We start from the raw sequence: 54,739 nt of genomic DNA, 5'->3' as shown, positions 1-54,739 counted from the left end.
GTTGTGCGCGGCCCGGGAGGCAACGCCTACATCCTCTCGACTGACGGCGCCATCCACGTACTCGATGCGCAGACCGGCACGATTACCGAGTCATTCCCGGTCGTTGCGCCGTGGGCGGGCCCTGAGAATTGGCAGGACGCGCATCCGACAATCGTTGCCGATGGCGACAGCGCGTACGTCACCGAGCCGGCGACGAGCTCGGTGCACACGGTTAACCTGCAGACGGGCAAGATCGTCGCGACCGCAAAGCTCGACGCGGTGCCCAACGAAATCGCGGTCGCGCTCGGCTAGCTGCCCGCTGGCAGAGGCTGCCTCACGTCTCGCGTTTTGCACAACATCCCCGCTCTTGCCGGGAGGGCACCGCTTCGTGTCCTCCCGGCAAGAGCGGTTGCGCTGCGCCCGCGGAGTTACTCGACGAGCGCGCTCTCCGGAGGTTCGAGTTCTTCGGTCACGGCGTCGAGGAGCGCGTCAGCAACCTCACGCTTAGACCCTGCCACGGCAGCGACGATGTCACCGTCCATGTCGAGCACGCGAACCTCGTTGTGCTCGGTTTCGAACCCTTCAGACCACCCGACTGCATTCACCGCGAGCAGATCGACGCCCTTCCGCGCGAGCTTTCGACGGCCGCGCTCCAGCAGTTCATCCTCACTGTTGACGGTCTCGGCCGCGAATCCGACAATCACCTGACCGTCGGTTCGGTCACGCACGAGGCTCACCAGGATGTCTGGGTTCTCAATCAGCGTCAGCGTCGGAGCGTTCCCCGCGGAGTCCTCCTTGCGCATCTTCTGGTCGGCGACGTCGGCGACTCGATAGTCGGCTACTGCCGCAGCCATGATGACGACGCGCGCGCCCTTAGCCGCTGCGTGCGCGGTCGTGTCGAGTTCGGCTGTTGTGCCGACCGGAACGATCCGGATCGCGGGATCTCCAGCTACCTCTGCAAGCACGGCTCCATCGATGTTGGCCGCGAGCAACACGACCTCCGCGCCACGGTCGGCAGCCGCTGCGGCGACGGCGACTCCTTGGCGGCCACTCGAACGATTGCCGAGGTAGCGCACAGGATCGATGGGCTCGCGAGTGCCACCAGCAGTCACAAGCACCCGCACTCCTGCGAGATCACCGGCTGCGCGGGCGGCGACGTCAATCGCCCCGGTCGGAACAACAGTGTCCGCTAGCGGAGCCGCGGGGGCTGGTCCGGTGACCTGCGCAGCCCACTCCTGACTCGCGCTATCGCCCGGCGCCACTTCACCAGGGTGGGCGACGGCCGGAGCCGCATCAGTTGCCGAAGACCCCGCAGCGCGGCTCCCCTCAAGCATCGTCTGCACGCGCGCGAAGATGTCGTCGGGCTCGCTCATACGGCCTGGTCCGCTGTCATCACCGGTCAACCGGCCACTTTCGGGCCCAACGAACGCGACGCCACGCGCACGGAGGATCGCAACGTTGTCCTGCGTCGCAGGGTGCTGCCACATCTCCGTGTGCATCGCAGGCGCCACAAGCACAGGCGCCTTCGTAGACAGCAGCGTCGTGCCAAGCAGATCGTCGGCAAGGCCAGCTGTCATGCGCGCAAGCGTGTTCGCTGTTGCAGGGGCGACGACGACGAGATCGGCGCGCTGCCCGAGGGCAACGTGCCGCACTTCGGGTACGTCGTCGTGCACCGACGTCGTCACCGGGTGACGGCTGATCGCTTCCCACGTCGGCTGCCCGACGAAGCGCAGCGCGTCGGCGGTGGGCACGATGTGTACCTCGTGGCCTGCCTCAACAAGCAGACGGGCGAGGGCGACAGCTTTGTAGGCGGCGATTCCGCCGCTCACTCCGAGCACAATGTTCTTCACACCCCCATCTTCGCACCGAAACCCCACTTTCGGCAGCAGGGCACAGCGGCGATACACTCGACCCATGTGCACGGTCGTGATCGAGGTTCCCGTTGACGAGTCCACCCCGACCCGCGTGCTGGCGGTGCGGGACGAGGATCCCTCGCGCCCCTGGGATCCGCCCGGTCAGTGGTGGCCCGAGTCACACCCAGGAACACTCGGGGTACGCGATCGCCGCGCCAACGGCGCCTGGCTCGCCTTCCAGTCAGCGGCCGGCAGGCTGTCGGTCGTCGTCAACCGGGCAGCCGAAATGGCCGAGCCCGCGGGCGGCTTCACTTCGCGCGGCGGCCTCGTGCTCGCCTCGGTTGCTGGCGCGGAACTCACGGATCCCCCGACCTCGGCACCCTTCTCCCTCGTTGAGGTGGCGGGGTCACGCGCGACGGTGTCCGCCTGGGACGGCCAGGAGCTCCGCCGTGAGACGCTCAGCCCTGGCGTTCATATGCTCGCGCACCACGATGTGAACGATCCGCGCTCCGAGCGTATCGCGCGCTGGCTTCCGGAGTTCCGTGCACTCGGCGGCCTCCCGGACTCGGAGTGGCGGGGCCAGTGGCTCGAACTCCTCGGCCGCACATCAGAACTCGGCCCCACCGACGATCGCGCAATCGTGCGCGACAACCGTCCTCTCGGCTACCCCACGCTGTCACTCCTCACCTGTGTCGCCGATGTCTCCTCCGACGCCGTCGACCTCGAGTGGGCGCCGTTTGAGACGCCCGGCAGCTGGGGAACACCGAAGTTCAAGGCGGCGTAGCTTCCGGATCCCGCCGTGCTGGTCCAGCGCGTCTAATCCCAGCGGATTCCGCCGGAGTACCCGGTTCCTGCACGAGTACCCCTTTTCCGCGCGTAGAAAACGGGTACTTCTGAAGGAACCGGGTACTTGCGTGAGCTCATCACCAACCACAACGACCAAGGCCTGCGACGTGTGTCTCCACAACGGGAGCTACCGGCAGGCCCCCTCGGCCACAGCGTGTTTCCGCCGGTGGGAGCTGCGGAATGCGCTCACCCCGGGGCCACCCGCATGAGCGGCAAGGGCGCGAAGCGCCCGCGGCAGCACCACCCCACTCCTCAGCTACGAGCCCCCGTGTTATCCATTCCGCACCGTGTTCGGCCCTCGTAAGAGTCGGACTAGATAATTCGGGGCAGCGAGGATCGCAAGGGACCCCGCGCTCAGGAACGTTCGAGCAACACCGCAACCTCGAGGTGGCCGGTGTGCGGGAACATGTCGAACAGCCGCGCAGACCGCACGCTGAGCGACGGCATCCGTTCCAGGTCACGCGCGAGGCTCTCGGGGTTGCAGCTCGAATAGATGACGTGGCGGATCCCAGACGCCTCCAGCCAGTCTGCAAGCGTCTCGCCGATCCCGCGCCGCGGCGGGTTCACCACCACGAGCTCCGGGAGCTCTGCGGGGGCCGCGGCGAGCGCGAACGCTGTCGCGTCACCCGCGAGGAACCGCGCCGGGATGCTGGCTTCGCTCGCGCTGCGCTCAGCCGAGCGGATCGCCTGCTCACTGAGTTCCACCCCGAGGACATCGCGGGCTGCTCCGGTCGCAGAACGTGCGGTGAACAGCGCGAAGCCCCCGACGCCACAGTAGAGGTCCCAGAGAGACGCGGGATCAACGCTGTCGACCCACGCCGCCGCCTGCTCGTACAGCGCGAGCGCGACCGTGGTGTTCGTTTGGAAGAAGCTCTGCGGGCGCAAGTACAGGGTGATCGGCTCCAGCCCCTCGCCGAGCTCCATCGCGAGCGCTGAGCCGAGGAGTGGCTCCTCACGTTCACCCTCAAGCACTGCCTTGTGCTCGGGCAGCAGGTTCACCGAGATCACGGCGGCCTGTGGCAGGAGCTCGCGCAGCGTGTCCACTTGTCGGCGGATCAGCGCGAGCCCGTGGTCGCTGCGCACGACGAAGCGCACCATGAGTTCTCCGGCTGGGCTCACGGTGACGTGGATGTATTTCAGCTCACCCGCACGCTTCGGCACGGAGTATGGCGCGATCTGCAGATCGTTTGCGAACGCGGCAAGGATGGGGATGACGGACTGGATCGCGGGCTCATGGATGAGGCAGTCGGTGAGGTCGACGCCCATGCCGCCGCGGTCAAGTATTCCGAGCGTGACGGCTCCGGCACGGCCGCCGACGGCAAGCTTCGCTCGGTTTCGGAATCCCGCGACACCGCCGGGGACGGGCGGCAGCCAGGCGGCCTCGGGTACACCGGGGAGCAGCTCGGCGCAGCGCTGCTGCTTCGAAGCCTGCTGCGCCGCGATCGGCGTTTCGATAAACGTGCACGACCGGCACAGGCCCGCTGCAAAGTAGCGGCAGTCCGGCGGCGCAAGGAGAGTCTCCATTCGCGTCACCATCCCTAGGCGGTGAGGCCGAGACCGTCCATGCGGCGAATGTGGTCTGCGATGAGTTCAGTGAACACTGGCTCGACCTCGCTCTCGACGAACTCGCGCTTCTCGCTGAGCCGCAGCACGGCACGCGAAACGAGCAGCGTGTCCCCCACGAGTCTGCGGCCCCAGAGGGCGAGCCAGCTCGACAGCTTCGGATCGTCTTCGAGCGCCTGCTCGAGCAGCCCCTTGAGCGCAGCGCGCCCCTCACCGCCGGTGAGCACGGCAATCACCTCGGTGCGGTACGAGTCTTTGAGACCGCCAGCGAGGCTTGCAAAGAAATCATCGAACAGTCCGCCAACAAGGTAGAGCGACAGGACGTGCTGATGCCAGTCCTCGGTGTCGATGCGCTCAACGTAATCGTTGATCACTTTCGTGAAGGGGCGCATGACTTCGTGTGGCTCGGCTCCGCGGCGGCGGATCTCGTCGGCCAGGCGTTGCTGCTTCGACAGCGTTTCACCAGCGACTCGGGCCAGCGTTTCCTTCGCTTCGAGCGTGGCTGCACCGGAGACGCCGCGGGTCGCAGCCTCGTACAGTTCGAGCTGCAGGTACGCGGTCAACCCGAGAAACGGCATAATGCCGGGGGCAAACTCTGCGAGGTCGACGCGCTCGGTTTCCGCATCGCTCGCATGGGACAGCGACGCTTTTGACGGCGCTTGTTTCTTGCGCAGCCTACGGATCCAGTCGAACACGTTGCTTAGCTTACCGCCGCGAACCGGCAACACGGGAATACCCAGCCGCATAGTGAAAACACAGCGCGAATCACGCAACTGTCGCCTTGCCCCCATAGACTGGGAGGACACGTATTTTTCTTCGTCGCCGTTGGAGCGACGGAGGCTGCGCCCTGTACGACGCGCAGCAATGCACAATCGAACACAGAACAGGACCAGGCGTGACCACATTTGCAGAACTCGGCATCGACCAAGACATGGTTGATCAGCTCGCTAAAAAGGGCATCACCGAGGCGTTCCCCATTCAGGAACAGACAATCCCCCTCGCTCTCACCGGCCAGGACATCATCGGCCAGGCTAAGACCGGCACCGGCAAGACCTTTGGCTTCGGTCTGCCGCTCTTGCAGCGCATCGGCGCGAACCCTGAGCCCGGCGTGCAGGCACTCGTCGTCGTGCCGACGCGCGAGCTCGCCATGCAGGTGTACGAAGACCTCGAGCTCGCGGCACAGGGCCGCGCGGCAACCGTCGTGCCCATCTACGGCGGCAAGGCCTACGAGGGCCAGATCGAACAGCTCAAGGCCGGCGCGCAGATCGTCGTCGGCACCCCGGGCCGTCTGCTCGACCTTGCAAGCCAGCGGGTACTCAACCTCGGAAACGTCCGTGAGATGGTGCTCGACGAGGCAGACAAGATGCTCGACCTCGGTTTCCTTGCCGACATCGAGAAGCTGTTCTCGCAGACCCCCGCGGGCCGCCACACGATGCTCTTCTCGGCGACCATGCCTGGCATCATCGTGTCGCTCGCGCGTCGCTTCATGACGAACCCGATCCACATCCGCGCAACCGACCCCGACGAGGGCCAGGCGCAGGCGAACATCGAGCACATCATCTACCGCGCGCACTCGCTCGACAAGGATGAGGTCATTGGCCGCATCCTGCAGGCCGAGGGACGTGGCAAGACGGTTATCTTCATGCGCACCAAGCGTGCCGCAGCCCGTTTGCAGGAGGAGCTGACCGACCGCGGCTACGACGTCGCTGCGGTCCACGGAGATCTGAACCAGGATCAGCGTGAGCGCGCGATGGCCTCGTTCAAGACTGGCAAGAAGGATGTCCTCATCGCGACCGAGGTCGCTGCTCGAGGCATCGACGTCGACGATGTCACGCACGTGATCAACCACACCGTGCCCGACGACGAGAAGGCATACCTGCACCGCGTTGGTCGCACGGGCCGTGCGGGCCGCACCGGTATCGCTGTGACGTTCGTCGACTGGGACGACATGCACAAGTGGGCGCTGATCGACAAGGCCCTCGAGTTCGGCATCCCCGAGCCCGTCGAGACGTACTCGTCCTCGCCGCACCTGTTCACTGACCTGAACATCCCCGAGGGCACCAAGGGCCGGCTGAAGGCCACCCCGGTGAAGGATGCCGCTCCTCGCGGCGAGCGCGGCGGCGACCGCAGCCGAACCCGCACGTCCGGAGGGCGTTCGAGCTCACGGCCCGAGGCGAAGACCGAGGGCAGCGGAGAGAGTGGGGCGCCCCGCACGCGCCGCCGCACCCGCAGCGCCAACCCACAGGGACAGGGGCGCCACGAGTCGCACAGCCACGAGCAGCACGGCCATGACACCGACGGCGGCAGCGAGCCCGGCGCACCAGCACCAACCACCGGCCCTGACGGCGAAGCAGCTCCCCGCCGTCGCCGCCGTCGCGGCGGACGTGGTCGCGGTGCCGGCGCTGAGGGCGCGTCGACGGGTGATGCGGGTGCCGAGGCTCCCGCAGCTGACACCCCTGCCGCCTAGCAGCGCCACGCTCCTGTGTGCCTCATGTAGGTGCGCCTGAGCGTATCTCCCGCAGACAGCTGAGGCCGGTCATCCTCACGGTTTCCATTCTGGATCCGTGACGGTGGCCGGCCTCAGTCATACGCGCACGGCAGAGCGACGGCAGCCTTAGCGCGGCGTCGCCACCCCCGCGCGGAGCAGTTCGACGGTCGCCGCCGGTGTCGTGAAATGTCCCAGACGGTTCGGTTTCCCTGCACCGTGGTAGTCGCTCGAGCCGGTGACGAGCAGCCCGAGTTCCTCGGTGACCGCGCGGAGCGGCGGCAGCCAGTCCTCGCGGTTCTCCGGGTGTTCGAGTTCGATACCCGCAAGGCCCGCATGCGCAAAGTCGCGCACCGCGTCAGGTGGGGTCGGCGTGCTCTGCCGCTCAGCGACAGGGTGGGCGAGCACAGCCACTCCCCCCGCTTGGCGGACCAGTGTGATCGCGTCGATGGTTTCGAGCGCGAACGTGGGCACGTAGTACGGGGAGCGCGGGTGCAGCACCTCCGCGAAGGCCGCGCTACGATCCACAAAGTAGCCTCCTGCGACGAGAGCATCGGCGATGTGCGGCCTGCCAACGGCGAGCGTCTCGGAGGCACCGACAACGAGGTCCCACGTGATCGCGTAGTCAACGGCAAGGAGGTCAACCATGTGGCGCGCTCGGCCGAACCGCGATTCGAGCACCTTGTCGAGCGCGGCCATGAGCTCGCCCTCGCCGGGGTCGATCCCGTAGCCGAGGAGGTGGCGCGACTTCCAATTGTGCTTCGTCGTGAGCTCGATGCCGGGCAGGAAGTCGATACCGTGGCTGTGGGCGGTGTCGCGTGCTTCCGTCCATCCGTCGACGGTGTCGTGGTCGGTGAGGGCAAACCCCGCGAGCCCGAGCCCCGCCGCTTCAGCCGCGATATCGCTCGGTCTCGTCGTACCGTCCGAGTGCACGGAGTGGGTGTGAAGGTCGTAGCCCGGGCGCCCTGTCATTCCCACAGTCTATGGCGCGTCAGGGTGCCGTGTAGCCGCCGTCCACGAGGTGGTAGCTGCCGGTAATGAAAGACGCCGCGTCGCTCACCAGGAATACGATGAGTTCGGCCACCTCCTCGGCCGTGCCGAGCCGTCCCATCGGGTGCTTCGCGATGAGCGCGTCGCGCGTCGCGGGCGACGCATTGTCGAGCAGGGCAGTGTCGATGTAGCCGGGACCAACGGCGTTGACGCGTACCCCGTGCGCGGCGGTCTCCAGCGCCGCGGTTTTCGTGAGGCCGACGACCGCGTGCTTACTCGCGACGTAGGCTGGCGAGCCCGCACTCCCCACACTGCCGAGAATCGACGCGATATTGACGATGGCGCCGCCACCGTGTCCGAGCATCTGCGTGGACTGGGCGCGCACGCCGCGGAAGACCGCGGTGAGGTTGAGGTCAATGACCCGCTGCCAGTCGTCGTCGCTGTAGCTCGCGGTCGGGCCAACCGCGCCGCCGATGCCGGCATTGTTCACCGCGATCCGCACCGGTCCGAGCGCTGCCGCTTCCCGGATGGTCTCCGCGATAACCTCGGTCGCGCTTGCGTCACCGACGACCGCAGCAGCCGTGCCGCCCGCTGCCATGATGTCCCGCACGACCGCCGCGGCTGCGTCGCCGTTGAGATCCTGCACGACGACGCTGGCGCCGTTGCGTGCCAGCAGCAGCGCAACCGCGCGGCCGATCCCTGACCCGGCTCCCGTGACAATCGCGGATCGATCTTGCACGTCATACTTCGCCATGTCTGGCCTCCTGTTCGGTGGTCCGGGCGCGCGCCGCGCACCCGGAGTGCTCACCGTACGCCTCGGCCCTGGGCTTGTCCCCAACACCCAGCGAGAAATGGGAGGATAGAGCAATGACGGAACATGCGAATGCCACCCACGAAGCGGAGATCGACAACTCGAACCGGAGCACCACTCCGCAATCGGACACTTTCCTGAAGTACATTTCAACGAGCTGGGCTGACCGGGTCGATGAGCTTCCCGCTGAGCTGCCTGTCGCCAAGTTCGCGGCGGATCGCCGAGCAGCGCTCGCCGCGCAGTTTGCCGGCAAGCGCCTGGTGATCGCGGCTGGCGCCCTCAAGCAGCGCTCAAACGACACGTTCTACCCGTACCGCCCACACAGCGCGTTCGCGCACCTCACCGGCTGGGGCTCGGAGTCTGAACCCGGCGCGATCCTCGTGATCGAGGCGTCTGGCGAGACAACGCTGTACTTCCGTGAGCGCGCGGGGCGCGACTCCGACGAGTTCTTCGCGAACCCGGAGATCGGTGAGTTCTGGATCGGGCCACGCCCGTCGCTCAAGCAGGTTGCGGCGCTCCTCGGCACCGCAACGAAGGATCTCGCGGAGTTCGTGTCGGCGGACGGCGACGTCACGCTCGACGACGCCGATCTCGCGCAGGCCGCATCCGACTGCGCCTCGTGAAGGACTCGTACGAGCTTGCCGAGATGCAGGACGCGGTTGACGCGACCCAGCGCGGCTTCAACGAGGTGCTCGCATCGCTCGGCGACGCGAGCGCGCACCCCCGCGGCGAGCGCGTCGTAGAGGGCGTCTTCAACCACCGCGCACGCCTCGACGGCAACGAGGTTGGCTACGAGACGATCGCAGCCGCAGGCCCGCACGCGTGCACGCTGCACTGGATCCGCAACGATGGCCCGGTGCAGGAGGGCGACCTGCTCCTCCTCGACGCGGGTGTCGAGCTCGACAGCCTGTACACCGCCGACATCACGCGGACGATCCCGATTTCGGGCACGTTCTCTGAGACACAGCGCAAGGTCTACGAGACCGTGCTCGAGGCAGCTGACGCCGCTCGCGCGATCGTGAAGCCGGGCATTCGCTTCGGCGACGTGCACGACGCAGCGATGGCAGTGATTGAGCGCGTCACCCGCGAGTGGGGCTTCCTCCCCGAGGCCGACGGCACCCCGTACCACCGCCGCTACATGGTGCACGGCACGAGCCACCACCTCGGCCTCGACGTGCACGACTGTGCACAGGCACGGCGAGACATGTACCTCGACGGCGTATTGGAGCCCGGCATGGTCTTCACGATCGAGCCTGGCCTGTACTTCCAGCCGGATGACCTTACGGTTCCCGCGGAGTTCCGCGGCATCGGTATCCGCATCGAGGACGACATCGTCGTCACCGAGGACGGCTGCGTCAACCTCTCGGCGAACATCCCGCGCACAGCGGACGATGTTGAGGCCTGGGTACAGGGCGCACGCAAGGCGTAATACACGCGAACGGGCGCGGACGAGGGACATGGTTCTTCGTCCGCGCCCGTTCCCGTATCTGGCCTCGGCCCCGGCCCAAGCGAAGCCAAGAAATTCACCCGCTATCCATGCTTCCGGGTTACGGTGTCAGCTATGAGCGACATACGTCCCACCATTGCACGCCAGGCCGTCGTCGCGGCGGTCATGCTCGCTGCCGTCGCCGCGATATCGGGCTTTGGCGCGCTCGCCTCGGCCTCGAACGTCGACGGCTGGTACGCGAATGTCACCAAGGTGCCGTGGGATCCGCCGAACGCGGTATTCGCCCCCGTGTGGACGATCCTCTACATCCTCATTGCGCTTGCAGGGTTCCTCATCTGGCGTTCCGGTTACCGAGCGGGCACACGCAACGCGGCACGCGGCGTGCTCGCCCTCTTTGGTGTCCAACTCATACTCAATGCCAGCTGGACGCCGATGTTCTTCGCCGGCTACCCGGTGTTCGGAGAACCCGCGTGGGGCGTCGCGCTCGCGATCATCACCGCGCTCATCGTCACCGTCGTTGCGCTGGCTGTCGCCGCGGCCAAATGGACAAAGTTGGCGAGTGCGATCATGGTGCTCTACCTGCTGTGGCTGTCGTTCGCCGCAACGCTGAACCTCGGCATCATCGTGCTGAACTAGCGCAGCACGACAGCGTTACTGCTGCGGGGCGTCGCCCGTCAGCAGCCTGCGTGCCTCGTGCAGCAGTTCGTCCTCGGTGACGAGGTCGTAACGGGTGGCGACCATCTGCATGACCGACGAGAAGTCGCGGCGGTTGCGGTTGAGCGCGTACGAGAGGAGCCCGAAGAGCATGCCGAAGCCCGCGCCGATGACAATCGCGGAGAGGAACACGCCGCCGATGCCGGCGTTGTCTGGCTGGAAGATGAAGAGCAGCAGGCCGAGGAACAGGCCAAGGTATGCGCCAGAGAGCGCACCCATCCAGGCGATCTTGCCGTAGCTCAGGCGGCCCGTGACGCGCTCGACACTGCGAAGGTCGTTACCGAGAATCGATACCCGCTGCACGGGAAACCCGCTGCGCGCGAGCACGTCGACGGCATGCTTGGCGTCTTCGTAGCGATCGTAGGTCGAGATAATCTCGCCCTTCGGGATCTCAGGCTGGATCGGCGCGCGCGAATTGGGGAAACCGGGGGTGCTCATGTCTTGATTCTTCCACAGGGACCACAAAGATGCGCGTATTCGGGTGATATCCCCCTATCCGATTCTCAGACTCGCGCAGCGGCTGAGAACCATTCGTGTGCACTGATGGGCTGCTCCTGGAATCGTCACGGGTACCCCACCGGCGAGTCTCGACCTTCCTACAGCTGATACTGGCCCGCGGACGGTACCGTAGAGGGGTGAGCAGTTCGCGGGTATTCGTCGGCCGCCTTGCCGGTCGAGGCGTGTTCGATCCCGTTGGGGATCAGATCGGCAAAGTTCGTGATGTCCTCGTCGTCTACCGGGCAGCCGCGGCTCCGCGTGTCGTCGGCCTCATCGTCGAAATTCCTGGCAAGCGTCGCGTCTTCGTGCCGATCGGCAGGGTGACGTCTATCGCGTCGGGTCAGGTCATCACGACCGGCCTCATCAACATTCGCCGCTTTGAGCAGCGACGCGGTGAGACACGCATGATCGCCGAAATGATCGGCATGCGTGTCGACCTGCGCGCAGCGCCGGCGGGCGCTCCGACGCGCGCCACAGTCGAAGACGCGGCGATTGAGCGCACCCGCACAGGTGAGTGGGTCGTATCCGAGTTGTTCGTGCGCACGCCCAAGGTCGGTTCCGGTTTCGGGCGCGGCCCTGCCCACACGGTGAAGTGGGCAGACGTAGCCCGCCCGAGTGAGGACGGCGGCCCGCAGTCGGCGGAGCTGCTCGTGCAAACCCTCGTGGACCTCAAGCCGGCTGACCTCGCCACGACCCTGTTGGAGCTCCCGCAGGCTCGTATGGCGCCGGTGCTCGACGAGCTCGCGGACGACCGTGTCGCCGACGCACTCGAGGAGATGAGCGAGACCGATCAGATCGCGATCCTCGGGCTCATGCCCGCTGGCCGCACGGCCGACGTCCTCGATCGGATGGAACCGGACGACGCCGCCGACCTCATCGCGGCGCTGCCAGCGGCTCGCGGCGAGGAGCTCCTCGATCTCATGGAGCCCGAGGAGGCCGAGGACGTGCGCCGATTGCTCGAGTACGAGTTCGACACCGCTGGTGGCCTCATGAGCCCCACACCGATCGTGCTCGCCGCCGAGTCGAGCGTGGCGGAGGGCCTGGCGATGATCCGGCGCGCCGAGGTGCCGCCAGCGATGGCGAGCGCCGTCTACGTCACACACCCCCCGTACGAGACCCCCACTGGTGAATACCTCGGCATGGTGCATTTCCAGCGCATGCTGCGGTTCCCGCCGCACGAACGGTTGAGCGCGCTCCTCGACGCCGAGATTGAGGCGGTGCCGGTCACCGCGAGCGCGGCGGAAGTCTCGAGGAGGCTTGCAAGCTACGACCTCGTCGCGCTGCCCGTGGTCGATGATCAGCAGCGCCTCGTCGGCGTTGTGACCGTCGACGATGTACTCGACCACCTCCTGCCGGCTGACTGGCGGCATGCTGATGACGCGGAGGACCGCGCATGAATCGCTTCAGTCGCCGCCGAGACCTCGGTGCTCCGCTCGCTGGCCGAGCAACTCGTGGCCCAGCGGGCAGTCGCGTCGACGGCAATGAGCGGTTCGGCCGTTGGACCGAGGGAATCGCCCGCGGCATGGGCACTCCGTGGTTCCTCCTCGCGCTCACGCTCTTCTGCGTGCTCTGGCTCCTCTGGAACACGTTCGGGCCGCAGCACCTCCGTTTCGACTCCCCCGCGCTCGGCTTCACCGCGCTCACACTGATCCTGTCCCTGCAGGCCTCGTATGCCGCGCCGATGATTTTGCTCGCACAGAACCGTCAGGACGATCGCGACCGCGTGCAGATCGAGCAGGATCGCAAGCAGGCTGAACGCAACCTCGCCGACACCGAGTTTTTGGCGCGCGAGGTCGTCGCCCTCAGGATCGCACTCAAGGATCTCCCTGATCGCGAATTCCTCAGGCAAGAGCTCCGCGCGCTCCTCGCGGAGCTTGAGCAGGACGCGCCACCGGAGATACCGACGGACACCACGAGGGGGAAGGATCCTGATCATGACTGAGCACAGCCGCAACGAGGCTGAGCAGCGTCTGTGGGACGCGCTCTCGCTGGTGAACGATCCTGAAATCCACCGTCCCATCACCGAGCTCGGGATGGTCGGCGAGCTTCGTGTTGACGCTGCCGGCGCCGCCGACGTGCCGCTCAAGCTCACGATCGCCGGCTGCCCCGCCGCGCAGCGCATCGAACGCGAGGTCACCGAGGCCACCCTCGGGACCTCGGGCATTACGGTGGCGCGAGTCGACGTGAGCGTCATGAGCCCAGCCGAACGGCAGGCGTTCGTCGAGACGGTGCGCGGGCCCGCGCGGCCCGTGCAGTTCGGGCCCGACTCACTCACCCGCGTCATCGCGGTCACGAGCGGCAAGGGTGGCGTCGGCAAGTCCTCGCTCACCGCGTCGCTCGCCGTCGCGCTCGCACAGCAGGGGCTCTCGGTCGGGCTCATCGACGCCGACGTGTTCGGCTTCTCGATCCCCGGCATCCTCGGCCTCAGTCGCGACGGCGTCACCGAGCAGCCGACGCGCGTCGGCGAAATGATCATCCCACCCGAGGCACACGGCGTCCGCGTGATCTCGATCGGGATGTTCCTCGGCGACGCGGATCCCCGATCCACCGCTGTCTCGTGGCGGGGCCCCATGCTGCACCGCACGATCGAGCAGTTCCTGCGCGACGTCTGGTTCGGCGACCTCGACGTGCTACTGCTCGATCTCCCGCCCGGCACCGGCGACGTGGCAATCAGCGTCGGCCAGCTCCTCCCCCAAGCCGAGGTGCTCGTCATCACCACCCCGCAGGAAGCGGCCGCTGACGTTGCCGTGCGCAGTGCCCTCGTCGCACGCCAGACGGGCCAGAAGGTTATCGGGGTCATCGAAAACATGTCCGGGCTCGCGCAGCCCGACGGCAGCATCCTCGAGTTGTTCGGCACCGGCGGCGGTGCGGCCGTCGTGGATCGCTTGAACACCTCAGAGAGCGCTTCCGGGCAACAGCCCGTGCGGCTGCTCGGCAGCGTCCCGCTCAGCCCCGACTTCCGCGAGGGCGGCGACAGCGGCGAACCCGCGGTGCTCACCTCTCCGGAGGATCCGGCCGCTGCGGTCATCCTGGGGATCGCAGCGAAGATCGCGTCACAGGGCCGAGGACTGGCAGGGAGATCGCTCGGGGTCACACCCCGCGCCTGAGCTACTCGGCTTAGGTCGCCTCGTCGTCAAACCTGACGGAGAGCGTGCCGTCATCGGCGATGCCCTGGCGCGCCCTGCGGGCCGCCGCGAGTTCCTCAAGCCGCTGGCTTCGTTCGCTCTGCCGCGCCTCACGCTCGTCCTCGACGAGCGCGTCGCGGATGATCCGGCGGGGGTCGTACTGCCGCGGGTCCAGCTGCTTCCAGTCGACGTCGTCGAACTCTGGACCCATCTCGTCCTTCAGGCGATCCTTCGCACCATCAGCGGCGCGCTTGACCGATCGAACGAAGTCACTGAACTTCTTCGCGTACATGGGCAGCCGGGTGGGACCGAGCACAAACATCGCGATCACCAAAATGATGAGGATCTTCTCGAATGACAGCCCGCCCATTCCATCATCGTACCGAGAAGCAGGCCACAATCTCGACTCGCGGCGCCCTCCGGGGTGAGCTTCGGGGCAGCTCACAGCCACAAGCCGCGCGGTCACGGCGAGCCAGTGGGCAAAATGCGCGCAGGCGCTCTATCCTAAAGGCGGCAGAACGACGGAGGACAGAGGACACGTGAGCAAGCTCGAACGCAACTGGCAGTACACGGAGCAGTACCCGAGCGAGACAGACGCGCTCGTTCGTGCGCGCCGGGTATCGCTCGAACTTGGTATTGAGCCCGTGTCCCGCGCCGTGTCAGCCGAGCTCTCCGCGCTCGCCGTGCTCTCGGGCGCGCGCGCAATCTGCGAGATCGGCACGGGAGTCGGAGTCAGCGGCCTGTCCCTACTGCGGCACCGCCCAGAGGCGATCCTCACCTCGATTGAGATCGAGCCCGAGCACCTGCGCGAGGCCCGAAACCTGTTCTCCGAGGCAGGTATCCCCGCTTCCCGAGCACGCCTCGTCGAGGGCGATGCGCGTCACGTCATGCCGCGCCTGAACCTCGCCGCGTACGACATCGTGTTGCTCGACGCCGAGCAGTCGCAGCTCCTCGAATACTTTGAGCATGCCCTCGGCATCGTCCGCCCCGGCGGCGCAATTGTCGTGCCCAGCGCTCTCGCGCACGGCCGCGTCCCTGACCCGGCATCCCGTGATGAGGCCACGCAGGCTCTCCGCGATCTCCTTGCCGTCGTCGCAGACTCCGCAGCGATCGCTTCGGCTCTTGCGCCGACCGGCGATGGCCTACTCACCGTCGTACGCCTCGACGGCTAGACACGGGCAGCGCAAGGTGCGCCACTACAGATAAAAAATGAGGGCCCCGAGGGGCCCTCATTTTCTCGCTGGTGAACCGGCTCAGTCGCCGAGCACCCCCGCGAGCACATCGCGAAGCTCGGCAGCCTCCTCGTCATTGACTGACACCACCAGACGGCCACCGCCTTCCAGGGGAACACGCACCACGATAACGCGGCTCTCGCGAACCGCTTCCATGGGCCCGTCTCCGGTCCTGGGTTTCATTGCCGCCATGACGCCTCCTCGCATGTTTGGTCGTTCATCTCTATTATCCCAGGTCAAGCGGGCTCACGGTAATCCTTTGAACTATATATGCAATCACGAGTCATATTTCGCCGCATTGTCGCATACAATGATCGATCCTGCGCGCCGCGGCCGTGATCGCTGCGGCGCCGACGCCCGAAGCCGCACGTCGCTCCCTGGCAGGCGGATCCTTGGAACACAGGCGGTCTTCGCGCGGTCAACTGGCATACGAGCTGTTGCCGAGGACATACTCGACAGTGAGATCGTTCGTACGAATGCGTGCCGAGGCGTCACCGGCGTGCAGATCGATGAGCACGACGGTACGCCGGGGCGAAAGGTCGCATTCGTCGCGAGGGCGATCGGGGCTTCCTGCGCTACAGAGTCGGACCCCGTTGAAACTCACATCGACGAGGTACGGGTCGAATGCCGCTTTCGTGACGCCAATCGCTGCAAGTACCCGGCCCCAGTTGGGATCCTGACCTGCAATCGCCGCTTTGAAGAGGTTGTTCCTGGCGACTGCGCGCCCCACTTCCTCGGCGTCCGCGTCGGTCTGCGCTCCTTCAACGACAATGTCGATGCTGTGTGAAGCCCCCTCCGCATCCTCCTGCAGTTGGCGGGCGATCGTATCGCAGACCGCTGTCAGCGCCTCCGCAAATGCCTCCTGGTTCGGTCGCACGCCAGACGCCCCTGATGCCAGCAGCGTGACTTGGTCGTTCGTCGACATGCACCCGTCGGAGTCGAGTCTGTTAAAGGTTGTTGCGACGGCTCCACGAAGCGCCCCGTCGAGTTCCTCGGAAGAGATGACTGCGTCCGTCGTAATCACGACCAGCATCGTAGCGAGCCCCGGCGCAAGCATTCCCGCGCCTTTGCCGATGGCGCCAACGCTCCATCCCTCGCCAGTATGCGAAGCGGTCTTCGCGATCGAGTCAGTGGTGAGAATCGCCTCTGCAGCGTGGTGTGACCCGTCGAGCGAGAGCCCAGCACAGAGCTCGGGGATTCCCCCGAGGAGGCGTGCCCTGAACGCTTCTCCCCCACTACCGATGAGCCCCGTAGAGCACACGAGCACCTGCTCCGCCCCGGTCCCCGGCAACTCTGCTGAGACGGCACCCGCGGCCAGCTCGACGGTTTCATAACCAAAGGGACCCGTGAAGCAGTTCGCGCCTCCGGAGTTCAACAGCACAGCGTGCGGTGTAGTTACTCCGTCCATGACTTTCCGACTCCAGCGCACCGGGTGCGCCTGGGCACGGTTCTGGGTAAACACGACCGCGCAGGCGCGATCCGGCCCTTCATTCACCACGAGGGCCAGATCGGGCTTGCCTGAGGGCTTGATTCCGGCGGCGATCCCGCTCGCGCGAAACCCCCTTGGCAGGGTTACTGACATAGAGACACGCTTTCCTGGGTCACGGACGGATTAACCGAGGAATGCCGCGGACGGCATATCAAGGTTGAACTGCTTGACAGTCTGGAAATCTTGCATCCCCTCGACTCCGCCCTCCTTGCCATATCCTGAGTATCCGATGCCACCAAACGGACTGGAAGCGTCAGCAACGAGCCCCTTGTTGATACCGAGAACGCCAACGTTGAGGGCGTGTGCGACTCCGAAAGCCTGGTCGATGTCCTGGGAGAAGACGTAGCCAGCAAGCCCGAAAGGAGTGTCGTTCGCGCGTGCGACCGCTTCAGCAGGTGTGCGGAAGGTTCCGACGACAGCGATCGGCGCAAAAATCTCGGCGGACGAGATCGATGCCGTTTCAGGCACGTTGGTGAGCAGCGCCGGATGCATAAAGAACCCGGGACCGTCAGGCTGGGTGAAAGCGCATGCGTTCGCGGCGCCAAGCTCCAGGGCACCTGTGACGAGGTCATTCACTTGCCCGTGAGCACGCTCGCTGATGAGCGGTCCGAGGTCTACGCCCTCCGCAAACCCCGACCCCACTGTGAGCGCGTTGAGGCGCTTCGCGAGCTCGGCGGTGAACTCCTCGGCGATGCCCTCTTGCACCAAGAACCTGTTCGCTGCAACGCAGGCCTGCCCTCCGTTCCGGATCTTTGAGATGACGGCGCTCTCGACGGCACGCTCAAGGTCAGCGTCATCAAACACGAGAAACGGTGCATCCCCGCCGAGTTCCAACGAGAGCTTCTGGATGTGCTGCGCTGACTGCTCAATGAGCATCGAGCCAACCCGGGTGGAGCCAGTGAATGAGACCTTCTTCAATTGCTGATCGGACATCAGTGCCCGCGACCATCCGGCCGAGTCGGACGTCGTCACGACTTGGAATGCCTCAGGGGGTACGCCGGCGTCAACGAGCACGTCACCGAGTAGCAGCGAAGTCAACGGCGTAGCTTCCGCTGGTTTGAGGATCACGGAACAGCCGGCGGCGAGCGCGGCAGCTGATTTGCGCGCGCCCATAGCCAGCGGGAAGTTCCACGGCGTGATGAGCAGTGCGACACCTACGGGCTGCCGGGTGACAATGAGACGGGCGCCCCCGCCCGGGGCCTCACGATACCCACCGTGAGATCTCACAGCCTCCTCGGAGTACCACCTGAAGTAGTCCGCTGAGAAGCGCACTTCGGCGCGCGCCTCTTCAAGCGGCTTTCCCATTTCTCGCGTCATGGTTGCCGCGAACGTGTCGATGCGTTCGAGGAGCATATGAGCGGCGCGCGCAAGCACATTCGAGCGACCGCGCGGAGTGTGTTTGGACCAGTTGTCGAAGCCGCGGGTAGCGGTCTGCATGCAGTGTGCTGCCAGGGATATCGGCGTGTCAGCCACTTGCGCGATTCCGCCTCCGGTCGCGGGATCCACGACAGCGAATCGTTCAAACGTTGAGGTGTCAGCTCCTGGAATTCGTGCGCCAGTGTCGAACGTGGCGAGGAACGCGTCGTGCGCATCGAGTGTGGGGAACGTAGGCATGTCGATGGGTCCTTCTCAGATGGTGTGCGCCGTGCTATCGGCTGGTTCGTCGCGCACAGTTCGGAGAAATGCCCGGGTGCGCTCGTGCTGGGGGTTACCGAAGACAGCTTCGGGCGATCCAGTCTCTACGATGTAACCGTCCGCCATGAACACGACTCGGTCGGCGACCTCCCGGGCGAACGTCATCTCGTGTGTCACCACGACCATCGTCATCCCCTCGGCGGCAAGCTTCTTCATCACGTCAAGCACCTCGCCGACCAGTTCGGGGTCAAGGGCGCTCGTCGGTTCGTCAAAGAGCATAATGCTCGGCCGCATCGCAAGAGCTCGAGCAATCGCTACACGCTGCTGCTGTCCCCCCGATAGTTGTGCCGGGTAGGCATCTGCTTTCTCGGGAAGCCCCACTCGGGTGAGCAGCTCGCGGGCATGCTCCTCACTTGCCCGACGGTCGGCTCGCTTCACCTTCACCGGGGCAAGCATGACGTTCTCAAGAACTGTCATGTGCGGGAACAGGTTGAAGCGTTGAAACACCATTCCTACCTGCTCGCGGTGCTTCGCGATTTGTTTCTCGCTGAGTTCGTAGAGGGTGTCGCCGTCACGGCGGTAGCCAGAGAGCTCGCCGTTCACTGCAAGCAGGCCGTCGTCGATGCGTTCGAGGTTGTTGATGCAGCGGAGAAACGTCGACTTCCCAGACCCGGAAGGTCCGAGCAGCACAACGACTTCGCCCTTATCAACGGTCATGTTGATGTGTTTCAGTACATGGTTGTCCCCAAAGCGTTTGCTGACGCCCTCGGCCCGGATCACGGTTGCTTCGCTCATCGTGTTACTCCAAAGGTGTTTTTCAGCCAGCGCTTCTTCATACTCGGGGCAGCTTCGCCAGCGAACCCACGGTTCATCCGGCGCTCCAGCCAGCTCTGTAGGAAGGTCAGCACGGTTGTCATAAACAGATACCAAATTGAGGCAGTGAACAGCAGCTCAATGACCTTGTAGTTGAGTGTGTAGATGCGGAAGGCCCCATTGAGCAGCTCAGATACCGAAATCGTGTATGCGAGCGCAGAGGTTTTCAGCATCGCAATGAGCTGGTTCCCTGCAGGCGGCAGGATAATCCGAAGCGCCTGCGGCAACACCACAGACAGCATGACTCGGCGCTTCCGCATGCCCAGCGCGAGCGCAGCCTCCGCCTGCCCCTTGTCTACCGCCAGCAACCCGGCCCTGACGATTTCCGACATGTAGGAGCCCTCGTTGATTCCGAGTGCCAGGATTGCGGCGAGGAACGGTGTCATGATGGTATTCGTGCTCACAGTCCACATCCCGAAGAAGGAGACAGTGGGTATGACAAGCGCGATATTGAACCAGATCAGGAGTTGGACAAGAACCGGGGTTCCTCGGAATAGCCAGGTGTAAAAGCCCGCGGCACCCGAGAGCACTCGGTTCTTCGATTCCCGCAACAGGGCGGTGACCACTCCGAGCATGACGCCGACAAGCATCGAGATGACCGTCAGTTCCAGCGTCGTCACGACTCCGCTGAGGATCTGGGGGTCGAAGAGGTACTTCAGGGTGACCGCGTAGTCGATGTCGGCAAAAACGAACGCCGCGATGACACCGGCGATCACCAATAGGACGAGTACTGCGGCGATCGCTGAACCCACGCTCTTGTGCCGGACGAGTTTGAATAGTTGCTCGTCCTCACCGGGGAGGGTGATCGTCATCGTGTTCGGAGTGGCCATGCTCGTGCCTATCGTCCGTTGTTAATCAGTGATTCGGTGAGAGCAAGGTCGCTGACGCCCCACTCCTCGAGAATGTCCGCATAGCTGCCGTCCGCGATGATCGCGTTCATTCCTGCAAGCAACACGTCGCGCAGTTCAACGTCATCCTTGTTGAGCATGATTCCGTAGACGCTATCCCCCAGCGTCAGGCCCGGGATGAGTTCGACAGCCCCTTCCGACTGTGAGACTGCGTAGGAGCCGACTGCGCCAAGAATGACGCTTGCATCAACACCGCCCTGGCGGATCTGAAGAATTCCGGCCTGATCGCTGTCGAGCATCTGAATCGCCACCGGCTCCTTGCCGTCTGCCACGCACTCGGCGCTGAGCTCCTCGACTTGGGTGATCTGGATAGTCCCCCGCGTGCCGGCGACCTTCTTTCCACAAAAGTCCTCGACCGCAGTGAATTCGCCCACCCGGTCAGGGGCGGTAATAAAACCAGATGCCGCTTTCAGGTACGTCACATAGTCGTAGACCTCGGCACGCTCATCTGTATAAGTCATCGAAGCGAGCAGGGCATCGTATCGTTTCGACTGGATGCCGCTGAGAGCAGCCTCTGTCTTCACGTCCTGCCAGTCGAACGGTACCCCGATCTGTTCGCTCAAGGCGCTTGCGATATCGACGTCAATACCTTTCACCGTCTTGCCGTCTTCCTGCAACCACTCGAACGGGGCGTATGTCAGATCCCCGGCGTTGACGATCTTCCCGGCCTCTTTGATCCGATCGGGCAACTGCTCGTATAGCGGGGCGTCGGTGTTCACGGTGGGCGCTACCGCTTCTCCAGCCTGACCGCCATCCGGCTGCGCACAACTGGTCAGCGCCAGCACTGCACTACCTACGATGCACGCGGCCACTGCTCCACGTTTCATGTTCATAGAACCCTCCTTTGGGTATGGAAAAACTCACGGTTTGGCGGCCCGGAGTCGACTTCATCGCTGGACCGCCCCGGCTGCACGGATATCAGAATACACAGGTTGCACGTTGCATGCAACTTAAATTAAGCTTCGATTGCTCGCCCCATATTCCGGGGAAGAATCGGCATAGGAGGCCGCATGGTAACGCAGTCGTTGAGGAGTTTTTCCTCGCCTCACCTGCGGCCGTCAGGCCGCAACTTACCCCTGCCCGGCGGTTGCGAGCGCTACAGCCACTCGAGCTGTTCGGACACCCACGCTGGTCCGTGCTCGGGATCTCCCGCAGCCTCCTGCGCAAGCAGCAGGTGGGCGGTGTTCTTGATGTGCCGCTTCATCTCGGCAGAAGCCACATCGGCGTCGCCCTGTGCAATCGCTGCAACGAGACCTGCGTGGTCATCAACGAGCTCCTGCCCGGTTCTCGCCGTTGAGGTTGTTCCCACTCCCCGAGTCAGCACCAGGTTACGCAGGTCCATGAGTAGGCCAGAGAGCCTGCTGTTGCCCGACGCCTCCGCGATGAGGATATGCAGGTCGCGATCCAATACGAGCAGCTGTTCCGGGTCGGAGGTGGCGTCACCCATGGCGGTGAAACACTCCAGGATCGCGGCAAGCTGTTCGTCGCTCCGCACGCGTGCCGCCTGGCCAGCAGCAGGTACTTCGAGCATGAGTCGCAATTGGAAGACTTCGAGCAGGTCTTCCAACGTGGTGGCGAGAATCGTTGCCCCGCGGTTCTTTTCAATGCGCACCATGCCCGCCTGCTCAAGCTGCAGCAGCGCGTCACGAATCGGCGTCCTCGACACTCCAATCCGTTCAGCCAACTGCACCGCAGACACCATCGTGCCCGGCTCAAGTCGGCCGCTGGTGATCTCCGAGCGAATCTGTTCCATCGCCCGGCGAGCCAAACTGTCTTGTTTTGAGAGCTTTTCCACACCCCCACTATGGCACTTCTGAAAGAGGTACGTATGCACACACGACGCATCGCGGTGATCGGAGGCGGCATCATCGGCGCCTCCGTCGCAGCGCAACTGACCGCGAACAACGATTCGCACTCGGTCGTTCTATTCGAGAAGGAGAGTGAACCGGGCACGCACCAGACTGGCCACAACAGCGGAGTTGTGCACGCGGGGCTGTATTACCCGCCAGGTAGCTTGAAAGCACGACTCACCCGGCGGGGCGTCGAACTGTTAGAAGCGTATGCAACGTCGCGCGACATCCGCTACGACGCCTGCGGCAAGCTCGTCGTCGCTCACACCGAGGGACAGCTCGCACAGCTCGACATCATTCTAAGAAAGGCACAGGCAAATGGCGTTCCCGATGTCGCAATCATCGGCGAGGATGCCATGCGACAGATTGAGCCACACTGCGTTGGCACCGCGGCGATCCACTCCCCGCATACCGCGATCGTCGACTACCCCGGTGTCACCCGCGCACTGCTTGACGACGTCCGGCAAGCAGGCGGCGAGGTCCGGCTCGGCACTACGGTTTCTCGGATTTCCCGCCGTGGCACCGAGCAAATTGTGGAGTCGTCAACCGGCGACGAGGCCTTTGACTATGTCATCGCGTGCAATGGCTTGCAGTCAGACCGGCTTGCCAAACGCTCCGGTGCAGGCAAATACCCAGCGATCGTTCCGTTCTCGGGCGACTATTACAAGCTCGCTCCGGAAAAGGCAGCGCTCGTGAACGGCCTGCTGTATCCGGTTCCAGACCCCGACTATCCGTTCCTTGGCGTGCATCTCACCCGCACTGTCGATGGGGACGTCACTGTTGGCCCCAACGCTTTTCTGTCGTTCGCTCGTGAGCAGTACAGTCGTTTGGGTTTCAATCTTCCCGACGCCCTGCAGATCGCCTCGTCTTCGGCATTCTGGCGGTTCGCCCGCCACAACCTCGGTGAGGCTCTCGACCAGCTTCGCACCGCCAACAAGCGTTCGTTCCTTTCCGGCGCACAGGATTTCATTCCCGGCCTGGTGTCGGCAGATCTCAGCCCGGGCCCACGCGGCATTCGCGCGCAAGCTATGAACGCCGACGGTTCCCTCGAAGACGACTTCGTCATCCAGCGCTTTGACAACGCTGTCTTCGTGCGGAACGCCCCCTCACCCGCAGCAACCTCAGCAATGGCAATCGCGGAGCACATCATCGAAGAGATTCTGGCCGACGATCGGCTCACCAAGCCGGGTCGCAACACCTAAACACCCCCACACACCACCCATTACAACAGAAGGAGACCACCTCATGAGTCAGACACAGACTGCCCTCACTATCGCCATCACCGAGGCTCACGCGGCCTCAAATTACGCGCCAGTACCGATCGTGCTTACAGAGGGCGACGGCGCGTACGTCACCGACATCGAGGGTGTTCGCTACCTCGATTTCCTCGGAGGCTTCTCGACCATGCTGTTTGGCCATCGCCCGCCACGGATCACGGCAGCCGCCCACGCTCAGCTCGACCGGCTGACGCTTACCTCGCGCGCGTTCTACAATGACGAGCTCGCCGCCTGCGTACAGGAGCTCACTGAGCTCACCGGCTTCGAACGCGTACTCCTCATGAACACTGGTGCCGAAGCGATCGAAACCGCGATCAAATGTGCCCGCAAGTGGGCGCACACGCACCGCGCACTTGGCGAGGATGAGGGCGTCATCATCACGTTCTCCAAGAATTTCCATGGCCGCACCAGCACGATCATCTCGGGCTCCGACGATCCCGTCGCGCGGGCCGGCTACGGGCCCTACACCCCGGGTTTCGTCACCGTACCGTTCGGCGACATGGAGGCCGTGCGGCAGGTCGCAGCAGCATCTCCTGTCGTTGCTGTCCTCATCGAACCGGTCCAGGGCGAAGCCGGCGTGATTCTGCCCCCTGCCGGGTTTTTTGAGGAGCTTCGTGAGTTCACGACGGCGGAGCGGATTGTCTTCATCGCCGACGAGGTGCAGTCCGGCATGGGCCGCACCGGCAAGCTCTTCGCATCTGAGCACTTCGGCGTGCGTCCCGATCTCGTTGCTGTCGGGAAGGTCCTCAGCGGCGGGATCCTCCCGGTGTCCGCGCTGCTTGGTGATTCCGCGTTTCTCGATGTTTTTACCCCGGGAAGCCACGGGTCGACGTTCGGCGGCAGCCCGTTTGCGTCAGCCGTCACACGCAGCGTGATCGCGGAACTGCGCGATCCTGCGTTTCTCCCCCGAGTGTCGCAGCTCGGCGACGTCCTTGCTGAGGCACTCGCCCTTCTCTCGGAACTACCGGAAGTGACCGCAGTCCGGTCAATTGGACTCTGGGCCGGCGTTGACATCGACCCGGCATTCGCGCCCGCGCAGGCAGTTGCACAGGAGCTCCGCAACCGGGGCGTGCTGGTGAAAGATACCCAGGGCAAGACTCTCCGCATGGCGCCGCCCGCTGTGGCCACCGAAACCGAGATCCGCGATGCCATCGCCCTCATCGGCGAGTGTGTGTCCGTCTTGCGCACCGCGGCCTAAACGCCAGATGCCGGCGCCACACTCCGAGGTGTGACGCCGGCATCTGGGTTACCTCACGACTAACTAGCGGCCGAGGTGGCGCTCCGGTGAGCCCAAGTAAAGCTGCTGCGGGCGACCGATCTTGGTCTGCGGGTCGAGTCGCGCCTCGCGCCACTGCGCGATCCAGCCGGGGAGCCGGCCGATTGCGAACAGCACCGTGAACATACGCGTCGGGAAGCCCATCGCCTTGTAGATCACGCCGGTGTAGAAGTCGACGTTCGGATAGAGCTTGCGCTCCTTGAAGTAGTCGTCCTCGAGCGCGATCTGCTCGAGCTCCTGCGCGAGGGCGAGGAGCGGATCGTTCACACCGAGCTCTTCGAGCACCTTTGCAGCGCTGTCCTTGACGATGCGTGCGCGCGGATCATAGTTCTTGTAGACGCGGTGTCCGAAGCCCATAAGCTTCACGCCGTCTTCCTTGTTCTTGACCTTCTCAACGAAGGTTTCGACGCTCTGACCTGAGTCGCGGATCTGGGCGAGCATATCGAGCACTGCTTCGTTTGCGCCGCCGTGCAGCGGGCCCGAGAGCGCATTGATGCCAGCGGAGATCGAGGAGAACATGTTCGCGCCGGTGGAGCCGACGAGGCGCACGGTCGACGTCGAGGCGTTCTGCTCGTGATCGGCGTGGAGAATGAGGAGCTTGTCGAGCGCATCAACAAGTACGGGGTTCATCTCGTACTTTTCGGCCTTATTGCCGAAGTTCAGTCGGAGGAAGTTCTCGACGAAGCTCAGATTATTGTCCGGGTACAGGAACGCCTGGCCAATCGACTTCTTGTGCGCGTATGCAGCAAGCACGGGAAGCTTCGCGAGCAGCCGGATCGTGTTCACCTCAACGAACTCGGGCACCGCTGTGTCGAGCGAGTCTTCGTAGTAGGTCGACATCGTCTGCAGACCGCCGGAGAGCACTGCCATCGGGTGCGCGGTGTGCGGCACGCCTTCGAAGTAGTACCGCATGTCCTCGTGGAGCAGCGTGTGTCGGCGAATCTCGTTGTCGAAGCCCGCAAGCTCATCCGCAGTGGGGAGCTCGCCATAGATGAGCAGGTAGGCGACCTCGAGGAAGGTCGACGCCTGCGCGAGCTCGTCAATGGGATATCCGCGGTAGCGGAGGATCCCGGCTTCGCCGTCGATGTACGTAATCTCGGACTTCGTCGAAGCCGTGTTCACAAAGCCGTAGTCAAGTCCGGTGTAGCCGCTCTGCTTCGTGAGCGAGCTGAGGTCGATCGCGTCGGGCCCATCAACCGAAGGAATGATTGGGAACTCAGCGGATCCTCCGGGGAAGCTCAGCTTGGCGGTGGCCTGAGCCGCAGGTGTTTCAGTCACGTCATCTCCTCGTGAGGTCCGTTCGAGCACGCCCCAAGGTGTGGGCAGCGATCTTTTTCACCCTACCTCCAAACTGGGCGCTCCCGCACCAATTGGCTCATTCATGCCGGTTTCTGACAGAAAGTACTTTGACATCAAACAAAATTCGCACTTTCCGCACCCAGACTTCGGCGTGTCCTGAGCCGCCAATGGCGCTCACCCAGCGGAGCTCCGGGCTACTGCTCCTGCGGCGGGAGCGCAGCGATAATCGGGTGGTCGAAATCGTAGACGCCCACCTTCGCCGCACCACCGGGCGAGCCAATCTCGTCGAAGAACTCGACGTTGGCCTTGTAGTACTCGGACCACTCTCCGGGGAGATCGTCTTCGTAGTAAATCGCCTCTACCGGACACACCGGCTCGCAAGCCCCACAGTCAACGCACTCATCTGGGTGGATGTACAGCATCCGGTCACCCTCATAGATGCAGTCGACCGGGCACTCGTCAACGCAGGCACGGTCCTTCAAATCCACGCACGGAAGAGCAATCACGTAGGTCACTGTGCCCGCCTTTCACTCGGCCAATTGAATGCTCCCATCCTATCGGCGTCGGTCACATTTTCCTTGGAGCGCGCCCGCGGCGCCGCTTCCCAGCCCCTTGCGATTCCCAAGCTCGTGTCTTAGAGTGCAAACTCCGACGAATGTTTGAAATTTGGCTCATTATCGATGCGCACTACAGCCGCGATAATCATGACGATGGGGTCCCCAAATGCACACGCAACCGCCCGTTTCCCACTTTCCTACCGACATCTCGGCGACGATCACCGCATCGTGGCAGCGCCGGGTCGATGCGGCGCCGGACGCGCCCTGCATCACGTACTTCGATCGCACCCTGTCTGCCGCGGACGTAGATGATCTGAGTTGCGCCCTTGCCGCAGCCCTCATCGACCGTGGCGTTCGCGCCGGGGATCGCGTAGCGGTCTCGCTGCAGAACATCCCGCATTTTCCCATCGCCATGCTTGCGATTTGGCGCGTCGGCGGGATCGTGGTGCCGTTGAATCCCATGTATCGCGCCCGCGAGCTCAACACGGCGCTCAGCTCATCGGGCGCCGTCGGCCTGTTCTGTGCGCCGGAGGCTGTGGGCATAGTGACAGAGGCAGCACCAGGAGCAGACCTCGCGTGGGTTCTGACAGCAGACGACCGGCAGTTCCAGCAGGAAAACGATCCCCGGGTGTTTCCCCCGCGTACCAGCGACCCCGCTGCAACCGTCACGGGTGAGCGACCGTTTGTGCTGGGTGAGATGGCCAACGATCTCGAGCACTTCGCCGGCGAGCGACCGAGCCCGGTTCCACGCAAGGCGAGCGATATTGCCATGCTCAGTTATACGTCAGGCACCACCGGCCCCGCCAAGGGTGCTCAGACCACGCACCGCTCCGTACTGCTCGTGGCATTCCACTTCATCGACTGGGGCGGGCTCAACGCCGATGACCGGATCCTCGCGCTCGCGCCGCTCTTTCACATCACCGGCTCCGTGATCATCGGCATTGGCACCCTCCTCTCCCCCGGCTGCCTGGTGTTCCTCAACCGGCCACGCCCTGATGTCGCGCTCGAGGCCTTCACGCGTCACCGCGTGACCGTCGCCATCGCTCCCATCACCATGTATACGGCGCTGTATGAGCTGCCGCACGCTACCCGCGAGGACTTCGCGTCCGTGCGTCAGCTGTTCACGGGAGGCGCGCCGGTGCCGCCCGCGAAGGTCGCCGCGTTCGAGGAACGATTCGGGCACTACATCCTCAACGGGTATGGCCTCACCGAGTCCAACGCGGGCATCATTGGTGTCGGCATTGGCGAACGGGCGCCCGTACACGAACCGACAGGCACGCTGTCCGTCGGAAGGACCATGGCGGGGATATCCATCCGCATTCTCGATGACGACGGTACCGAGGTTCCGCCCGGCGCCGCCGGACAGCTTGAGCTGTCCGGCGAGCAGCTCGCCAGCGGCTACTGGCAGGAACCGGAAGCCACAGCCGAAACCTTCCCCGAGGGCCGGCTGCTCACCGGCGACGTTGCGATCGTCGACGAAGACGGCTGGATCTTCCTCATCGACCGAATCAAGGATCAGATCAACAGCTCGGGCTACAAAGTCTGGCCGCGGGAAGTCGAAGACGTACTGTACGAACACCCCGCGGTGCGGGAGGTCGCGGTCGTGGGCGAGGCCGACGACTATCGGGGCGAGGCCGTGCTCGCGTATGTGTCGCTGCGAGAGGGGATGAGCACGACGCAGGAGGAGCTCATCGCGTTCGCACACGACAGGCTTGCTGCCTACAAGAGTCCGCGCCGAGTGGAGTTCATTGACGAGCTCCCGAAGACGCTCACCGGCAAAATCAAGCGTCGCGAGCTGCGCGACCGGCCAGCGCAGGCGTGAGAAGATTCATTGGCCCGCCAACGCCCCAAGCACCGCGGCTGAGCCAGCGGCTGCGAGCAGCAGCGGGCCCGCGGCGAACTCCCGTCTGCCGCGCAGGATCGCCGCTAGGCCCCCGACCGCGAGCATGCCAGCGAGCAACACGGCGAACGCGAGCATGCCACCGATCCATCCGCCCGTGCCCCAGTGCCAGACGCCAACGTAACAGGCTGCGGGCATGAGTTTTACGTCCCCGCCGCCGATCATCCCGGTGCGACTCGCCCACAGCCCGAATGCGATCAGGGTCATCGCAGCGGCAGCCGCCCACGGCACGAGCGCGCTCCACCCCTCGCCGGCAATCACGCTGGCGAGGGTCAGCGGCCCGCACGCGCACAGGGTCGCAGCGAAAACTAGGCTGTTGGGGAGCGTGTGGCTCCGCAGGTCAATGCGAACGAGGAGTAGCGCTCCGGCACCAAATCCTGCAGAACCCAGCACGGGAAGCAGCCACGACGCAAGCATTCCGCTGCCTGAGATAGCGGGCGCCGGGAGCACCCACGCCGCGACAAGCACCGCGGTTGCGGCGCCGATACCCGCCGCGATCAGGTCAACGCCTGTGACCGCGGCGGCGTCCGCTCCCAAATTAGCCGGGCGTGACTTCCGTGCCAATGCCTTGCTCCGTGAAGATCTCGAGGAGCACGGAGTGTGGCTCGCGGCCGTCGATGATCGCGGCCTTGGGCACGCCACCCTGCACCGCGTCGAGGCAGGCGCGCATCTTCGGAATCATGCCCGATTCGAGCGACGGCAACATCGCTTCGAGTTCAGACGAGCTGATCGATGAGACCAGCGAGTCACGGTCCGGCCAGTCAGCGTAGAGCCCGGCGACGTCCGTCAGGATGACAAGCTTCTCGGCCCCGAGCGCAGAGGCCAGCGCGGATGCAGCGGCGTCGGCATTGATGTTGAGCGACTCCCCCGGGCGATCCACGTCGGGCGCGATCGACGACACGACCGGGATGAGCCCGGCATCAAGCGTCGCGAGCACTGACTCTGAGCGCACGCCGACGATATCGCCGACGCGGCCAAGATCTACGAGCGCACCGTCGACTTCCATGGGCGGACGCCTGCGACCGATGAACAGGCCGGCGTCCTCTCCCGTGGTGCCCGAAGCGAGCGGGCCGTGCGCATTGATCTCGTCAACGAGCTCGGGGTTCACCTTCCCGGTGAGCACCATGCGTACGACGTCCATCGTCTCCGGGGTGGTCACCCGGTACCCGCCCTGGAACTCGCTCTCGATACCGAGCCGCTCGAGCATGCGGTTAATCTGCGGGCCACCGCCGTGCACGATGACGGGGCGGATACCGGTGTGCCTGAGGTAGACCACGTCTTCCGCGAACGCTTTGAGCAGCGCATCGTCGATCATCGCGTTGCCGCCGAACTTGATCACCATGATGGCGTCGCGGAACTTCTTCAGCCACGGCAGCGATTCGATAAGCACGGCGGCCTTCTCAGCCGCCCGCCCGCGCTCGACGGGGGTCGTGACGTTCGTCATTTGGCTCCTAGCTCGAGTACGCGGAATTCTCGTGCACGTAGTCGTGCGTGAGGTCGTTGGTGCGCACGGTCGCAGCGAAGGCACCGGCGAACAGCTCGATCTCGACGTGCGTCTTGCGCGGCGTGAGATCGCACTCCTCGACCGGGCGGTCGGGGGCGCCCGCGTGGCACAGGCGCACGCCGTTGAAGCTCACGTCGACGGCGTAAGGATCGAACGCTGCCTCGGTGGTCCCGATCGCTGCGAGCACGCGGCCCCAGTTCGGATCGTTACCGAAGATCGCGGCCTTAAAGAGATTGTTGCGCGCAACCGAGCGGCCCACCTCGAGCGCGTCCTCTACGCTCGCGGCGCCACGCACCTCGATGTCGATGTCGTGGCTCGCACCCTCAGCGTCCTCCTGAAGCTGCGCGGCAAGCGAGTCACACACGCCCGCGAGGGCCGTGGCGAACTCGTTCACATCTGGGGTGACACCCGAGGCGCCGCTCGCGAGGAGTGTCACCTGGTCGTTCGTCGACATGCAGCCGTCGGAGTCGAGCCGGTCGAAGCTCACGGCAGTCGCCCGGCGGAGGGCGGCGTCGAGCTCGTCGCTGTCGAGCTGGGCATCAGTGGTGATGACGACGAGCATCGTAGCGAGGCCCGGAGCAAGCATGCCGGCACCCTTCGCCATCGCACCGATCGTCCAGCCGTCGCCCTCGTGGATCGCAGTCTTCTCGACCGAGTCGGTCGTGAGGATCGCGGCGGGAGCGGTCGTGTCGTCTGCGGCGAGCGCGCCGACGAGGCCGGGTACGTTCGTGACGATCTTGTCGCGAAACGCCTGGTCACCGGTGCCGATGAGTCCCGTGGAGCACACGAGCACGCGCTCGGCGCCCTCCTCGAGCATGTCTGCGGGGGTGCGCTCGGCGCCCGTTGCCTGCGCAGCGAGTTCGCGGGCGACTGCCTCAGCGGTGAGCCTGGTGGTCTCGTAGCCGAAGTCGCCGGTGAAGCAGTTTGCGCCGCCTGAGTTCAAGATGACCGCCCGGGCCGCACCGTTCTGGGCGACCTTTCGGCTCCAGAGAATCGGGTTGGCCTGCGCACGGTTCGAGGTGAAGACGACGGCGCTCGCGGGTGCGGGGCCGTCGTTGACGACGAGTGCGAGGTCGGGCTTGCCGGTGCTCTTCAAGCCGACGGTGATTCCGGCTGAGCGGAACCCTTCGGGGGTGGTTACGGTCACGGTGCGACTCCATTCACGCTCAGGCCGGTGGCTTCGGGGATACCAAGGGCGATGTTTGCCGATTGGATCGCGGCGCCAGCCGTGCCCTTGGCAAGGTTATCGACGGCGGCGACGATAACGACGCGGCCTGCGGCCTCGTCGATCGCGACGCCCATCAGGCAGGTGTTTGCGCCGATCGTGTCTGCCGTGCGCGGGAACACGCCCTCGGGGAGCACGTGCACGAAGGTCTCGTCAGCGTAAACGCCCTCCCAGGCGGCGCGCACGTCGGCGGCGCTCGTTCCCGGCACGATGCGTGCGGTTGTTGTCGCGAGGATGCCGCGACTCATCGGCACGAGTACTGGTGTGAAGCTCAGCGTGGGATCCTCCGCCGCGCCTGCCCCGCGGAGGGCCTGCTGGATCTCGGGGATGTGTCGGTGCGTTCCGCCGACGGCGTAGGGGTTCGCGGTGCCCATGAGTTCGGAGCCAAGCAGGTGGGTGTGCGCTGCCTTGCCTGCACCCGAGGGGCCGACCGCGAGAACCGTCACGATGTCGGTGGGCTCGATGACGCCCGCGGCGATGCCTGGCGCAAGTGAGAGCGCCACGGTGGAGGCGTTGCAGCCGGGGGCCGCGATCCGCGTCGCACCGACGAGTTGCGTCCGCTGGCGGCTCTGTTCGCCAGATTCGCCCGTGACGATGAGTTCGGGCACCCCGTAGGTCCAGGGTTCGTTGAAGTCGCCGCCGTAGAACGCGGCCCAGTCTGCTTCGCTCGTGAGCCGGTGATCCGCGCCGCAGTCGATCGCGAGTCGCACGTTCTTCAGCTGCGCGGTGAGCGTCCCCGATGCGCCGTGCGGCAGCGCGAAGAACACGACGTCGTGGCCGTCGAGCACCTCGGGAGTGGTCTCCCGCAGTGTGAGGTGCGCGAGCGATCGCAAGTGTGGCTGCGATGCGATGAGCGGTTTGCCGGCATTGGAATGCCCGGTGACCGTTCGAATCTCAAACTCCGGGTGATCCGCAAGCAAGCGCAGCAGCTCGCCTCCCGCATACCCGCTCGCTCCGGCGACCGCCACACTGTACGTCATGAATGCCCTTTCTCGCGCACCTCTATTCTGGCATCATGTGCAGCGCGGGGCCGACCGCTGTGCACAGCCCCGCGCCACATGTGACGTTCTCGGCCGCGGGAAGCGGCCCCGCACCGCTTAGCGGTGCTTGAAGTTTGCCTCACGCTTCTCTGCGAATGCGCGCATGCCCTCGGTCTGATCCTCCGTCGCGAAGAGCGCCGCGAATGCGGTGCGCTCGAGCCGGAGGCCCTCGGCGAGTGACGATTCCTCTGCCGCCTGCAACGCGGTCTTCGCCGCCCGAACCGCGGGGAGCGGCTTGGAGGCGATGAGCGCTGCGGCCTCTTTGACCGTGTCGAGCAGCTCGGCTGCCGGCACGACGCGCGAGACAAGTCCGGAGCGCTCCGCTTCCTCGGCGTCCATCATGCGGCCGGTGAGGACCATGTCGGCTGCCTTGTACTTGCCGATCGCACGCGGCAGACGCTGGGTGCCGCCGAAGCCAGGAATGACGCCGAGGTTGATCTCGGGCTGACCGAACTTCGCGTTGTCCGCGGCAATGATGATGTCGCACATCATCGCGAGCTCGCAGCCGCCACCGAGGGCGAAGCCAGATACGGCCGCAATTGTCGGCGTGGTCATCTGTTCGAGTCCGCCCCACGATGGGAAGACACCGCCCGCGAGGACATCCGCGTACTCGAGCTCGAGCATGGCCTTGATGTCGGCGCCTGCCGCAAACGCGCGCTCAGAGCCGGTGATGATGATGGCGCCAATGTTCGGGTCGGCGTCGAATGCGCTCGCGGCGTCGACGAGTTCGCGGATGAGCGTGTTGCTCAGCGCGTTCAAGGCTTCGGGCCGGTTCAGGGTGATCGTGGCGACGCGGCCCTGCGTCTCGGTGAGGATCGCGGTGTACTCGGTCTGCTCTGACATCTCTACTCCATCTGTGTACGTGGCTAGTCACCCCACGCTATCGCGTACCTCATGTGTTCCGCTCCCCCGCGGCTTCAGAGGTCAGCGATGACGATCTTGCTCATTCCCATGAGGTTGGCGTAGGAGTCCTCGCCCCGCATGAGTTCGCCCATGTTCGCCGGCACGATCTGCCAGCTCACGCCAAACTCGTCGGCAAGCCAGCCACACTGTTCCGCTTCTGGCACCGCCGTCAGTCCTTCCCAGAGGGCGTCGATCTCGGCCTGGTCCTCGCAGTTGACCTGCATTGAGACACCGCATGTGAACCCGTGGCTCTTCCCAGACCCGTTGTCTGAGGCCATGAACCACTGGTCTCCGATCCGGAACTCTCCAAAGGCCAGCGCTTCCGCCGTCGCGTCCCCGGATTCCTGTCCGTAGGGTGACTGTGTGCCGATCGCCGATCCACCGGGGACGCCGGCGAACAACTCAACGTAGCGCCGAGCCGCAGCTGCGGCTCGGTTTTGAGCGGGCCCGTCGAACATGAGCGCGGGAATGATGAGCGGTCGCGGATCCCCTTCCGGGCGAGTGAGCATCAGCTGCCAGCTCACCCCAAACCGGTCCTCGACCCAGCCATAGTGCTCCGCAAATGGGTACTCGCCCAGCGGCATCATGACGTAGCCCTCGCCAGCGAGCCGCGCCCACAGCGCGTCGAGCCTGCGCCGCGCCTCGGCGACGTCGCCGCCGAACATGAGTGGGTCAAAGTTCACCATGAACGAGATCGACGGGTTCGGGGAGAACTCGGGGCCAGCGTTGACGAGCGCGAGTTGCGTGCCCTCGACGGTGACATCGACGACGAGCGCCTCTCCCGCGAAGTCTGCCTGGAACTCCGGCAGCCCCTCGCTCGGGTAGCGTGCCGAGACCGTTGACTCAGCATCGAACCCGGCGCCGCGAAACGCCTCGGCGTAGAAGCTGCCAGCCTGCTCGGCCGTGCGATTGCACCAGATATTGGGAACGATCTTCTGCGTCATGACGTCACCGGGCTTCCCTTGCGCGTGAGTATTTGTGCGGGACACATTACTCCGGTGCGGGCGCTGAGGAAAGGGCGAGTGTTGACGATGAGCCCGCCACGATCGACTCGGGTGTTGCCCCGGGCGGGCTCCCGCAAGGAACGGAACCTCAGTGGGCGCCGGCAGCAAGCCAATCCTCATAGCTCACACTATCGATGTCGGTGCCGGACCCCGGAAGGGAGCCGCCCGAACGCACCGCGCGCCCGAAGGCTCCCGGAAGCGGTAGTTCAATGACTGATTGGCTGAGCCCGTGGGTCTCCAAGGCCATTCGTCCGAGATCGGCGAGCCAGAGTTCGTCGGGACCTGCGAGATCCCGCGCATTCCCCTGAGCTGGACGACTCGCGAGCTCGAGCAAACGCCGCGCTACTGATGCAGCAGCCACGGGCTGTGTGCGCATCTTCGCGATGATCGTCCAGCGCCCAACGGAAACGGAGCTTTGCTCGGCGAACTCGAAGAACTGCGTGGCTCTCAGCAGTGTCCACGGCAGCGGACCAGACTCGATGAGCTGCTCCTGAAGCGCTTTCCCTGCGTAGTAGCCGAAGGGGCTCGCAGCCGCGCCCACGATCGAGAGGGCGACGTAGTGGCCCACATCGGCCGCGGCGCCTGCTCGCAACAGCTTCTCAGTGACTGCACCGAAGAACTCGCGGGAGCCGGAGAGCTTGCTACTTGCGGAGACGTCGACCACCACGTCGACGCCCGACAGATCAAGCGGCTCTGCGGTCGTAAGATCAGCCGCCACAAGGGTGAGGGTGCCCTGCGCTGGGGGTGCGGGAGCTGCAGCATCCATAGGGCCTGAGAGGCCGGCAGCGGTCACGGCTGCCGCGCCAGCGGCGAGATCCACTGCGTGCGGGTTGCGGGCGAGGGCGAGCACGTCGTGGCCTGCGGCGAGCGCCCGGCTGACCAGGTGTTTGCCAACTGTTCCGGTACTTCCAGCGATCGCGATGAGCATGCGGGCCTCCGTCGTCGGGGCATCCCAGCGGGCCAGCGGGCGGGCTTGCCCGCGGAGCGTACATCCCCAACGCTACCGTGTGTCTCCCCACACACAAGCTGTGGTCAGTTTGCGCCATGAAGCCCGGGATTTTCCCTGCATTCATGGCGCAAACTGCCCCTAGATGCGGGGCGCAGCGCAAGCGGGCGCCCGCAACGCGCGCTGCAGCGCCGTTAGTCGCGCAGTTTCGCCCCGAACGCTGCTTCGGCAGCGGCAACGCCCGCCAGCTTCGCCGCGCTCGCTTCCTCTGCCTTCAGCGTGCGGTCGCTCGCGCGGAATCGGAGCGCAAACGTGAGCGCGCGCTGGCCCTCGTCGATGCCCTGGCCGCGGTAGTCGGCGACAATGTGCGCGTGCTCGAGCAGCTCGCCTGCGCCAGCGACGACCGTCGTGAGCACCTCCGCAGCCGGCACGTCGAGCGAGACCACGAGGGTGAGATCCTGCGTCGCCGCGGGGTAGCCCGAGAGGTTCGCGGTCGCGGGCTCGCGTGGGGCGAGCTCCATGACACGCTCGAGGTCAAGTTCGAACGCGGCGACGCGGCCCGGCATGTGGTAGTCGGCAACCAGTTCGGGCAGCAGCTCACCGGCAACGCCAACGACCTCGCCGGCAACCACGAGCTCGGCGGTGCGACCCGGATGGAATGCGCGATGCGTACCCTGACGGACCGTCAACTCTGCGGAGACAGCGCCAGCGGTGATGCGCGCGGCATCGATCGCGTCAGCCCAGTCGTACTCGCGGCCGGACTCCCCCGGCTGCTTTTCGATCGCGTCGCCAATGAGCAGAGCGGCAGCGGTGTGCGGCTGATCAGGGATCGATGCGTTGAGCTCGGCGAGCTCCTCGTCGGAGGGGCGTGCTGCGAGCGGCGGAACTGTCGCTGTGCCGAGCTGGTTTGGCGCAGCAAGAGGCACGAACACGCGTCCGAATTCGACAAGCGCGAGATCGGTGAGACCGCGCGATACGTTGCGCTGGGCTGCGGTTACCAGTCCGGGCAGCAGCGAGCGCCGCATGAACGGGGTTTCGCCGTCAAGCGCGTTCGCGAGGCGTACCGCGTCAACCGGAGCCGACGCGGCGTCAGCAGACGCCTCAGGCCCCGCGCCGAAGTTGTCGAGCTGCGCACGCGAAACGAAGGGGTAGTTCTGCACCTCATCGAAGCCCGCTGCGGTAATCACATTTGCCGCCCGACGTCGGAGCCGCTGCGAGCGGGTCAGGCCGCGGCCAGCGGGGGCGACCGGAAGCTCCGAGGGGATGCGGTCGTAGCCAACGATACGCGCGACTTCTTCCACAAGGTCTGCCGGACGCGTGAGGTCCGATCGCCAGCTCGGCGCGGTGACGCTAAGCATGCCCGCGGATGATTCAGCGACCGTGCACCCGATCGTCGCGAGCGCACCGCGCACCTCGTCGTCACTGAAATCCGTTCCGAGCAAGCCGTTCACACGCGCGATCGGCAGCAGCACCTCGGTGGGCTCCCAGGGAGCCACCAGGTCGCTGCCGAGCGTGTCGACGGTGCCCCCGGCGAGCTCGACGAGGAGATCCACCATGCGCTGCGCCGCGGCGCGGGCGACGAGCGGGTCCACGCCGCGCTCGAAGCGCTTTGAGGCCTCGCTCGGCAGCTTGTGCCGGCGGTGTGTGCGCGCGATGGTGATCGGATCGAACGTTGCCGCCTCGATGAGCACGTCGGTCGTCGCGTCGTCGACCTTCGTCGACTCGCCGCCCATGACGCCCGCGAGCCCGATCGGGCCCGAGTCGTCGGTGATGAGCAGATCCTCGACGTGGAGCTTGCGCTCCTGGCCGTCGAGCGTCTCCAGCGTCTCACCAGCGCGGGCACGGCGCACCGTGATGCCGCCCTGGAGCTTGCCGAGGTCGTAGGAGTGGAGCGGGTTGCCGAGCTCGAGCATCACGTAGTTCGAGATGTCGACGGGCAGCGTGAGCGCGCGGATGCCCGCGAGCTGCAGCCGCGCGACCATCCAGGCCGGGGTGGGCTTGGTCGCATCGATGCCGCGCACGACGCGGGTGATGAAGCCGGTGGCCCCCTCGCGCCCGCGGATCGGCGCATCGTCGGCGAGCGTCACAGGGAAGCCCGCCGCCGGTGTGACCTCGATCGCTGCGGGATCGGTGAACGCCGATCCGCTTGCGTGCGAGTACTCGCGGGCGACGCCGCGCACCGAGAACGCGTAGCCGCGGTCGGGCGTGACGTTGATCTCGACCGCGGTGTCGGCGAGGCCGAGCAGTTCGAGCGCGTCGGTGCCGATCGCGGGGTCGAGGCCGAGACGCGACAGCACGATGATGCCGTCGTGATCTTCGCCGAGCGTGAGCTCGCGGGCAGAGGCGATCATGCCGTCTGACACGTGGCCGTAGGTCTTGCGCGCGGCGATCTTGAAGTCGCCGGGCAGCACGGCACCGGGCAGGGTCACAACGACCTTGTCGCCTGGCCCGAAGTTGTGCGCACCGCAGACGATGCCGCGCACGTCTTCGCCGCCGTCGGCAGCGGTCTCCCCCTCGGGGGCGACGCGCACCTGGCACCAGTTGATTGTCTTGCCGTTCGACTGCGGCTCGGGCTCAACAGAGAGCACCTCACCGACGACGAGCGGCCCGGAGAGGTCGAAACGGCGAACCGACTCTTCCTCGAAGCCGACGCTCACGAGCTGTGCGTGCACGTCCTCGGGGGTGGTTGCTGCGGGCAGCGAGACGAACTCGCCAAGCCAGCTGAGTGGGATCCGCATTAGACGAGGCCTCCGAACTGTGCGTTGAAACGAATGTCGCCCTCAACCATGTCGCGCATGTCGTTGAGGTCGTTGCGGAACTGGAGCGTGCGCTCAATTCCCATGCCGAAGGCGAAGCCCTGGTATTCGGTCGGGTCGATGCCTGCCGCCTCGAGTACGTTCGAGTCGACCATGCCGCAGCCACCCCACTCGACCCAGCGCGCCCCGCCCTTGGCGTTCGGCTGCCACACGTCCATCTCGGCGGACGGCTCAGTGAAGGGGAAGAAGTTCGGGCGCAGGCGGATCTTCGCCTCGGCACCGAACATCTGGCGCGCGAAGTGCTCGAGCGTGCCGCGCAGGTGCGCCATCGTCAGCCCGCGATCGATCGCAATGCCCTCGATCTGGTTGAACACCGGAGTGTGGGTCGCGTCGAGCTCGTCGGTGCGGAACGTGCGGCCCGGGGCCACAACGTAGACGGGGAGCTCGCGGTCAAGCAGCGAGCGGATCTGCACGGGCGAGGTGTGCGTGCGCAGCAGCAGGTGCCGGTCCGCGGGGTCGATGAGGAACGTGTCCTGCATCGCGCGCGCCGGGTGGTCGGGATCGAAGCCGAGGGCGTCGAAGTTGAACCACTCGTGCTCGATCTCGGGGCCTTCCGCGATCTCCCAGCCCATGCCAATGAAGATGTCACCGGCTTCTTCCTTGAGCTGCTCGAGGGGGTGGCGGGTACCGGCGCGACGGCGCACAGGAGCCTGCGTGACGTCGACAGTCTCCGCGACGAGCCGTGCTGCAGCCTCGGCGGCTGCGAGCTCGCTCTCGCGGCTCTTAAACGCCCCCTCGAGGCGGCCACGGGCCTGGCCCATGATCTTGCCGGTCTCAGCCTTTGCTTCCTTAGGAACCTCGCGCATGAGCGCGTTGAGCTTGGCGATGGCGGACTCGTCGCCGACGTGCTCGGTTCTCGCGGTCTTCAGGGCCGCAACTGAATCGGCCGCGGTAAATGCGGCGAGCGCAACAGTTACGGCGGCATCGACCGCTTCCTGCGAAATCGGATTGGGGTTCGTGGTGTTGTCTGACACGAGGGTCAAGTCTACCGTGGATCGGCGGGCGGCGCCCCGGCCCCGGTCGGGGCACCGCGCGTGCTCAGGCTCGAGGAGTTACACTGCTTGCATGGCTCGGCGACAGCAGCCCCTGAGTCGCGCAGCGCGTACCGCTCGCGGCGTGATTGGTGCTGCCCTCTCGACCGTGCTCGCCGCGGCGTCGCACTCTCTCGCCGGCGGAGAAATCTCCGCGTTCGCGGTCATCGTCACGGCGATCATCGCGCTCCCGTTCTGCGTGGCACTCGCCGGCAAGGTTGAGTCGGTGTGGCGAGTCGGACTCGCCGTGGGCGCAAGCCAGTTCCTCTATCACTGGGCGTTCGCCGGGATCGGTGTGACGACCGCACTCTCGGGTGCCTCGAAATTCCCGATGGGCTCACACGCGGCGCACCTTGCTTCGCTCGAACGGTTCGTTCCGACCGTTGTCGAGGCAGGCTCAGCTGACACGCTCATGTGGGTGCTGCACGGAATCGCTGCCGTCGTTTCAACGGTGCTCGTCGTACGCGGTGAGCGTGCCGTCGTTGCTCTTGGCAGGACGATCCGCCGCGCGCTCCCCCAGCATCTGGTTCTCGCGGCGTTCGAACGCCGTGAGGTTCCCCCTGCTCGTCACGAGGCTCCTGTGCTTCGCGACCAGCTCCTGACCTATGCTTCCTGGTCGCTACGCGGGCCGCCCGCGCTCTCAGCGTCGCCCCAGTTTTAGCATCAAATAGGAATTCTCTCCGATTCCCGGGGAGAGACAGGACCACCTATGCACACGCATACCCAGATCCAGTCCGCCACTCGGTTGCCGAAGACCGTTGCCGCGATCATGATTGCAGCAACGCTTGGACTCGGCTTCGCGCTGTTCTCGGCGTCAACGCCGGCGCAGGCACACGACCAGCTCATTGACGTCGAGGTTGAGACGACTGACAGCGGAGAAGCAGCAGCGCTCCGGCTCACGTTCAGCGACAATGTGCTTGAAGTGGGTACCGAGATCCATGTGACGGATCCGGATGGCGGCGACGCAACGAACGGGCTTCCCACGTTTAGTGGACGCGATGTCACTCAGAAGTTCGCCACCCCGCTCAGCGACGGCAACTACACGTCAGCTTGGCGCGTGGTGTCGAGCGACGGGCACCCTATCGAGGGTGGGTTCACTTTTGACATCGACAACGGCCAGGCAGGCGAAGTCCGACCTTACACGGGAGAAGCAGAGGCCAAGCCAGAGCAGCAGGAGCAATCCGCTGCCGAGGGCGCCGAGAGTTCTGACAGCTCGGGCCTCTCGCTTCCCCTCGCGATCGGGGCAGCGGCAATTGTCGCCGTCGCCGTCGCTATCCCCCTGTTTATTCGCATGCGCAAGAGCGCAGCATCCGCGGAGGGCACAGACCCCCGCACCCACGAGGAGTAATCCATGTTGAACACACACCGCACCCAGCGTTCACGCCGTGCGGCGGTCGGCCTTGCCGCAACCGCTGCAGCATTCGCGCTCGCCCTCACCGGCTGCGCGCAGTCGGAGACCCCCGCTGAGCCCACCCAGGCCGCTCAGGAGAACCAGCAGGGCGTCGTCACGGCGTCAGACACCTGGGTGAAGGCCACCGACCCGGACGTGAAGCCCGGCGAGGCAATGAGTGGCGTCTTCGGCCTCATCGAAAACAGCGGCGACGAGGATCTCGTCATCACTGATTTGCAGAGCGACGTGGCCGGCATCACCGAGCTGCACGAGGTCGTCGACGGAAAGATGCGCAAGATCGAGGGCGACGTCACTGTGCCCGCGGGCGGTTCGCTCCTGCTCGAGCCTGGCGCCAACCACATCATGCTCATGGACATCACCGAGCCGCTCTCGCCCGGTGACGACGTCACCATCACGCTCACCTTCTCAGACGGCAGCTCGCTCGACATCGTCGCACTGGTGAAGGACACCTCTGGCGCGAACGAGAGCTACGAGGACATGGACATGGATCACGGCGACATGGACATGTCGGAGGGTTCCGAAGAGATGGACCATGGCTAAAGAGCAAGCTCACCGCTTGAGCCGCCGCGCCCTCCTCACGGGGGGCGCGGTTGGCGCAGGTATCGGGGCCCTTCTCGGGGGCGCAGGCGGCGTTGCTGGTGGCTATACACTCGCGGGGCAGGAACGCGCGAACGAGCCGGGTTTCGACCCGAGCGTGCAGCCCGCGCTCGGCGATCTCACCGAAGCTCCAGGGTTTGGTGGGGAGGCTCTCCCCTGTCACGGCAGGCATCAGGCGGGCATCATCTCGGTCCCGGCAACGCACGTGCGGCACATCGCGTACACGCTGCGCTCGGAGACCGATCGTGAGGCGATTACGCGGATGCTCCGGATTCTCACCGGTGATATCGAAGCGTTGACCGCTGGCGTCGGGCCGCTCGCCGATCCAGAGCCCGAGCTCGCCGCTCGGCCAGCACGCCTCTCGATCACCGTCGGCGTGGGACAGCGACTTGTAGACCGGGTTGACCCGGCGAAGCGACCAGCCTGGCTCGCTCCGCTGCCGAAGTTCCAGCTGGATCAGCTGGGCAATGGGTTCGATGACGGCGACCTGCTGCTCATCGTGCAGGCAGACGATCCGCTCCCCGTCGCGCACGCCGCGCGCATGCTGCATCGCGATCTCGACCGGTTTGCCGAGATCGCATGGATCCAGCAGGGCTTCCGCCAGTCGCGCGGTTCCGAGGCGAAGGGCACCACGATGCGCAACCTCATGGGCCAGGTCGATGGCACCGTGAACCCAGAGCCAGCCGACGCGGATTTCGATCCGCTCATCTGGATCGGTGCTGGCGACGGGCAGCCGTGGCTGGCGGGCGGTTCCGCGTTCGTGCTCCGGCGGATCCGAATGGAGCTCGACACCTGGGATCGGGTCGACCGGCCCGGGCGCGAGCAGACTATCGGCCGCACCCTGAGTGACGGGGCTCCGATCAACGATCCGACGGGCGGCGAGCATGCCCCTGCCGATTTCGACGCGAAGAACGCGCTCGGGCTGCCGATCATTCCGTCGGCCGCGCACATCAGGCGAGCCAAGTCGGATGACCCGAGCGAGCGGATCGTCCGTCGCGCAGTGAACTACGACGATGGGCAGGAGGCCGGACTGCTGTTTGGCTGCTACCAGCGTGATCCACTGAAGCAGTTCGTGCCGATCCAGCAGCGACTCGACGAGGCCGACATGCTCAACGAGTGGGTGACGCACACGGGATCCGCCGTGTTTGCCGTGCTGCCCGGATTTACGAGCGGTCAAACGCTCGGGGCGGCCCTCCTCGCATAGTGCTGGCGCTGCTGTGGCCGGGAGCCCCTGGGGCTCCCGGCCACAGCAGTTTCCATCACTTCTCCACCGCGCTGCTAGCGTGCCGGGCGGTCGCCCTCCTGAGCGAGATCGTACTCGTCCCGAAAGGCGACGATCTCCGTCTGGTGCGCGGATGCCCACTGCGCAAGCGCCATGACTGGGTCGATGAGCGTCCGTCCGAGCGGCGTCGCCTGGTATTCCACCCGCGGCGGGATCTCGGCATAGGCCGTGCGCTGCACGAGCCCGTCGCGCTCAAGCTGCCGCAGCGTGAACGTGAGCATCCGGGCCGAGATACCCGGGGTCATGCGTTTGAGCTCGGTGAATCGATATGGCCCGTGCTGGAGCATGCCAATCAGCATCATGCTCCATTTGTCTCCTACCCGCCCGAGGATCGAACGGAACACCTCAGCACGCTCGCCCTCGACGTCGCAGATCAGCCGCATGCACGTGTCGCTGTCAGGCTGAACTGGCTGCTGGTGTGGCGTCATGGGCTTCCTCCGCTGTTCATCCGGCCCGCGTGCCGACCCGGTTACCTCTAGGTAACTCAGTCACGTTGCGGTGCCTGACCGCTCATGGGCAATACTTACTCACTGTACCTCAGTTACTAAAAGTTACCCTTGGAGTGAAACTCGTGCTTGTTCTCACCGTTATTACCTGGACGCTCTCTGGAGTGCTCGCCCTCATGTTCCTTATGGCGGGCGGCATGAAGCTCGCGAAGCCACTCTCCGAGATGCCGATGGCCACGCTCCAGGCGTACACACCGACCCAGGTCAACCTCATCGGCGCGGCAGAGGTGCTCGGCGCGGTGGCAGTCATCGCCGCACCACTCACCGGGATGCTCCCCGTCCTCGCCCCGATCGCTGCCATCGGTCTGGCGCTGATCCAACTCCTCGCGATCTTTGCCCACAAGAAGCTCGATGAACCGTTCGGCAAGAATGTCGTACTCATGCTGCTGGGAGCCGCAGTCGCGACCCTGTGGTTCATCGTCCTGTAAGTCGCGCGACAGGCGCCAGCATCCCCGCATTTTCCTCTCGAACCCCACTGGGCCGCGCCGCCGCATGCAGCGAACGCGCGGCCCCACTTCTGCGTAAACCCGCAGGTCACATCGCATTTCCCACATTCCTTCTTCGCAAATGCTATGGTTGAAAGGTTGCTAGCCGACGGATGGTTGAGATTTGACAATCTCCCATTCGCGCTGGACACCACGGTGAGGCCACAACGGGCTTCCCGAGAGCACGGTCACCTGTGATCGGCGCCGGTGCACAGCTGTGCCTACATGCACGGCTAGGAACCACAACAGAGTGAGGAAGTGTAGTGACGTGAGCGAGAAGAAGAGAGTAGCAATCATCGGGGCGGGCCCGAGCGGAATGGCCCAGCTCCGAGCATTCGAGTCAGCCGAGCGGCAGGGCATGGATATCCCCGAGCTCGTCTGTTTCGAGAAGCAGGCCGACTGGGGCGGACAGTGGAACTACTCCTGGCGCACCGGCCTCGACGAGTACGGCGAGCCCGTCCACTCGAGCATGTACCGGAACCTGTGGTCGAACGGCCCAAAGGAGGGCCTCGAGTTCGCCGATTATTCCTTCGATGAGCACTTTGGGCGCCCGATCTCGTCGTACCCGCCGCGCGAGGTGCTGTGGGATTACATCGCTGGCCGCCTGAAGCAGAGCGATGTTCGCAAGTACATCCGGTTCACGACCGTCGTGCGCCTCGTCACGTTCGATGAGGACACCCAGTTGTTCACCGTAACGAGCGAACACCTCCCGAGCGGCGAGACCACCACCGAGACGTTCGACCACGTCGTCGTCGCGAGCGGGCACTTCTCGTTCCCGTTCACCCCGGAGGTGGCTGGCATCGAAACCTTCACCGGGTTCATCACGCACGCGCACGATTTCCGCGGAGCGGAAGCACTGGGCGGCAAGGATGTTCTGGTCATCGGCTCGAGCTACTCCGCCGAAGACATCGGCAGCCAGGCCTACAAGATGGGCGCGCGGTCCGTGACGGCGAGCTACCGCACCGCACCCATGGGCTACGACTGGCCAAAGGGCTTCGAGGAGCGCCACAGCGTCGAGCGGTTTGAGGGCAATACTGCGTTCTTCAAGGACGGCACTTCGAAGCACGTTGACGCGGTGATCTTCTGCACCGGGTACGTGCACAAGTACCCGTTCCTGCCGAAGGAGTTCGCCGTCGACGGACCGAACACGATCTACCCCGAGCGGCTGTACCGCGGTGTCGTCTGGCACGACAACCCGGCGCTCTTCTACGTGGGCGCGCAGGATCAGTGGTTCACGTTCAACATGTTCGACACGCAGGCCTGGTACGTGCGCGACCTCATTCTCGGCACTACCGAGATGCCTTCGGCCGCAGAACGTAAGCGCTCCATGGCTGTCTGGCAGAACCGTTACGGCGTCACGCCGAGCAACGCCGAGAACCAGATCCGCTACCAGGCCGACTACGTTCGCGACCTCATGGAGGCAACGGACTACCCGTCGTTTGATATCGACGAGGTGAGTGACATCTTCATCCGGTGGACGAAGGACAAGCGTAAGGACATCCTGGGCTACCGGGACATCTGCTACCGCTCGGTCATGACCGGAACAATTGCCGCAACGCACCACACCCCGTGGATGGAGGAGCTCGACGATTCGTTGGAGCGCTACCTCTCCCCCGGCAACCCCAGCCGCGAGCCCGCCGGGCGCAGGGGCTAGGCACCCGCCTGACCCCTGCCCCACCCCCGTTTAATTGATTCTGAGTCTTGCGAGCACCTCTCAAGACTCAGAATCGTTTAATGGGGTCGGGGAGGACGGCGCGGGGTGCGTGGGCGCCAGGGCATAGGGCCCAGGACTCAGGGCCCAGGGCCCAGGGCCCATCGACCCGAGCGAGGCCTCTCACCCCATTCCGTCTGACCCCATTAATTGGTTCCGACCCCAGCTAGCCCTGTGCAAGGGTCGGAATAGATTAAACGGGGGTTGGGGCGGTGGCCGAGGCAGGTTCTAGAGCTAAGGTCGCCTCGCGCAAGCGTTCGGCCACGTCGACGGCACCGAACGAGCCCGCAAAAATCTCCGAGCCCGGTTCGAGTGCGCGCCCCGCGGCAAGCGGAGTCACCGGCTGCACGTCGAAGCCGAGACTGCTCACGAAACCGGCGACCGCCTCGGCGGCCTCGCGGTCGTCGGAGGCCGCGGCGAGCGCCCGCCTATCAGCCGCGCCCTCTTCGCGCCGATCGGACTCCATCTCGTGATATCCGATGTGGTTAAGCGCTTTCACTACCCGCGCGCCTTCGAGGTGCCGCGCCACAGCTTCACTCGTGCTCGTGACCCCCGCGAAGAGTTCCGGCAGTGCGCCGTCGGTCGGTTGCCAGTGGTTCATCGCATCGATGACGATGCGCCCGCGCAGCATTTCCGGGTCAAGCGAGGCGAGCTTCGGGAGCGGGATCGACAACACAACAAGCTCGCTCCCTGCGACCGCTTCGGCCGCGGTCGCAACGGCGACGCCGGGGGCCATGATCTCGGTGATGAACCGCACCGGCTCAGGGTCACCGGAGCCCGCGATGGTCACCTCGTGTCCGGCATGCAGCGCGGCTCGGGCGATTGCGGTGCCCACCTTGCCGACGCCGAGGATCGCAACGCGGCTCACAGCAACACTGCTCACAGCGAGGCCGCCTCGGGCTGGCCGTTCATGCCGAGTTGGCCGTTCAGACTGCCCTGACCGGCAGCGCTCGCAGCCGCGGAATCCACCGGAGCAGCCTCACTCACAGGCCCGAGTGGGTTCGGCACAACCTCGGGCTCGGCCCCAAGCTCGGCTTCGACGAGCGGTTTCACCTGGGTGCCGAGCAACTCAATTGAGCGCAGCAGGTCGCGCTGGGGCAGGCCGAGGAAGTCCATCTGCAGGAACTGTCTGGAGTGTCCCATCGCGCCGTGGAGGCGGATGATGCGCTCGGCAATCTGCTCTGGCCCGCCGACGAAGAGTGCGCCGCGCTCGGCGTCGACCTCGAAGTGCTCACGCACCGGAGGAGCGAAGCCGCGGCGCTGCCCGATATCGGCCATCGTGCGATACCAGGTCGGCCAGAACGTGTCCCGCGCCCCGCGGTCAGTCTCCCCGATGAACCCGGGGTTCCCGACCGAAATGAGCGGCTGCCGCGCTGTTGCCGGCCCTGCTGCCCACGCACGCCGATACAGGTCTGCGAGCGCCTTGAAGCGAGCCGGGTCGCCGCCGAGGATCCCGTACGACACCGGCAGCTGTAGCTGCCCTGCCCGCACGGTCGAGTTCGGGCTCCCACCGGTGCCCAGCCAGATCGGCAGCGACCCGCGATCCGGGCGAGGAACCACGAGCTGGTCTTCTAGCGCCGGGCGCACGGAGCCTGACCAGCTCACGCTCGGCGACTCGTTGACTTTGAGCAGCAGTTCGAGCTTTTCACTGTAGAGCCGGTCGTAGTCCTCGAGCTTGTACCCGAAGAGCGGGTACGACTCAATCGAGGATCCCCGCCCCGCGGTGATCTCTGCGCGACCGCCGGAGAGCGCGTCGAGCGTCGCGAACTGCTGAAACACGCGCACGGGATCATCGGTGCTGAGCACTGTGACGGCGCTGCCTAACCGGATTCGCTTCGTCGCGGACGCGGCAGCCCCGAGCACGACCGCTGCTGCTGAGGCCGGCATCTCTTCGGTGTGGTGCTCGCCGATTCCGAAGAACTCAAGCCCCACCTCGTCAGCAAGCACAATTGCTTCAAGGAGGTCGCGTTGCGCCTGCGCGGTACTCGCAAGCTTGCCGGTCGCGGGATCCGCGGCCTGGTTACCGAAACTGTAGACGCCGAGCTGCATGCTGGTCTCCTCCGAGGTAGTGCTGTGTAGTACCTACTCTCGGGCACTCATGCGCCGTACTCAATTCCCAGGCTAGTCGCTTACCATTAGTAAGCATGAGCATCTCCGTCGTACCCCCGCCCTCGGTTCCCACCCCGAGCACCACCGGTGGTTCCGCGCCCCACGGCAGCCCGCACGCGATCGATGACGCCGAATGCCGGCTGTTCCGAGAGGCCGCCGAGCTCGCGGGCCGCAAGTGGACGGCCGCGATCCTCCTCGCACTTGCCCGCGGGGCAGAGCGCTTTTCTGAGCTGCACGCGAGCGTCGACGGTATCTCAGACCGTCTCCTCGCCGCGCGGCTGCGCGAGCTCGAGACCCAGGGGCTCGTCACGCGCACAGTGATCCCGAGCACGCCGGTGCAGATCCGCTACGGCCTCACCGAGTCAGGAGCCGAGCTCATCACAATCCTGCAGCCGCTCGTTCGTTGGGCGAAGCGGTCGGAAGCCCGCGCCCACTAAGCGCGCTGCGCGAAGGCAGTCTCGTAGAGCAGCACGCTTGCGGCGGTCGCGAGGTTCAGTGACTCTGCCGCGCCATAGATCGGCAGCTTGAGCGAGCGGCCGATGATCTCTCGCTCCGCCTCGTCGAGCCCGCGGGCCTCGTTCCCAAACACCCAGGCGATCTTGCCGGTGAGCTCGCCCCGCGCCTGCTCGAGCGAGTCGCCGCGCACGTCGGCGGCGATGGTCTCGAGCCCTGCGGCGCGGGCCGCTTCCACGACCTCGGTGAGCGACGCCGCGGTGGCCACGGGCAGGTGGAAGATCGAACCGGTTGTGGATCGCACAACCTTCGGGTGCCACGGGTCAATCGACTCCCCCGCGAACACGACGGCGTCGGCGCCAGCGGCGTCCGCGGCGCGGAGCACCGTCCCCGCGTTGCCGGGGTCTCTCACCTCGTGCATCACTGCGACGAGCTTTGCGCCCGCGAGCGCCTCATCGAGGCCAATCTGAGGAATATGCGCGACCGCGAGCACGCCCTGCGGCTGTACGGTCTCTGCCATCGCCGCGAGCACCTGCGGCGTCACGCGATCGATCCGCACGCCCGCGTCAGATGCGAGCCGGTTAATCTCCTGCTGCCAAGCTTCGGTACCGGTCGTCGCGTAGACGACCTCCGCGAGACCGGGGCGGTAGGTGAGGAGTTCACGCACCGACTGGGGCCCCTCGACGAGGAACTGTCCGGCCTCGAGCCGATCCTTCTTGCGAGCGAGCGATGCGACGCGCTTCACGCGCGGGGCCTTGGGGTTCTCGATGAGTTCAGTCACCCGTCAAGACTACCCGTGGGCTGCCCCCAAAAACCCAAAAACCCCGCCACCGCAAACGTGCGGGGCGGGGTTTCTTGGAGAACGCTACTTACGCAGCAACCTTCGGTGCCGAGGTATCCTCGGGAAGAGCCTGCTTGGCAACCTCGACGAGCGTCGCGAACGTCGCTGCGTCGTTGGTCGCGAGCTCCGAGAGCATGCGACGGTCAACCTCAACACCTGCGAGGCCGAGGCCCTGGATGAAGCGGTTGTAGGTCAGGCCGTTGGCGCGTGCACCAGCATTGATGCGCTGGATCCACAGGCGACGGAAGTCACCCTTGCGCTTGCGACGGTCGTTGTACGCGTAGACCAGCGAGTGCGTGACCTGCTCCTTGGCCTTACGGTACAGGCGCGAACGCTGTCCGCGGTAGCCCGAGGCGCGCTCAAGAATTACGCGACGCTTCTTGTGGGCGTTGACGGCCCTTTTTACTCTTGCCATTTCAGTTCTTCCTTAACAGAGATAAGTTGTGGGGCCGGCCTAGAGGCCGAGGAGCTTCTTCGCCTGCTTCGCATCGCCCGGAGCGAGCACCTGGTCGGCGTTCAGGCGGCGCTTACGACGCGAGGACTTGACCTCAAGGTTGTGGCGCATGCCGGCCTGCTGCTTCATCAGCTTGCCGGAGCCAGTTACCTTAAAGCGCTTCTTGGCCCCCGAGTGGGTCTTCTGCTTTGGCATCGGTTTTCTCCTTGTTGTGGTGCACCGCCGGGGCGGCTGCGTCATGGGCGCGCGGTGGATCTCACGATCCCCGCACAGCCACGGGTCTTTATTCGGCGGCGGTGTCGTCTGCCGGCTTGTCAGCGCGGCGGCTCGCCTTTTCCTCAGCACGGCGAGCGTTCTGCTCGGCCTTCGCCTCGGACTTGTTCTTGACTGGGGCGATGACCATCACCATGTTGCGGCCATCAATCCGAGGGTTGGACTCGACAGTGCCGTATTCGGCGATGCCTTCTGCGAACTGCTGCAGCAAACGCACACCCTGCTCCGGACGCGACTGCTCGCGGCCACGGAAGAGGATCATTGCCTTTACCTTGTCACCCTGCTCGAGGAAGCCGACGGCACGCTTGACCTTGGTCTCGTAGTCGTGCTTGTCGATCTTCAGGCGGAAACGGACCTCTTTGAGGACGGTGTTCGCCTGGTTGCGGCGCGCTTCCTTGGCCTTCTGAGCTGCCTCGTACTTGAACTTTCCAAAGTCCATGATCTTGGCAACGGGAGGCTTTGAGTTCGGAGCGACCTCAACGAGATCGAGATCCGCCTCCTGGGCAAGGCGCAGTGCCGTATCGATCGGCACAACACCGACCTGCTCGCCACCGGGTCCTACCAGTCGCACCTCGGAAACGCGGATTCGGTCATTCGTACGGGGCTCGCTGATCGCCTACTCCTCTGATCTCATGTGATAAGTCTGCTCGACGGTGTCGAGGCTCACGGAAATGAGATCGGGAACGCACGCGTACCCACACCCTTAAGCTGTCACATGAAATGCGACGGGGCGCCAACTACCCGATAACCTTAAGAGGTGCCGGGTGGGAGAATCTCCTCTTCCGTAGCACCGGCAATAGTTTGCCGATAACCTCCAGAAGCTTAGCACACTGAGCGAACAGAAAGACAGGGGCGCTTTACATGAGCGAGCAGAACGCCGAAGCAGCATCACAGGCCACCGACCACGATGCGGTTTACCCAGAGGGTGATGACGCGGCACAGGCAGTGCGCGACATCGCCGATGTCGCAGCCGTCGAGGTGATTACCACTGCTGCAGTCCATCTCCTCAGTGCAGCAGCGGTGAAGGTTGGCCTCGCCGACGACCCGGAAAGCCAGATCGATCTTGACGAGGCGCGCAAGCTCATCAACGCGCTCGCTGGCCTCATCACCGCCGGGGCTCCCGAGATCAGCGACATGCACGCCCGCAGCCTCCGCGACGGTCTGCGTTCGGTGCAGCTCGCCTTCCGTGAGGCCTCGCCGATCCCTGACCCCATCGGCAAGGGCCCGGGCGAGAAGTACACCGGCCCGGTGAACTAAGCACCCAGCACGCTTTCGGAGCGCACGCAGCACACCGCTCGCGTGCGCTCCTGTGTTTTACCCGACCTGCGCTCCTCCCGTCCGTCACAATGCGGCACAGGCGAGCGGCAGATCGTCCATCTAGGGCAGAATGACGGTATGTCCGCCGTCGCCCCCATCTCAGCTGCAGGCTCTTGGAAGGCAGAGGCCGCGAAAGGTGTGCGGGATTCACTCGGTGTCGGGATCGGCATCTTCCCGCTCGGCGTCGCGCTCGGGATTCTCGTTGTTCAGGCGGGACTACCCATGTGGGTCGCCCCAGCGCTCTCAATCGTCATCTTTGCAGGCTCCGTTGAGCTCCTCCTCGTGAGTATGCTCGCGGCCGGCGCACCGCTGCTCACCATAGCGGTGACAGTCTTCGCAGTGAATTTCAGGCACGTCTTCTACGCGCTGTCTTTCCCGATCAGCCGCGTCCGCCCTGGCCTCGCGCGGGCCTACTCCGTGTACGCGCTCGTTGACGAGGCGTACGCGACGTACGTCCTCATGCCGCCAAGCAAACTTACAAGCCCTCGGATCCTTAGTGGCCAGCTCATGATGCAGCTCTACTGGGTCGGAGGCGGCCTCATCGGGCTTGCGATTGCGGGAGCCCTTCCGGCCCCCATTGCAGGCTTCGAGTTTGCGCTCGCTGCGACGTTCACCGTGATGACACTCGACGCGGTGCGGTCACGGCGCCAGATTCCCTCGGCGCTCCTGGCGGCGCTCGCGGTGGCTGTCGCTATCGCTGCGTTCCCCGAGAACACCATGCTCGCCGCGCTCGTGGTGTTCGCCGCGCTGCTCGCCGTGCGGTACGCCGTCGAATCACGGCGCGCGCGACTCGCCGAGCCAGACGAGGGAGAAGGCACATGACCTGGTACCTCATCGCGGCGATTGCGCTCGGCGGGATCATCACTTTTGGCCTGCGCGCGCTGCCGTTCGCCATGCTCAAACCGCTGCGCCGGTCCAAGTTCGTGCGCGCGCTCGGTGAGTGGATGCCAGCGGGGATCCTGCTTATCCTCGCCGTTGTTGTACTGCGCGACGAGATCGCAGCCCGCGGCGATCAGTGGTGGATGGCGCTCATCGCGACAGCCGTCACAGTCGGGGTGCACCTGCTCTGTGGGAGGCGGACCCTGCTCAGCATCGCGGCAGGAACCGCCTCCTACATCGTCCTCGTGAACCTGTTCTAGCGGTGTGGAATGCCGGCGATCATGCCGCCGTCCACGACGAATTCAGCGCCGCTCGTGAACGAGGAGGCGTCACTGGCGAGGAACACAATTGTGCCAACGAGGTCCTCTGGAACGCCGGGGCGCCTGAGCGGGATATCCAACCGCTCGGGGTCGATCCGCTCGGACATCGCAGTCGTGATGTACCCAGGATGCACAGAGTTCACCCGGATCCCTGACGGGCCCAGTTCAACGGCGAGTGAGGCCGACAGCCCACGCACCCCGAACTTCGCTGCGGTGTACCCGTGCATTCCTGGGCTGCCGCGCATCCCCTCGACCGAGGAGATGTTGATGATGGAACCGCTCCCCTGCGTTTTCATGACTGGCACCGCAGCCTTGCAGCCGAGAAACACACCGGTGAGGTTCACGGCGAGCACCGCTTCCCACTTCTCCAGGGTGAAGTGCTCGATCGGAGCCGCATTGGCAATCCCCGCGTTGTTCACGAGCACATCGAGCGAGCCGAACGCCGCGACCGTGGCCGCAACAACCTGTTCCCACTGCGCCTCGTCACGCACGTCGTGTTCGACGAACCGGGCCCGATCACCAAGTTCGGCGGCGAGCGCCTCCCCTTCGGCAGTGAGCACGTCTGCGAGCATCACGCTCGCACCCGCAGCATGGAGCGCTCGTCCGTAGGCTGCACCGATCCCCCGCGCCCCGCCTGTGACCAGGGCGACCTTTCCCTCGAGCGAGATCATTTGGTCACCTCAATCACGACGCGACCAACCGTGTTGCCCGTCGCGAGTGCTGTCAGTGCCGCGGGCGCTTCCGCAAACGGCACCGTGTGGTCCACCACCGGGGAGATCTTCCCGGCCTCGAAGAGCTTGATGAGCTCCTCGTGCGCTTCGGTGACAAGATGGGGCGCGCGCTCCTGGTAGAGCCCCCAGTACAGGCCAAGGATCGCGTAGTTCTTAATGAGCGGCCGGTTCATTGCGAGCTCAGGAATCGTACCGCTGGCAAAGCCAATCACCACGATCCGCCCTTCGAAGGCAATAGATCTTGTCGATGCCTCGAATGCTGCGCCGCCGACAGGGTCAAACACCACATCAGCGCCCTGTCCTTCGGTGATCCGCTTCACTTCCGCAACAATATCGTCGCTCCGCAGAATCACATGCTCCGCCCCCGCATCGCGGGCGACCTGCGCCTTCGCTTCGGAACCAACAACACCAATGACGCGAGCGCCAGCGGCAACGCCGAGCTGCACCGCAGCCGCGCCAACGCCGCCTGCAGCAGCGTGCACGAGGAGCCATTCCCCGGTCTGCAAGCGGGCCCGGCGATGCAACGCAAACCACGCTGTCTGATAGGCAATGGTGAGCCCCGAAGCGTGCACGTCGTCGAGCGATGCTGGGATCTTTTGGACGGCGTTCGCGGGCACCACTGCGTACTCCGCGAGAACGCCAATCGTAGGCACGACCAGCCGGTCTCCTCCGTTGAGCCCAGCCACTCCCTCGCCGAGCGCGGCAACGGTGCCGCTGCACTCGACTCCGGGAGTAAACGGCAGCTCAGGCTTCACTTGATACTGGCCGCGCGCAAGCAGCACATCAGGGAAGTTCGCGGCAACCGCGCCTACGCGGATGAGCACTTCCCCGGCCTGCGGCTGTGGAGTTGGAACAGTGGTGAGCGTCAGCGCCTCTGCTGGTTCACCGAGCGTCGTGACGTGCCAGGCTCGCATCGTCTCCGGGACTTCCGTTGTGGACATCTGGTCTCCTTAGACTCGACATGAATAGATCAGTGATCTGCACCGCCGCCAGCGTCCTGTCCTCCGGCTTCCCTTCCGAATACCAGTAGGAGAGGTAGTGAACATCGCTGAAGAAGTGCGCGATGAGCACGGCGAGGGGAATGTCCTCGCGGTATTTCCCTTCGTTCTGCCCCTGCTTGACGAGGGCAGCGAACTCATCGTTGTACGCGCGACGGCGGCGTACAACTTCCTTGCGCCTCGGTTCGGAGAGCATGTCCATGCTTCGAAAGAACACGGTCCCCTCTGCGAGGTACTCGATTGAGGTTTCGAGCACGTCAACGCAGACGGCCCGAAGTACCTCGTCGACCTCTCCGCCGGCGGAAATAATGGCGTCGAGGTGGGTTTTTTGGAGCGACAGCACTGTGTCGTAGATGCCGAACAGCAAGTCATCTTTGGACTCGAAGTAGTGGTACATGGCGCCCTTGGTGACGCCTGCTGCATCGACGATCTCCTGCACACTAGTGTTGGCGTATCCCCGTGAGGCAAAGAGCTGAACCGCGGCGCGAATGACGTCTTCGGCGACCTGAGAGTGTTTCATTCGAGCCATTCTTCCCTATTACTTCCCTGTGCCGGGGACCGCCAACCTGCAAGAGTGCCAGCTACAGGATCGGACGAATGCTCCCACCGCCGTCGATCGGCACCGTTTGCCCGGTGATCCACGCGGCGTCCTGCGACAGCAGGAACGCAACGGGGCCTGCGATATCTTCTGGCTCGCCGAGACGGCCGAGCGGGTACGCCGCCGACACTTCAGCTTCTTGTCCCTCGTACAGCGCACGCGCGAACGAGGTCTTGACCACAGCTGGCGCGACCGCGTTGACCCGAATCTTCGGAGCAAGCTCGTATGCGAGCTGCACGGTGAGGTTCATGAGGGCGGCCTTCGAAATGCCGTAGAACGCAATTCCTGGGCTAGCTCCGAGCGCCGAGGCGGAGGAGATGTTCACAATGCTCCGACTCAGGCCTGCAGCGACCGCGTCGCGGCTCCAGTCCAGCGAAGCAATCACGTTCACGTCGATAATCTTGCGCGCCGCACCGGTGTCGACATCAACGATCGGTCCGTAAATGGGGTTGATCCCTGCGTTGTTCACGAGATGGTCGAGTCGCCCGTGACGTTCCGCCACGTGGGCGAAGACAGCCGCACGGTGCTCCGCGTCATCCGCGCGACCCGCTACGCCCGAGGCGTTCGGACCCAGGCCAGCGACAGCCTCATCGAGAGCTTCCTGGTTACGCCCGGTGATGATCACCGATCCGCCCTCAGCGATGAGTCGCTCGGCAATCGCGAGGCCGATACCTCGGCTCGCTCCAGTAACAATGGTG

General features: G+C 65.1%; 57 protein-coding genes and 1 pseudogene (2 of these 58 cut by a window edge). 22 read left to right on the top strand and 36 right to left on the bottom strand.

All coding sequences use genetic code 11. The annotated features are described in order from the left end of the window. Positions 1 to 291 carry the 3' portion of a hypothetical protein gene (locus AUL38_RS02355; RefSeq protein ID WP_083506524.1) on the top strand. Its footprint begins 942 nt before the window's first position, so the window shows 291 of its 1,233 coding nt (coding positions 943–1,233); its start codon lies beyond the left edge, outside the window; its stop codon occupies positions 289 to 291. Positions 292 to 407: 116 nt separating this feature from the next. Here AUL38_RS02355 and AUL38_RS02350 read toward each other — a convergent pair whose 3' ends face one another. Then, the gene (locus tag AUL38_RS02350) at positions 408 to 1,829 is read right to left on the bottom strand and encodes a phosphopantothenate--cysteine ligase family flavoprotein (RefSeq protein WP_235590566.1); all 1,422 of its coding nucleotides are present in this window, start codon (positions 1,827 to 1,829) and stop codon (positions 408 to 410) included. Between the two features lie 64 nt (positions 1,830 to 1,893). Here AUL38_RS02350 and AUL38_RS02345 point away from each other — a divergent pair, with 64 nt between their 5' ends. After that, positions 1,894 to 2,616, top strand: a complete 723-nt coding sequence (locus tag AUL38_RS02345; protein WP_059058931.1) for an NRDE family protein — start codon at positions 1,894 to 1,896, stop codon at positions 2,614 to 2,616. A 416-nt stretch (positions 2,617 to 3,032) separates the two neighbouring features. On the opposite strand, the gene AUL38_RS02340 is transcribed toward AUL38_RS02345, so the two are convergent. Together AUL38_RS02340 and AUL38_RS02335 are read right to left on the bottom strand one after the other, a co-directional pair. After that, positions 3,033 to 4,202, bottom strand: coding sequence for a methyltransferase domain-containing protein (locus AUL38_RS02340; protein ID WP_059058929.1), 1,170 nt, complete (start codon positions 4,200 to 4,202; stop codon positions 3,033 to 3,035). Positions 4,203 to 4,216: 14 nt separating this feature from the next. Further along, the gene (locus tag AUL38_RS02335; protein WP_059058928.1) at positions 4,217 to 4,936 is read right to left on the bottom strand and encodes a ferritin-like fold-containing protein; all 720 of its coding nucleotides are present in this window, start codon (positions 4,934 to 4,936) and stop codon (positions 4,217 to 4,219) included. Between the two features lie 236 nt (positions 4,937 to 5,172). On the opposite strand from AUL38_RS02335, the gene AUL38_RS02330 reads away from it, so the two are divergent. Beyond that, a complete protein-coding gene (locus AUL38_RS02330; protein ID WP_059059024.1) occupies positions 5,173 to 6,708 on the top strand; it encodes a DEAD/DEAH box helicase in 1,536 nt (511 codons plus the stop codon). Between the two features lie 147 nt (positions 6,709 to 6,855). On the opposite strand, the gene AUL38_RS02325 is transcribed toward AUL38_RS02330, so the two are convergent. Beyond that, the gene (locus tag AUL38_RS02325) at positions 6,856 to 7,698 is read right to left on the bottom strand and encodes a PHP domain-containing protein (protein ID WP_059058926.1); all 843 of its coding nucleotides are present in this window, start codon (positions 7,696 to 7,698) and stop codon (positions 6,856 to 6,858) included. 19 nt (positions 7,699 to 7,717) lie between these two features. Further along, a complete protein-coding gene (locus AUL38_RS02320) occupies positions 7,718 to 8,470 on the bottom strand; it encodes an SDR family NAD(P)-dependent oxidoreductase (protein WP_059058924.1) in 753 nt (250 codons plus the stop codon). Positions 8,471 to 8,583: 113 nt separating this feature from the next. Here AUL38_RS02320 and AUL38_RS02315 point away from each other — a divergent pair. Together AUL38_RS02315 and AUL38_RS02310 are read left to right on the top strand one after the other, a co-directional pair. Continuing rightward, positions 8,584 to 9,956, top strand: a pseudogene (locus AUL38_RS02315) (aminopeptidase P family protein). A gap of 132 nt (positions 9,957 to 10,088) precedes the next feature. Then, a complete protein-coding gene (locus AUL38_RS02310) occupies positions 10,089 to 10,610 on the top strand; it encodes a TspO/MBR family protein (RefSeq protein WP_083506532.1) in 522 nt (173 codons plus the stop codon). A 15-nt stretch (positions 10,611 to 10,625) separates the two neighbouring features. Here the strand turns inward: AUL38_RS02310 and AUL38_RS02305 are convergent, their stop codons facing one another. After that, positions 10,626 to 11,126, bottom strand: a complete 501-nt coding sequence (locus AUL38_RS02305; protein WP_059058920.1) for a general stress protein — start codon at positions 11,124 to 11,126, stop codon at positions 10,626 to 10,628. A 197-nt stretch (positions 11,127 to 11,323) separates the two neighbouring features. Here AUL38_RS02305 and AUL38_RS02300 point away from each other — a divergent pair, with 197 nt between their 5' ends. From AUL38_RS02300 to AUL38_RS02290, 3 genes are read left to right on the top strand one after another with little or no spacing between them, the layout of a single operon-like run. Beyond that, positions 11,324 to 12,583 carry a magnesium transporter MgtE N-terminal domain-containing protein gene (locus AUL38_RS02300; protein WP_059058918.1) on the top strand — a complete coding sequence of 420 codons (1,260 nt, stop codon included), beginning with the start codon at positions 11,324 to 11,326 and terminating at the stop codon, positions 12,581 to 12,583. Further along, complete coding sequence (locus AUL38_RS02295) at positions 12,580 to 13,128, top strand: DUF1003 domain-containing protein (protein ID WP_059058916.1); 549 nt, start codon at positions 12,580 to 12,582, stop codon at positions 13,126 to 13,128. The genes AUL38_RS02300 and AUL38_RS02295 overlap by 4 nt, the downstream gene beginning before the upstream one ends. Further along, on the top strand, positions 13,121 to 14,293 hold the full coding sequence (locus tag AUL38_RS02290) for an Mrp/NBP35 family ATP-binding protein (RefSeq protein ID WP_059058914.1): 1,173 nt from the start codon (positions 13,121 to 13,123) through the stop codon (positions 14,291 to 14,293). Before AUL38_RS02295 ends, AUL38_RS02290 begins: the two co-directional genes overlap by 8 nt. A gap of 10 nt (positions 14,294 to 14,303) precedes the next feature. On the opposite strand, the gene AUL38_RS02285 is transcribed toward AUL38_RS02290, so the two are convergent. Then, positions 14,304 to 14,681 (bottom strand): twin-arginine translocase TatA/TatE family subunit, encoded by a 378-nt coding sequence (locus tag AUL38_RS02285; protein ID WP_059058912.1) that lies wholly within the window; start codon positions 14,679 to 14,681, stop codon positions 14,304 to 14,306. A 169-nt stretch (positions 14,682 to 14,850) separates the two neighbouring features. Between AUL38_RS02285 and AUL38_RS02280 the strand changes: the two genes are divergently transcribed. Continuing rightward, positions 14,851 to 15,483 carry an O-methyltransferase gene (locus tag AUL38_RS02280; protein WP_059058910.1) on the top strand — a complete coding sequence of 211 codons (633 nt, stop codon included), beginning with the start codon at positions 14,851 to 14,853 and terminating at the stop codon, positions 15,481 to 15,483. A gap of 81 nt (positions 15,484 to 15,564) precedes the next feature. Here AUL38_RS02280 and AUL38_RS16750 read toward each other — a convergent pair whose 3' ends face one another. The 7 genes from AUL38_RS16750 to AUL38_RS02250 form a co-directional block, all read right to left on the bottom strand. Beyond that, positions 15,565 to 15,735, bottom strand: coding sequence for a DUF3117 domain-containing protein (locus AUL38_RS16750; protein ID WP_083506522.1), 171 nt, complete (start codon positions 15,733 to 15,735; stop codon positions 15,565 to 15,567). A gap of 226 nt (positions 15,736 to 15,961) precedes the next feature. After that, entirely contained in the window at positions 15,962 to 17,125 is a 1,164-nt protein-coding gene (gene argJ / locus AUL38_RS02275) for a bifunctional glutamate N-acetyltransferase/amino-acid acetyltransferase ArgJ (RefSeq protein ID WP_059058909.1), read from the bottom strand. A 30-nt stretch (positions 17,126 to 17,155) separates the two neighbouring features. Further along, positions 17,156 to 18,646, bottom strand: a complete 1,491-nt coding sequence (locus tag AUL38_RS02270) for an NAD-dependent succinate-semialdehyde dehydrogenase (protein WP_059058907.1) — start codon at positions 18,644 to 18,646, stop codon at positions 17,156 to 17,158. A gap of 15 nt (positions 18,647 to 18,661) precedes the next feature. Then, positions 18,662 to 19,462: an amino acid ABC transporter ATP-binding protein gene (locus AUL38_RS02265; RefSeq protein ID WP_059058906.1), complete on the bottom strand. Its 801-nt coding sequence runs from the start codon at positions 19,460 to 19,462 to the stop codon at positions 18,662 to 18,664. Next, on the bottom strand, positions 19,459 to 20,370 hold the full coding sequence (locus tag AUL38_RS02260) for an amino acid ABC transporter permease (RefSeq protein ID WP_083506521.1): 912 nt from the start codon (positions 20,368 to 20,370) through the stop codon (positions 19,459 to 19,461). Before AUL38_RS02260 ends, AUL38_RS02265 begins: the two co-directional genes overlap by 4 nt. A gap of 8 nt (positions 20,371 to 20,378) precedes the next feature. Continuing rightward, complete coding sequence (locus tag AUL38_RS02255) at positions 20,379 to 21,281, bottom strand: ABC transporter substrate-binding protein (protein WP_059058903.1); 903 nt, start codon at positions 21,279 to 21,281, stop codon at positions 20,379 to 20,381. Between the two features lie 263 nt (positions 21,282 to 21,544). Beyond that, positions 21,545 to 22,201 (bottom strand): GntR family transcriptional regulator, encoded by a 657-nt coding sequence (locus AUL38_RS02250; RefSeq protein WP_059058901.1) that lies wholly within the window; start codon positions 22,199 to 22,201, stop codon positions 21,545 to 21,547. A gap of 75 nt (positions 22,202 to 22,276) precedes the next feature. On the opposite strand from AUL38_RS02250, the gene lhgO reads away from it, so the two are divergent. Together lhgO and rocD are read left to right on the top strand one after the other, a co-directional pair. Further along, positions 22,277 to 23,500: an L-2-hydroxyglutarate oxidase gene (lhgO, locus tag AUL38_RS02245; protein ID WP_059058900.1), complete on the top strand. Its 1,224-nt coding sequence runs from the start codon at positions 22,277 to 22,279 to the stop codon at positions 23,498 to 23,500. A gap of 43 nt (positions 23,501 to 23,543) precedes the next feature. Further along, a complete protein-coding gene (gene rocD, locus AUL38_RS02240) occupies positions 23,544 to 24,773 on the top strand; it encodes an ornithine--oxo-acid transaminase (protein WP_059058898.1) in 1,230 nt (409 codons plus the stop codon). Positions 24,774 to 24,836: 63 nt separating this feature from the next. On the opposite strand, the gene AUL38_RS02235 is transcribed toward rocD, so the two are convergent. Together AUL38_RS02235 and fdxA are read right to left on the bottom strand one after the other, a co-directional pair. Further along, a complete protein-coding gene (locus tag AUL38_RS02235; RefSeq protein ID WP_083506531.1) occupies positions 24,837 to 26,129 on the bottom strand; it encodes a citrate synthase in 1,293 nt (430 codons plus the stop codon). 215 nt (positions 26,130 to 26,344) lie between these two features. Next, positions 26,345 to 26,665: a ferredoxin gene (fdxA, locus tag AUL38_RS02230; protein WP_059058896.1), complete on the bottom strand. Its 321-nt coding sequence runs from the start codon at positions 26,663 to 26,665 to the stop codon at positions 26,345 to 26,347. Between the two features lie 208 nt (positions 26,666 to 26,873). On the opposite strand from fdxA, the gene AUL38_RS02225 reads away from it, so the two are divergent. After that, on the top strand, positions 26,874 to 28,529 hold the full coding sequence (locus tag AUL38_RS02225; protein WP_059058894.1) for a class I adenylate-forming enzyme family protein: 1,656 nt from the start codon (positions 26,874 to 26,876) through the stop codon (positions 28,527 to 28,529). Between the two features lie 6 nt (positions 28,530 to 28,535). Here AUL38_RS02225 and AUL38_RS02220 read toward each other — a convergent pair whose 3' ends face one another. The 9 genes from AUL38_RS02220 to pheS form a co-directional block, all read right to left on the bottom strand. Then, positions 28,536 to 29,171, bottom strand: a complete 636-nt coding sequence (locus AUL38_RS02220; RefSeq protein ID WP_153006434.1) for a prepilin peptidase — start codon at positions 29,169 to 29,171, stop codon at positions 28,536 to 28,538. Beyond that, entirely contained in the window at positions 29,146 to 30,051 is a 906-nt protein-coding gene (gene argB / locus AUL38_RS02215) for an acetylglutamate kinase (RefSeq protein ID WP_059058890.1), read from the bottom strand. The genes AUL38_RS02220 and argB overlap by 26 nt, the downstream gene beginning before the upstream one ends. 7 nt (positions 30,052 to 30,058) lie before the next feature. Further along, positions 30,059 to 31,258: a bifunctional glutamate N-acetyltransferase/amino-acid acetyltransferase ArgJ gene (gene argJ / locus AUL38_RS02210; RefSeq protein WP_059058888.1), complete on the bottom strand. Its 1,200-nt coding sequence runs from the start codon at positions 31,256 to 31,258 to the stop codon at positions 30,059 to 30,061. After that, a complete protein-coding gene (argC, locus tag AUL38_RS02205) occupies positions 31,255 to 32,316 on the bottom strand; it encodes an N-acetyl-gamma-glutamyl-phosphate reductase (protein ID WP_059058886.1) in 1,062 nt (353 codons plus the stop codon). Before argC ends, argJ (AUL38_RS02210) begins: the two co-directional genes overlap by 4 nt. A 117-nt stretch (positions 32,317 to 32,433) precedes the next feature. After that, positions 32,434 to 33,219: an enoyl-CoA hydratase-related protein gene (locus AUL38_RS02200; protein ID WP_059058884.1), complete on the bottom strand. Its 786-nt coding sequence runs from the start codon at positions 33,217 to 33,219 to the stop codon at positions 32,434 to 32,436. A gap of 74 nt (positions 33,220 to 33,293) precedes the next feature. Next, positions 33,294 to 34,223: a VOC family protein gene (locus tag AUL38_RS02195; protein WP_059058882.1), complete on the bottom strand. Its 930-nt coding sequence runs from the start codon at positions 34,221 to 34,223 to the stop codon at positions 33,294 to 33,296. 148 nt (positions 34,224 to 34,371) lie between these two features. Then, a complete protein-coding gene (locus AUL38_RS02190) occupies positions 34,372 to 35,211 on the bottom strand; it encodes an SDR family oxidoreductase (RefSeq protein WP_059058879.1) in 840 nt (279 codons plus the stop codon). A gap of 212 nt (positions 35,212 to 35,423) precedes the next feature. After that, positions 35,424 to 37,967: a phenylalanine--tRNA ligase subunit beta gene (gene pheT / locus AUL38_RS02185; RefSeq protein ID WP_059058877.1), complete on the bottom strand. Its 2,544-nt coding sequence runs from the start codon at positions 37,965 to 37,967 to the stop codon at positions 35,424 to 35,426. Beyond that, positions 37,967 to 39,019 (bottom strand): phenylalanine--tRNA ligase subunit alpha, encoded by a 1,053-nt coding sequence (gene pheS, locus AUL38_RS02180; protein ID WP_059058875.1) that lies wholly within the window; start codon positions 39,017 to 39,019, stop codon positions 37,967 to 37,969. The genes pheT and pheS overlap by 1 nt, the downstream gene beginning before the upstream one ends. Positions 39,020 to 39,110: 91 nt before the next feature. On the opposite strand from pheS, the gene AUL38_RS02175 reads away from it, so the two are divergent. Genes AUL38_RS02175 through AUL38_RS02160 form a run of 4 tightly spaced genes read left to right on the top strand, consistent with a single transcriptional unit; the run spans position 39,111 to position 42,288 of the window. Further along, the gene (locus AUL38_RS02175) at positions 39,111 to 39,737 is read left to right on the top strand and encodes a hypothetical protein (protein WP_059058873.1); all 627 of its coding nucleotides are present in this window, start codon (positions 39,111 to 39,113) and stop codon (positions 39,735 to 39,737) included. Positions 39,738 to 39,785: 48 nt separating this feature from the next. Next, complete coding sequence (locus AUL38_RS02170; protein WP_059058871.1) at positions 39,786 to 40,424, top strand: copper resistance CopC family protein; 639 nt, start codon at positions 39,786 to 39,788, stop codon at positions 40,422 to 40,424. Positions 40,425 to 40,427: 3 nt separating this feature from the next. Next, the gene (locus tag AUL38_RS02165; protein WP_059058868.1) at positions 40,428 to 41,027 is read left to right on the top strand and encodes a copper chaperone PCu(A)C; all 600 of its coding nucleotides are present in this window, start codon (positions 40,428 to 40,430) and stop codon (positions 41,025 to 41,027) included. Beyond that, a complete protein-coding gene (locus AUL38_RS02160; protein ID WP_059058866.1) occupies positions 41,020 to 42,288 on the top strand; it encodes a Dyp-type peroxidase in 1,269 nt (422 codons plus the stop codon). The genes AUL38_RS02165 and AUL38_RS02160 overlap by 8 nt, the downstream gene beginning before the upstream one ends. Positions 42,289 to 42,362: 74 nt before the next feature. Here AUL38_RS02160 and AUL38_RS02155 read toward each other — a convergent pair whose 3' ends face one another. After that, the gene (locus tag AUL38_RS02155; RefSeq protein ID WP_369795286.1) at positions 42,363 to 42,794 is read right to left on the bottom strand and encodes a winged helix-turn-helix transcriptional regulator; all 432 of its coding nucleotides are present in this window, start codon (positions 42,792 to 42,794) and stop codon (positions 42,363 to 42,365) included. A gap of 143 nt (positions 42,795 to 42,937) precedes the next feature. On the opposite strand from AUL38_RS02155, the gene AUL38_RS17300 reads away from it, so the two are divergent. Then, positions 42,938 to 43,300 (top strand): DoxX family protein, encoded by a 363-nt coding sequence (locus AUL38_RS17300; protein WP_161937389.1) that lies wholly within the window; start codon positions 42,938 to 42,940, stop codon positions 43,298 to 43,300. 373 nt (positions 43,301 to 43,673) lie between these two features. Beyond that, complete coding sequence (locus AUL38_RS02145; protein ID WP_059058861.1) at positions 43,674 to 45,011, top strand: NAD(P)-binding domain-containing protein; 1,338 nt, start codon at positions 43,674 to 43,676, stop codon at positions 45,009 to 45,011. A 250-nt stretch (positions 45,012 to 45,261) separates the two neighbouring features. On the opposite strand, the gene AUL38_RS02140 is transcribed toward AUL38_RS02145, so the two are convergent. Next, entirely contained in the window at positions 45,262 to 45,951 is a 690-nt protein-coding gene (locus tag AUL38_RS02140; RefSeq protein ID WP_235590565.1) for an NADPH-dependent F420 reductase, read from the bottom strand. Then, a complete protein-coding gene (locus tag AUL38_RS02135) occupies positions 45,948 to 47,117 on the bottom strand; it encodes an LLM class flavin-dependent oxidoreductase (RefSeq protein WP_083506519.1) in 1,170 nt (389 codons plus the stop codon). The genes AUL38_RS02140 and AUL38_RS02135 overlap by 4 nt, the downstream gene beginning before the upstream one ends. 95 nt (positions 47,118 to 47,212) lie before the next feature. Here AUL38_RS02135 and AUL38_RS02130 point away from each other — a divergent pair, with 95 nt between their 5' ends. Then, positions 47,213 to 47,614: a helix-turn-helix domain-containing protein gene (locus AUL38_RS02130; protein WP_083506518.1), complete on the top strand. Its 402-nt coding sequence runs from the start codon at positions 47,213 to 47,215 to the stop codon at positions 47,612 to 47,614. On the opposite strand, the gene AUL38_RS02125 is transcribed toward AUL38_RS02130, so the two are convergent. From AUL38_RS02125 to infC, 4 genes are all read right to left on the bottom strand, one after another. Further along, positions 47,611 to 48,411 (bottom strand): RNA methyltransferase, encoded by an 801-nt coding sequence (locus AUL38_RS02125; protein WP_059058858.1) that lies wholly within the window; start codon positions 48,409 to 48,411, stop codon positions 47,611 to 47,613. The two genes, AUL38_RS02130 and AUL38_RS02125, sit on opposite strands and share 4 nt — an antisense overlap. 88 nt (positions 48,412 to 48,499) lie before the next feature. After that, positions 48,500 to 48,886: a 50S ribosomal protein L20 gene (rplT, locus tag AUL38_RS02120; RefSeq protein ID WP_059058856.1), complete on the bottom strand. Its 387-nt coding sequence runs from the start codon at positions 48,884 to 48,886 to the stop codon at positions 48,500 to 48,502. Positions 48,887 to 48,925: 39 nt separating this feature from the next. Continuing rightward, positions 48,926 to 49,120 (bottom strand): 50S ribosomal protein L35, encoded by a 195-nt coding sequence (gene rpmI, locus AUL38_RS02115; RefSeq protein WP_059058853.1) that lies wholly within the window; start codon positions 49,118 to 49,120, stop codon positions 48,926 to 48,928. Positions 49,121 to 49,208: 88 nt separating this feature from the next. Then, positions 49,209 to 49,811 (bottom strand): translation initiation factor IF-3, encoded by a 603-nt coding sequence (gene infC / locus AUL38_RS02110; protein ID WP_153006433.1) that lies wholly within the window; start codon positions 49,809 to 49,811, stop codon positions 49,209 to 49,211. A 248-nt stretch (positions 49,812 to 50,059) separates the two neighbouring features. On the opposite strand from infC, the gene AUL38_RS02105 reads away from it, so the two are divergent. From AUL38_RS02105 to AUL38_RS02095, 3 genes are all read left to right on the top strand, one after another. Next, on the top strand, positions 50,060 to 50,455 hold the full coding sequence (locus tag AUL38_RS02105; protein WP_059058851.1) for a DUF1844 domain-containing protein: 396 nt from the start codon (positions 50,060 to 50,062) through the stop codon (positions 50,453 to 50,455). A 138-nt stretch (positions 50,456 to 50,593) separates the two neighbouring features. Next, on the top strand, positions 50,594 to 51,337 hold the full coding sequence (locus tag AUL38_RS02100) for an AzlC family ABC transporter permease (RefSeq protein WP_059058849.1): 744 nt from the start codon (positions 50,594 to 50,596) through the stop codon (positions 51,335 to 51,337). Next, positions 51,334 to 51,654, top strand: a complete 321-nt coding sequence (locus AUL38_RS02095; RefSeq protein WP_059058847.1) for a branched-chain amino acid transporter permease — start codon at positions 51,334 to 51,336, stop codon at positions 51,652 to 51,654. Before AUL38_RS02100 ends, AUL38_RS02095 begins: the two co-directional genes overlap by 4 nt. Here the strand turns inward: AUL38_RS02095 and AUL38_RS02090 are convergent. The 4 genes from AUL38_RS02090 to AUL38_RS02075 all read right to left on the bottom strand — a co-directional run. Next, on the bottom strand, positions 51,651 to 52,385 hold the full coding sequence (locus AUL38_RS02090) for a glucose 1-dehydrogenase (protein ID WP_059058846.1): 735 nt from the start codon (positions 52,383 to 52,385) through the stop codon (positions 51,651 to 51,653). The two genes, AUL38_RS02095 and AUL38_RS02090, sit on opposite strands and share 4 nt — an antisense overlap. Further along, the gene (locus tag AUL38_RS02085; RefSeq protein WP_235590564.1) at positions 52,382 to 53,386 is read right to left on the bottom strand and encodes an NADPH:quinone oxidoreductase family protein; all 1,005 of its coding nucleotides are present in this window, start codon (positions 53,384 to 53,386) and stop codon (positions 52,382 to 52,384) included. Before AUL38_RS02085 ends, AUL38_RS02090 begins: the two co-directional genes overlap by 4 nt. After that, positions 53,328 to 53,963 (bottom strand): TetR/AcrR family transcriptional regulator, encoded by a 636-nt coding sequence (locus tag AUL38_RS02080; protein ID WP_059058840.1) that lies wholly within the window; start codon positions 53,961 to 53,963, stop codon positions 53,328 to 53,330. Before AUL38_RS02080 ends, AUL38_RS02085 begins: the two co-directional genes overlap by 59 nt. Positions 53,964 to 54,024: 61 nt before the next feature. Then, positions 54,025 to 54,739: the 3' portion of an SDR family oxidoreductase gene (locus tag AUL38_RS02075; protein WP_059058836.1), read on the bottom strand. 29 nt of this gene lie beyond the right edge of the window; the window shows 715 of its 744 coding nt (coding positions 30–744); the start codon falls outside the window, past its right edge; its stop codon occupies positions 54,025 to 54,027.

Source organism: Leucobacter sp. G161 (genome assembly GCF_001482305.1).
In the GTDB taxonomy this organism is placed as follows: Bacteria; Actinomycetota; Actinomycetes; order Actinomycetales; family Microbacteriaceae; genus Leucobacter.
This window is presented reverse-complemented; position numbering and strand designations above follow the sequence as displayed.

What these genes read in the sequence shown, in the direction of transcription:
- AUL38_RS02345 (WP_059058931.1), top strand. Translation starts at nt 1,894, where the DNA reads ATGTGCACGGTCGTGATCGAGGTTCCCGTTGACGAGTCCACCCCGACC.
- AUL38_RS02340 (WP_059058929.1), bottom strand. Translation starts at nt 4,202, where the DNA reads ATGGAGACTCTCCTTGCGCCGCCGGACTGCCGCTACTTTGCAGCGGGC.
- AUL38_RS02330 (WP_059059024.1), top strand. Translation starts at nt 5,173, where the DNA reads ATGGTTGATCAGCTCGCTAAAAAGGGCATCACCGAGGCGTTCCCCATT.
- AUL38_RS02325 (WP_059058926.1), bottom strand. Translation starts at nt 7,698, where the DNA reads ATGACAGGGCGCCCGGGCTACGACCTTCACACCCACTCCGTGCACTCG.
- AUL38_RS02320 (WP_059058924.1), bottom strand. Translation starts at nt 8,470, where the DNA reads ATGGCGAAGTATGACGTGCAAGATCGATCCGCGATTGTCACGGGAGCC.
- AUL38_RS02310 (WP_083506532.1), top strand. Translation starts at nt 10,089, where the DNA reads ATGAGCGACATACGTCCCACCATTGCACGCCAGGCCGTCGTCGCGGCG.
- AUL38_RS02305 (WP_059058920.1), bottom strand. Translation starts at nt 11,126, where the DNA reads ATGAGCACCCCCGGTTTCCCCAATTCGCGCGCGCCGATCCAGCCTGAG.
- AUL38_RS02295 (WP_059058916.1), top strand. Translation starts at nt 12,580, where the DNA reads ATGAATCGCTTCAGTCGCCGCCGAGACCTCGGTGCTCCGCTCGCTGGC.
- AUL38_RS02290 (WP_059058914.1), top strand. Translation starts at nt 13,121, where the DNA reads ATGACTGAGCACAGCCGCAACGAGGCTGAGCAGCGTCTGTGGGACGCG.
- AUL38_RS02285 (WP_059058912.1), bottom strand. Translation starts at nt 14,681, where the DNA reads ATGGGCGGGCTGTCATTCGAGAAGATCCTCATCATTTTGGTGATCGCG.
- AUL38_RS16750 (WP_083506522.1), bottom strand. Translation starts at nt 15,735, where the DNA reads ATGGCGGCAATGAAACCCAGGACCGGAGACGGGCCCATGGAAGCGGTT.
- argJ (WP_059058909.1), bottom strand. Translation starts at nt 17,125, where the DNA reads ATGTCAGTAACCCTGCCAAGGGGGTTTCGCGCGAGCGGGATCGCCGCC.
- AUL38_RS02270 (WP_059058907.1), bottom strand. Translation starts at nt 18,646, where the DNA reads ATGCCTACGTTCCCCACACTCGATGCGCACGACGCGTTCCTCGCCACG.
- AUL38_RS02265 (WP_059058906.1), bottom strand. Translation starts at nt 19,462, where the DNA reads ATGAGCGAAGCAACCGTGATCCGGGCCGAGGGCGTCAGCAAACGCTTT.
- AUL38_RS02260 (WP_083506521.1), bottom strand. Translation starts at nt 20,370, where the DNA reads ATGGCCACTCCGAACACGATGACGATCACCCTCCCCGGTGAGGACGAG.
- AUL38_RS02255 (WP_059058903.1), bottom strand. Translation starts at nt 21,281, where the DNA reads ATGAACATGAAACGTGGAGCAGTGGCCGCGTGCATCGTAGGTAGTGCA.
- AUL38_RS02250 (WP_059058901.1), bottom strand. Translation starts at nt 22,201, where the DNA reads ATGGAACAGATTCGCTCGGAGATCACCAGCGGCCGACTTGAGCCGGGC.
- lhgO (WP_059058900.1), top strand. Translation starts at nt 22,277, where the DNA reads ATGCACACACGACGCATCGCGGTGATCGGAGGCGGCATCATCGGCGCC.
- rocD (WP_059058898.1), top strand. Translation starts at nt 23,544, where the DNA reads ATGAGTCAGACACAGACTGCCCTCACTATCGCCATCACCGAGGCTCAC.
- AUL38_RS02225 (WP_059058894.1), top strand. Translation starts at nt 26,874, where the DNA reads ATGCACACGCAACCGCCCGTTTCCCACTTTCCTACCGACATCTCGGCG.
- argB (WP_059058890.1), bottom strand. Translation starts at nt 30,051, where the DNA reads ATGACGAACGTCACGACCCCCGTCGAGCGCGGGCGGGCGGCTGAGAAG.
- argC (WP_059058886.1), bottom strand. Translation starts at nt 32,316, where the DNA reads ATGACGTACAGTGTGGCGGTCGCCGGAGCGAGCGGGTATGCGGGAGGC.
- AUL38_RS02200 (WP_059058884.1), bottom strand. Translation starts at nt 33,219, where the DNA reads ATGTCAGAGCAGACCGAGTACACCGCGATCCTCACCGAGACGCAGGGC.
- AUL38_RS02195 (WP_059058882.1), bottom strand. Translation starts at nt 34,223, where the DNA reads ATGACGCAGAAGATCGTTCCCAATATCTGGTGCAATCGCACGGCCGAG.
- AUL38_RS02190 (WP_059058879.1), bottom strand. Translation starts at nt 35,211, where the DNA reads ATGCTCATCGCGATCGCTGGAAGTACCGGAACAGTTGGCAAACACCTG.
- pheT (WP_059058877.1), bottom strand. Translation starts at nt 37,967, where the DNA reads ATGCGGATCCCACTCAGCTGGCTTGGCGAGTTCGTCTCGCTGCCCGCA.
- AUL38_RS02175 (WP_059058873.1), top strand. Translation starts at nt 39,111, where the DNA reads ATGGCTCGGCGACAGCAGCCCCTGAGTCGCGCAGCGCGTACCGCTCGC.
- AUL38_RS02170 (WP_059058871.1), top strand. Translation starts at nt 39,786, where the DNA reads ATGCACACGCATACCCAGATCCAGTCCGCCACTCGGTTGCCGAAGACC.
- AUL38_RS02165 (WP_059058868.1), top strand. Translation starts at nt 40,428, where the DNA reads ATGTTGAACACACACCGCACCCAGCGTTCACGCCGTGCGGCGGTCGGC.
- AUL38_RS02160 (WP_059058866.1), top strand. Translation starts at nt 41,020, where the DNA reads ATGGCTAAAGAGCAAGCTCACCGCTTGAGCCGCCGCGCCCTCCTCACG.
- AUL38_RS02155 (WP_369795286.1), bottom strand. Translation starts at nt 42,794, where the DNA reads ATGACGCCACACCAGCAGCCAGTTCAGCCTGACAGCGACACGTGCATG.
- AUL38_RS02145 (WP_059058861.1), top strand. Translation starts at nt 43,674, where the DNA reads ATGGCCCAGCTCCGAGCATTCGAGTCAGCCGAGCGGCAGGGCATGGAT.
- AUL38_RS02135 (WP_083506519.1), bottom strand. Translation starts at nt 47,117, where the DNA reads ATGCAGCTCGGCGTCTACAGTTTCGGTAACCAGGCCGCGGATCCCGCG.
- AUL38_RS02130 (WP_083506518.1), top strand. Translation starts at nt 47,213, where the DNA reads ATGAGCATCTCCGTCGTACCCCCGCCCTCGGTTCCCACCCCGAGCACC.
- rplT (WP_059058856.1), bottom strand. Translation starts at nt 48,886, where the DNA reads ATGGCAAGAGTAAAAAGGGCCGTCAACGCCCACAAGAAGCGTCGCGTA.
- rpmI (WP_059058853.1), bottom strand. Translation starts at nt 49,120, where the DNA reads ATGCCAAAGCAGAAGACCCACTCGGGGGCCAAGAAGCGCTTTAAGGTA.
- AUL38_RS02105 (WP_059058851.1), top strand. Translation starts at nt 50,060, where the DNA reads ATGAGCGAGCAGAACGCCGAAGCAGCATCACAGGCCACCGACCACGAT.
- AUL38_RS02100 (WP_059058849.1), top strand. Translation starts at nt 50,594, where the DNA reads ATGTCCGCCGTCGCCCCCATCTCAGCTGCAGGCTCTTGGAAGGCAGAG.
- AUL38_RS02095 (WP_059058847.1), top strand. Translation starts at nt 51,334, where the DNA reads ATGACCTGGTACCTCATCGCGGCGATTGCGCTCGGCGGGATCATCACT.
- AUL38_RS02090 (WP_059058846.1), bottom strand. Translation starts at nt 52,385, where the DNA reads ATGATCTCGCTCGAGGGAAAGGTCGCCCTGGTCACAGGCGGGGCGCGG.
- AUL38_RS02085 (WP_235590564.1), bottom strand. Translation starts at nt 53,386, where the DNA reads ATGTCCACAACGGAAGTCCCGGAGACGATGCGAGCCTGGCACGTCACG.
- AUL38_RS02080 (WP_059058840.1), bottom strand. Translation starts at nt 53,963, where the DNA reads ATGAAACACTCTCAGGTCGCCGAAGACGTCATTCGCGCCGCGGTTCAG.